Genomic DNA, 56,412 nt, shown 5'->3' with positions numbered 1-56,412 from the left:
ATTATGCAGAGAGAACTTTAGGTGAAGTCCTTACAATAATAGAGGAAGTAAAAGACTCAAAAATTGTTGATGATTACATCTATATTAGTCCGAGGAGACTATTAATTAGAGTGGACTCGTTAAATAGAGAAAAAATTATTGCCCTTGAAGAAACAGTGGAGGGGGTATTTAATACATCTCTTACTGTTGATAATTAAACTCTTCTTTTTGATTTAGTTAAAGAGCAAACAAATTTTGCAATCGTTGTTACCGTAATGAACAATTACGACAGCTACTTCCCACCGGTGCTTTATGAAGATCTCTTCATTGAAATTACTTCAGAAAGACAGATTACTGAAGAACTTATTGAGGAGTTATCCCAAGCATATATGTTTGAGCTTAGTTCTTCATTAAATATAAAATTATTTTATTCCCCGAGACCTGTATATTTTGAATTGGAGTATGAACTGCAAGAAGGCGAGGAGAAGGCTAGACTTCGACCTTTAGTAGCACGGAGAGGGAATAAGGAACTTTACCAAATTTATAACTCGTGCGCCAGTATAGAGGACCCCGAGATTTTAGTTCTTATGTATACAAAAGTAATAGAGTATGTTTCCCAGACAGTCGTGCGGCGAGAATTACTAGATTCAGTCATGACAAAATTGTACAGCCCTAAAACGTTGAGTCCGGATGCGGGATATGTTCTCGAATTAGAGAAGCTGTTTGATGAGTTGGGAAATTTTAAGAAAGATAAAGAAGCAATTAGACTAACAATCCTCCAAAATATTTAAAGAATCTTAGCAGAATTAATCTTGAGAGTACGAGAGAAGAAAGGAAGCATGCACTTCTAGAATTATCAAACGCAGTTTCAGATACAAGAAATATGATTGCTCATGCAAAGACAAATTATAAAAATAAGGGGTATGAGTGTCCCAAGAGCGAAATGAAAGAGTTCTCAAACTGTTTGAAAATTCTTTCTGATCAGGTTATAAGATGGTTTTCTAGACAACACGATGATTCAAAAGTGATATAAGTTAAAACGGGGGTACTACAACGAAGATGCCGAAATCTTATAACAACGCATTCAACGCGTCGGTCGCTGCCGCTCCCTCTGTCCGCCAGAAGAATTTCGGAGAAGCGGATTCAGCGGACAATCCCTGCGAGGCTAAGTCTTCGACCCGGCCGGCGATCACTTCGTTTGATCGCCGCGGCAACTTAAGCCTCTCGGGTTCGTGAATGCGTGAGACGTTATATGTAATCCCTGCAAGAGCATGAAGATCAAGATCAAATTACCATGGGGTGACTTATATTATGGGATCCAGAATCATGCATTTGATTATCGGCCATAAAATTGCTGAGAGATTGAATATCGAAGACAGAACTTCGTTTTTGCTAGGCAGTATTGCTCCAGATGCTGTTGTTACAAAAGATGAATCTCATTTCTATAGAGGGGAACATCAGAACTTCACAAGACATATAGACTATCGAGAATTTTTAAATAAATATGAATCATATTCAGATAACCTGTATGTGCTTGGATATTTTGCACATTTAATTGCAGATGAACAGTGGATGAAGGGATTTTATATGCCTTGGCTGAGGAATCGAATGGAAGCAGATGTTGGAGTGTATCCACTGTATCATAATGATTTTAAATTATTGAACGGAAAGCTGTTAGAGCACTATGATTTTACTGATGAAATGAGAAATGCAATCAATAATAAAGCTGGTGAAGTCATTGATCTGGATGAGGTAAAGTCTCGTGATGTAATAGAATTCGTTCCTCATGTATTAGGAGATATGGAATATGACGAACAAGTAATAAATGAACCGCTGAAGGTCTTTAGTTTTATACAGATCAAAGGATATATCGAAACATCAGTAAATGTCGGAATAATGAATTTAGAACAATTATTTAAGAAAGAAGAATAGAGAAATTTGGCGATTCAGAGAAGGCAGGGACAACATATAACATAATATTCAAGCTGCGGACATTCGTCCTTGGCCCGGCATTTGCCGGACACTCAGCATACGCTGAGTCGTGAATACAGGAACGTTATAGGAAATCAGCGCAATATGTTAAAAATCAACTAGCACACAATATTAAATGTCTCTAAAAGGGGGATCAATAGTGCAAGGGTATAATGTGCTCATGATTTACAGCAAAGATATGGATAAATTACTTATGTGCAAGCGATCAAGGAATCCATATAAGGGTTTAAGTAATCTTGTTGGCGGTAAAATTGAACACGGAGAATCCGGCATTATGGCGGCATATAGAGAATTATTTGAAGAGACTGGCATATCTAATAAAGATATTATTCTACATCATTTAATGGACTTCAAATACTATATTCAAGAATGTTACGTGGAAGTTTATTTTGGCAAGTTAAATTATCATGTAGACGTCTACGGGGATGAAAATGAATTATACTGGTCCGATTTAAATAAGGATTTTTTCGATATGTCATTGTTTGCAGGTGAGGGTAATATTGGGCATATGATTGAACAAGTTAAGATGAGTAAGGATAAGATTCTTAAAGAAATTACTCTATAAGTTAACAAGGAATAAAAGACCTTTTGCATGTGAATCGAAGAAGGCGCTGACATCCTATAACACAAGTTTCACGCAGCGGACATTCGTCCTTGGTTGGAAGATGTGAATACAATAGAAGTAAATCACCAACACAGACTTCATCCTAAGATAAGAGCTATCTAAGGATGAAGCCCGTCGTGAACCTTTGAACGTTATCCGAAAAAACTTAAATACTTATTAATAACAAAAGTGAAGCGAAAGCTAGATCAGCTTGGATTAGGAGCAGAAGATTATGATGTGGATTGAAATGTCAACAGACGAAACACATGGAGGAAAAGGATGGGGATTTTCTCAATGTCTATGGTCTCCAGCATATAAGATCGTTAAGAACTCTAGAAGACCTTGGCCGTATTGGAATAGCTTGATACGTGTTAAAGAGGGAGACGTTATTTTACATCTTAAAGGTAATGCAGAGCCTGGATTTGTAGGATATTCTATTGCTGAAGCTGATGGCTTTGTTACAGATCTCAGACCGCCTAATCCCGGAAGCCAATGGGATTATGCAGAAAAGTTTAACAGAGTAAATTTAAAAGACTTTGAATTATTTACTGAAAAAATTTTGCTCAGTAAATTATTCAGTCAAAAGGAAAGTCAGCTTAGATACTATTTCAATACAAATAAAATCAAGAAAGGCAATGAAAAAAAACTTTTGTTTTATGTAGTTCAAAACGATAGTTTACGTAGGCAGAATGGAGCTTATTTGTCAGAGTTAGATAGGACATTAAGTGATATTCTATTTGATGAAATTACAAGCTACACAAACGTTAAAGAAACTAATATCAGAAAACAGGTAAAAGCATATGAAAGTCAATCAAGTTTAGCAATTCGAATCGGACAAAATGAATTTTCGAAAAATGTTAAAGAAAACTTTCACAATAAATGTTGCTTTCCTAGTTGCGAAATTAGCGATAAAAACTTTTTGATAGGGTCACATATAGCACGATGGTCGGACAGACCGGAATTAAGAGGAGAAATAGATAACGGTTTGTGTCTTTGTTTAATGCACGATAAAGCTTTTGAAATGGGCTTATTTACTTTAGATAGTGATTTGCTAGTATCAATAAATACTGAGCGCTTAGCCAATTATGGTAATCCAATAAATCGAATAAAAGAATTTAATGGTTATCCTATCAAGCAAGCGCAAACATGCGTTAACACTGATTATTTAGAACATCACTGGACAAGAATTGGTTTTAGACCTTGAACAAAGAAGTATAGCGGTTTCAAAGAAGCCTGTTTCTTCGGATAACATAATATTCACGCTGCGAGCATTCGCTCTTGGTCCGGCCTTCGCCGGACACCCGACATACGTCGGGTCGTGAATACAGGAACGTTAGGTGAAATTTATTGAAAAGGAGAAATAGAATGCATTCAACAAAGCTCCCTCGTAACAGTATTTGTCCTTGTGGAAGTGGTAAAAAATATAAAAAGTGTTGTATAGATATAGATTTCACCTGGATGGAAGATGAAACAGGAAATATTTATAAATCAATACCGTTAACTGAAGAACTAGCAGTATTGCTTGAAAAAAAATCAAAAAGGTTTAAAGATACATTTGGACGGGAACCAGAACCTAACGATCCTGTTTTTTTTGATCAATTTTATATGCATGATACACCAGAGAATATTGATGATGCGATGTTAGAAATAATGGGTTTAGCTAATATAGATGAAGCATTTAAGTATGCATACAAAAAAACAGGAAGAATTGTTACTGAAATCAATAAATCATTAATACCAGATTTAGAGATTAAAGAATGGGTGGAGGCAGTAGATGAATATTATAATCTGCAAGATACTGAAAAAAAATCGGATGATAAACAATCGATAATTGAAAGTTTAATAAGTGAGTTGGAACCATGCGTTATGATTCTAGGTATGATAGTTAAAAGAAGTGGAAGTTTTGATGAAAATTACGAACGAAGGTTTACAGAGAAAGAATATATTCTATTTTGTGTAACAAAAACATTTAAAACAATGAAATCAATTGTAGCTAATACTAAAAAAGGATATATAGAAGATTCATTTGTATTGCTACGAACAATCTATGAGAACTACATAAATTTACTATATATCTCCAATAACCCTTCCGCATTAGAAAATCTAATCGCAATACAAATAGGTATTAAATCAGGAACCCACGAATATGGAATTAACAAAAAGGGGCAAATTGATAAGAGGAAAATTATAGACAATAAGACTGGAAAAGAATATCTAGGGCATATCAGTAATTATGCTATGGTTAATTCGAGCAAATACTCAATTGACGTTGAAATATTTGACAGATTGTACGAATTTCTTTCTAGTTTCACTCATCCAGATCTTAAAATAGCCAGTCATTATATGAATGATGATGGATTTGATCCTAATAATGGTCAATTTTCTATTGAAGACAACATAATATTAAGTTTATTTGTTTGCTCGTTTATTTTTGATGAGCTTCTTTTAGTTAATAATATTGGAAGAGAGTTGGTTAATGATATTGCTATATACCTTAAGAAATTGAAAGCGAAATTACTAAAACTCGAAGAGCTTAATTTGCACAAGTCATTATCAAACCCGCTTATAGAAAGAACAAAATTTTTACTTGAACGTTACTTACAATAAACATCGCCTGACATCATATCTACACATCGGAGCCTATCGGTTCCTCGGTCCGCTCGAAGGAGAGTTGGAAGGAAGTTGAATCAGGAGGACAAACTACTCCGACTTAAGACCCACGTCGGGTCTTAAGTCGGAGGGACGCCGTAGATACAGAAACGTTAGGCGAAATTAATTTGGAAGGTAGAGAGAAATGAATAAAGAAAATGAAAGAGCAAGAATACTTGAAATAATTTTTGTGGTTGCCTTTTTTATACTGGTCTCAACAGTTGTCTGGTATTTATTAAAAAACATTAGCGCGCCTCAAGAGATTAATTACAACAGGTTTAATGGAGATGCCCAAGCAATAATGGCAGCAACTGATAATGCTATAAATAAGATATATAATATTTTGGTTATTAGCACCGTTTTTTTCACAATTCTTGTAGCCTCAGTTTCAGTTTTTCAGTTCATTAAAATGAAAGATGTGGACAAGCTAAAAAGGGAATTGAAAAGTGAAATAACTAAAAATAAAAAATCAATCAAAAAAAGACTCGAAAATTATGATTTAGAAGTAGAAACTTTAGCTCAAAAGTATTCAGAGAAAACAATAGAGCTTGAGAAGAATAGTGAGATGTTAATACAAAACTTAAGAAAAACGATAGATCTTCAAATTAAACAGCTAACTGATAAAAGTGTTAAATTGGATATAGATACTACCTATCTAAAAATAGTAGAACTTCGTAATAAGACGAGTTACAACATTCTAGAACTAAAAAAACACTATGATAATATTATAGATCTTTTGAAAATGTATCCAGAAGTAAAAGAGTTGCCTTTCAAAGAAAAAGTTTTTTTAGACACAGCTTATTTCTATTCAAATTCATTATCATTTATAGAATCTTATGAAATTTATGAGATAGCGAAAAACTTAATAAGTGAGGTCCTTAAAACAACAGAAGACATCTTTATAGAATCAAATGCAAATAGGTTGATGGCAGATCTTGAGATGAGATATCATCCGAATGAATCAAGAGAAATACCCTATTTAGAAAGTGTAGTGGAACAAAATAATTATGATCTTGAAGCAACTCTTCTTCTAATGATTTCGTATGATAAACGTTTTTCTGATGAAGATCCTAACAAAATGTTGCTTCTAGCAAAACAAGCTATTGATCTAACAGAAGACGAAGCCCGAAAAGAAATTTGTAATTTAGTAAAAGAAAACTTATTGAAAAATATAGTTAACTCAGAAATGAGAGATGAGTTTCAAGAATTAATTAAATTTTCTGAATAATCGATTTCAAGGCTCTAAATATAAAAGTTAATTTCGCCTAACATATTCACGCTGCGGTCGTGAGCCCTTGGTCCGGTGTACGTCGGACACCCAGCATACGCTGGGTCGTGAATACAGGAACGTTAGGCGAAAAGCTCATAGTAGATAATAATAAAGGGGATTACATAATGGAGTATGGTATTATCCGCATGAAAGATGTATTTCCACGTGATAATGATGTTGCTAAGTGGGTAGTTGGTTTAGCGGTCATATATAATGACTTAATCTTTCTAAAGAAGAAATTATTCCAAACTTCAGATGTGATTTCGGACTTGATATCAGAAGCCCCATCTATTCTTAAAATTCTCATTTCTTCCCTAAGAGAAGCTATTTTCTATCTTGAGGAGTCAGAAAAATCAGTACAAATAAGGTCATATATTAATTCTTTACCGGAGCATTTAATCCAGATGCATATGAGTCTTAAACTGCTATTTAGAAACGGTGAAAAAGCAGATCTGTTACAAAAATTTTCAAACACAAGAAACATAACGTACCATTACTCTAAACCTCAAAAGAACGAACTGTCAGAAGCATTAGAAGCGTTAAGTAATGAAATTATATTTTACGATGAGAGAGACCAAAAGTTTTTGTTTGCAGAGCACGTAAGAAATACAATTTTATTAATATCTTTATTTTCGTCTAATGAAATCAAATTAGAACAAGAGTTGCCCATATCAGAAATAATAATAAGTATTAAAGAAACTATAGAGACCTTCATTGATTTTTCTAACAAGGTAAGTAAACACTACTTGAAAGATTTTGTTAAGTAATTCATTGAGGCATCGCCTAACATAATATTCACGCTGTGGCTCCTGTGGAGCCTTGGTCTGCTAGATGGATTTCGGAGAGGAATTTCAGCAGACAACCCTTCTCGGGCTCGTGAATACAGAACGTTATCTGCAATTCGTAAAAATCAAATTTAACAAAAGGAGAAAACATGAAGCCAGAAATTTTAATAAGTATTATAAGCCTTGGTATAGCCTTAGTTACAGTAGTATCAAATAGTGTGATTTCAATTATTTCTAAAAGGTATGACTACAAGTCATCTATACTTCAAATTACGCTTGACTCTGCTTATAAAGAATATGAGTTTAGAGCAAATAGTGAGTTACAAAAAGCTAAAGAAGAAAATAGAGAACCTCATGTGCTATCCTCTACAGAATATTTGATTTTTTATTCAAACATCGCAAAATTATTAAGCAAAAAGAAAATCACTGAAACAGATATCATAGAAACTTTAAAAACCAATAAAGAAACAATTGACGCTTATTATAAGAATAAAGATAGTTTTAGACCGGAATATCATAAAAAAGAAACATAATAGACTAAACCATGAGGCGATAAAGCACGAACAACAGATAACAATATATTCACGCTGTGGACATTCGTCCTTGGTCCGGCATGCACTGGGTCGTGAATACAGGAACGTTATAAGAAATTGCGCAAAAGATATATCGAATTAAAAGGAGATACCATGGCAGATGCACAGTGGCTAGGAAATGCAATTACGGCTTTAGCAACAATTTCTGCTTCAGCACTGACTTTTTATGGTGCGTATATGATTAGCAAAAACAATCAAAAAAATGATAATAGTAAGTTTCAAAAACAAATTGAATGGGAAAGGGAAAAGCTAGAAAAGGAAGTTAACAGAAAAGAGTATATAGATAAGCTGAAAATTTATAATAAAATTCTTAAAGTAGATGGAGAAGTTATGATTGTTACTTCATATCCAGAGGAATTTGATTTTAATAATTATCATGAGAAAGTAAGACCCCTATTATTCGAAGATTTTCATTTAATAGATCAAGATATCAAAGTTATAGTTAGAGAAATTGATGGGATTATTGCTCTCTGTAACTTTTATGAAGAGGTTCAGAAAGAACATAATGAAAAACTAATGAAATTGTACTTTAAACTCATTGAAAAAATCGATAATCATTATAAAAGATAAGAAAATCATTTTAATCAAGTATGAAGATTAATTCGGGGAAGGAGCAACATCTTATAACATTATATTCACGTTGCGGATCGGCTATCGCCGCTATTTGGTCCGCTAGAGGGTATTGGCAGAGAGGCTAATTCAACGGACACATCGATCTCCCTAAGATAAGAGCTATCTAAGGGGGATCGATGTCGTGAATAAAGGAACGTTAGCAGAAATCAGGGGAATGCTTAATTAAATTATAATGATTAGATAAACTATTAGTTAAGGACGGTGATTTCAATGAGTAGCTTGTTATTAACTTCTTGTGGTTTTTATACTGATGATATTAAAAATCAATTTCTGGATTTTATTGATGGAGATATTTCTCAATTAAAAGTCTCAATTATTACAACAGCATCCCCTAGAAAAGAAACTAATAGATATGCACAAAGAGCAATGCAAGAGTTTAAGGATATGGGATTTCAGCATATCAATTTTGTAGATATTGAATTTGATGACCCGCAAATTCTCTTACATAGAGATGTTATATATATTAATGGTGGAAATCCATTTACACTATTGTATTACGCTAAGAAAAGTGGTGCTGATGAAATTATCAGAACACTGGCCGCACAGAATGTAATTATAGTTGGAGTAAGTGCAGGAACGTTATTACTGGGGCCGAATATTAACATTGTCGATTTCTTTACTCCACAGATGAACACAATGAATTTAACGGATTTTAAGGCATTAGGTGTAACAGACAAGCTTATTTTTCCTCACTATGATAGAGAGGACATATTTAAAGATAGTACTAATAAAACAATCGAAGAGAGAATAGTAGAATTTGAATGCAATGAGAAATGTAAGGTGACAAGGCTTAAAGATGAAGAATATATCTCAATCTTAATGAACCAAGCACATTGAAAGTGATAAATTCATTGAAAGTAGCTCGAAGAAGACCCTAAAATCTTGCCAACACCGTATTCACGCTGCGGGGCTACGCCTCTTGGTCTGCCAGTGGGGGGTCGAGGAAGTGGTATCCAGCAGACAACTCCTGTGAGGATAAGTCTTCGACCCAGTCGCTCCATTAAGTCTCTCGGGTTCGTGAATACAACAACGGTAGATAAAATAACGAAGAAGTTTATATTGGGAGTTGATTCATTGAAGTATTCAACTGTAGTTCTTGACTTGGACGGAACATTATTAAATTCAAAAAAAGAAGTATCTAAGAGAAACGTAGATGCGATCTTATCTTGTTATCAGAAAGGAATGAGAATAATATTTGCAACAGCTCGACCGCCCAGGGCGGTTAATTGGTTGCTTCCACAAGGATTAGTAGATATCGGGGCTTTTGTATATTACAACGGAGCTCAAGTGATATGTAAGGAAACCAAGATAGAAATTAATGAATCAATCCCTGCTAATGTAACTACAGAAATTCTTGATTACTGTTTGAAGTGTGACCCTCAAATTGAACTGACTATTGAAGTGAAGGATGAGTGGTTTAGTTTAAGAGAGCTTGATTATATGAGCTCAATGAACACACAATCAAACCCCATAGTAAAACCCTTAAAAGAATTAAAGCAATATGATGCTACGAAGATACTTCTGACTGGCAATAATCACAATTCTGGATTGTTTGAAAAATTCGAGGGTAGAGTGAATATACTAATTACGGATAATAATAAATTAGTACAAATCATGCCTCTTCTGGCATCTAAGGAAATGGCAATTACTAAACTCTGTGAATTATATAATGTAGAATTGGATTCCGTTATTGTATTTGGTGATGATCATAATGATGTAGGCCTCTTTAAGATGGCGGGATATTCTATTGCTATGGGAAATGCGATTAGGGAATTGAAGGAAATCGCTGATGAAATAACCGTTAATAATGATGAAAACGGTGTTGCTGTAAGTCTAGAAAGATTTTGTGGGTAACTCAAGGTTACTTTATCTAACAGTACATTCATACACCGTCGCACTTGCTCCTCGGTCGCCAAGAAGGATATCGGAGAAGTTGATTAAGGCGACACATTCAATCAGCTAAGTCTATTAACTCGTTCCCTACGGTAAGCTGCTTGAACGTCAGGAATACAACAACGTTAGCCGAAAGAAGTTCTTATTTTAGGAGGAGTCTATATGATATTAGAAAAAGTTATAAATAGAATTGCAATACAAAGTGAATATAAGGATTTGGTTGATAAGTATAAAGATCATATACTTAACGAATTTAAAGGTAAGATTCATAGCATTTATATGTGTGGCTCGATTCCAAAAGGAACAGCTCAACCTTTTAAGTCAGATGCAGACTTTACTATTGTATGTGCAAATCCCGAAGATATTGATTACGAAAGATTGTCAATGATTAAAGACAGGCTTTTGGAAGAATATCCATTCGTCACTAAGATGGATACGATCATTTGCTCGATTGATGATGTATTAAGTAGACCGAATGATTGGGGTTTTTGGATTAAGATCATTTGTGTTTGCATACATGGGGAGGACATTGGTGAAAAAGTACCCCCGATCATAATTTCTCCAGAATTCATTTTAGACTTAAATACAGATACCAAGGAGGAAGTAGATCGTGTACATCGTTCACTTTCTAATGTTAGTGATCACTCAATGAAAACTAGATATATTAAAGGTTACTCTAAGAGATTAATTCGTGCATTATATTCTTTGGTTTTAGAAGATACAGGGGTATGGGAAGATGAAATCATTAAGATGAAGAATGCCATATTAAACTATTGTGAGATTAACTCCGCTTTAGTTGAGTATCTATATGCTTGTTACTTGGATAGTAGCAATATACTTGTTGAAGAGTTTCTGAGAATTGCAGATGAAGTATAATGGCTGCTTCCAGAAATTCATTTGGCTAACAATATATTAACGATCGTAATCACCTTGAGAAGCGAGTGACCACATCCAGTCCCTAAGCCCGTCGGGACATCGCCAATACAAAACGTTATCTGAAACTAGCAAGATTGAAAGGAGAAAATAATACTTGGGTTGTATGAAGCACATTTACCAGTGAGTAACTTACATCAATCTATTGAATTTTATTCTAAATTAGGATTAGAGCTGGCCTGGAGAGATGAAGATACAGCGTTCTTCTGGATTGAAAAAGAAAAGAGTTGGGTCGGTCTATGGCAGGGCAAAGAGCATAAAACTTCTTATCATCCATCATTAAGGCATATAGCATTTCGAGTGAGTTATGAAGATCTTCGAGACAGTGTGAAATGGCTTCAAACCATTGAAATAGAGCCTGTCCCATTTGGAAAAAGAGATTCAATAGATCCATTTGTTAGGCCTAATCAGGGAAATGCTTCAGTCTACTTCAATGATCCAGATGGAAATAGTTTAGAATTAATGTGTTTTGTAAGTGTCCCTGAAAACTTGAAGAATATATCCAATAAATTATCAATAGAAGAATGGGAAGATCTTTTGAAAGAAAAAAACTAAAGAATGTATTGGGGTATTTAAAAGAAGTATCAGCATCAGATAACATAATATTCACGCTGCGGCTCCTTCGGAGTCTTGGTCTTCTGGATGAAAGCGCTTCAGAATAAGCATTCAACTACGTTGAACGTAAGAACACAGAAACGTAGGCGAAATAATTGCTAGTGGAAGGAGATTTAAATGCATATTAGAGGAATAATTCTTGAAGGATACTCAAATGCTGGGAAGACTTCAGTATTAAAAGCAATTAAACGTTATCAATCACAAGAAGAATCCTCAGAACGGAGCGTAGTTATTCTTGGAGAACATTATTCTCAAATTTTGAATAATAAACATGGAGAATATGTAAGTCTAACCCGAGAAGGACACATTGAGTTACTTAGAGAGCGGGTTGAAATGCTAAAGAAACTTAACGAATGGGCAATTCAACTTGGTCCTGCATCTAGAGGATCTAGGGGACTATTTTATGTTCTGGAGAGGTTTCACTTAAATCATAGAGCTGCATTTGTAGATTCGGATTTGGATGAGATAAATAAAATAGAAGAACAGCTTGAGTCTTTAAACGCTAGGTGTATTTTGCTTACAATCTCGCCCGAAGTCGTAGAAGAAAGAATTAAAAGTAGACAACCAGAAGAATGGATCTATAAAACAGAAGAAGAAGTAAGATCGTCGGTAAGTGAATTATTAAGAATTCAAAATGTATTAAGACATCAAGCTCAAATCTCAAGAGTGCCAACAATAGAAATCAATACAGATGGTAAGGATTGGGATGAGTATGTAAGGGTAATCATGGAGGGCAACGACATCGCCTAACCAGATGTTCAAGCATCGTCGCTAGTGCTCCTCGGTCTGGTAGAAGTTATAAGCAGGAGAATGTATTTAGCCAGACGTATCAGGCATTGGCCGGTGGTCGTGAACACAAAATGTTAGATTAAATCAGTTAAAATCAATATCAATATGAGGTGCGTAATAGATCGTAAGATTATTCAAACCGCAAAAGAGATAGCAATAAGAATTATTCGGGAAGCAGGTCTAATCTCTAAAGAGAAGTTTGATAACTTTGTTGAACTGAGATCTAAAGATGAATTTGGCGATGTGGTTACTGAAGTAGATCATATCTGTGAAGAAATCATCATCAAACAAATACAAGACGTATTTCCAGATCATCAGATACACAGTGAAGAGGCAGGACTTATCGGAACTAAGCACGATTGGTTATGGTTAATTGATCCTTTAGATGGAACTAATAATTTTGCGATTGGTTTACCTGTTTTTGCGATATCAATTACCTTAATGTACAAAAGAGAGCCTGTTCTTGGAGTTGTCTATGAACCTCTAACAGAACGTTTATTTGTATCTGTTATTGGTGAAGGGACAAGCTGCAATAATCGACAAATACAAATTAAGAGTAACCCGAATATTTTCAAAGGAAATATAGGTTGGATTCAAGGTCACAGAGTACAAAACGACCCACAAGCAGTAAAACTAAGACAACACATTGATATTAGATTTAAACGAATGTTAAGATTGTGGGCTCCAACGCTTCAATGGTGTATGTTGGCCAAAGGAGATATTGATGGAATTGTTCTGTACAATTCTGAAGGTTATGACTTGTATTCAGGTATCTTAATGGTTAAGGAAGCAGGGGGGCTTGTTATAGATTTTGAAGGAAATAAGTTTAATGGAATGAAAGAAGAACCTTATTTAATTGCATGTCACCCAGACCACAAAGAAGAATTATTGCAAATTGTAAGAGAAGGATTGAGTTAACGCTAGAAGCAACTGATTTCAAATACCATTATATTCACGCTTCGGAGCTTGACAGCTCCTCGATCGGCAGGGAAGAGAATCAGCGGACACATCCGTACGACTAAGCGCCTCGCGGCCGCTCCCATTGGTCTCTTAAGTTGGTGGGAGGATCGTGGATACAGTAACGTTATGTGTCATTAAAGGAGATAATTTATGAAAGGTAAGATACTCTTATTATTATTTATTACAATAGTGTTTTCATCTTGCCAAAATAGTAGTCAATCGACTACCTTGAACAGCGAAACTAAATCAAAAATGAATTCTGAACTGCCTCCTGATGAAGTGAGTACAGGTAATGGAACAGAACCGAAAGAAATAACTGAAGGTCGATCAGATGCTTCTAACAATGAAGTGTTATCCATGAGCATTGGGAACTATGAATTGAAAGGAGAATTTTATGATGAAATGCTTCGAAATCCTATAGATCATGATTATGAAGTGGAATTTAATGAGGCTCAAAATTCAAAAGAGATTATTACAACAATGGGATGGGGGGCGTTGGAAAGCAAATATACAGAGATTTGGGATAAAGAGTTGAATCAAATATATAAAAAGCTTAGTTTTAAGTTGGATAGAGAACCAAGAGAAGCACTAATTGAATCGCAGAAAGAATGGTTACAGTATCACTTAAGGGAAACAAAATTTGTAGAGAAGACATTTATTAATAATGGTTACCTAGGATCACAAGGATTGGTAAGCCTAGGCACGGTTATACGGGAGAGAATTAGGGAAAGAACAATGCAATTATTTGAATATCGATATTTGTTAGATGGTGAAGTTGAGTTTTTATACCAAAGTAAAAAATAAATAGAGTTGGAATCTTTATTACAGGTTTTAGGTGATGCTTGGAAGAGAGTAACGGGCATAACTGTATTCAAGTTGCGGGGATACCACGCCTTGGTCGCCTGCGAAGTTTCGATGAAGTGCATTGAAAAAACAAAAAAGGAGTTAGATGCAAACATGGAATTAAAACTTGTCCGAGTAAATTCTGAAGATAAAAGTATACTAATCAATTTATATGAATTGTACGAGTATGATTTCAGTAAATATACAGGTCGAGATATAGATAGAAACGGAAAATTTGAAGTAAACATAGATTATTATTGGGAAGGCGACGAAAGATGGAATCCATTTTTTATAGAAGTAGCAGGTATAATCGTTGGTTTTATAGTAGTCCTTTTTGAGAATATGGATACTGATCCAGATCCGACGCATGTGATATACGATTTTATGGTTTTACAGAAATACAGAAGATCAGGTATAGGTCGTAAAGCAGCGTTAGAAGCATTTAAGATGTACAAAGCGAATTGGAAGATTTCGCAAATGGAGAGCAATCTTCCGGCAAGGACATTTTGGAGAAGTGTAATAGAAGGTTTTAAAGGAACTAATTACACTGAACACTATGTACAAGATCGAAAAAAATATATACAGGAATTTAGTACAAGAAATTAAAAGCATTTAATGAGGACTAATTTAGTACGGCATCGCCTACCATCATATTTACCTGCGGACCGGCTAGTACCTATCCTAGGTCCGCCCGAGGCATTCCAAGGAAGTGGACCGACAGGGTTCGTGAATACGTGTAAGTTATACAACAGAATCAAAAACAATAGAAAAAGAGGGTCATATAACCCTCTAAATACTAGAATTCTGCAATTACAAAATAGTTGTAGGGCATCTTTGAAACCTTGTATGTAGATACTTCTTTCTAGGGTGGATTGGAGTGAGATTTGTGCGTCTTCGTAAAGAAAAACTGTATGTTGAAGTTGATCGGGCAAAGCATCACGAAGTGTCTAAAATATTCATCTGTCTCAGCAGAAAGCTGAGTGTATTCTCTATGACACTCCAAAAGCTTAGTATAGAGCAATTCTAAACGTATTCTTATCAGTGGTTTTGTTGATGATTACTAATATGAAAGATAAGATAGAATTACGGAGGGGAAAAGATGAACATAATCAAGTGTAATATACGAGAACTCATGGCAGAACATCGAATAGATGATATAACAGAATTGATGGTAAAATCGGGCATAAGTCGGAATTCAATCAATAAGCTCTATAGGGAAACAAATATAGAAACAACAAAGTTGGAAACTTTATTCAAGCTATGCGATACATTTAACTGTAAATTATCTGATTTGATTGAATACGTACCAGGAGAAAATAAATAGTGAAGGTCGATTTGCGAAGCGATTCAGTCCTACAACATAATATACAAGTAGTGGCGCCTTCTGAGCCTTGGTCTGGGGATGGATTTCGAGAAGGAATTCAGCAGGCAACCTCTTTGGAGTTCATGAATACAGAAAATTTATATGAAATTATGAATAAAAGGAGAAACCAAAATGATTTTAGAAATATCTGTGGATGAAAGAATATTAAAGATAGATGTTTCACCGAAAATGGTTTATGAATCTAATGGAACACTTTATGAGTTTCCTCATTTAGAATTTAATGAAGACTACCCACCAATTTATCATACAATCTCTGTTGTAGTTTCAATGGAACAAATCGATATGGAATGTACATTGGACGCAAGAGGTAGAAAATCAATTGAAAGAAAAATATTATTTTGAAAAAAATGAGGATCAAATAGTTGTTGCTAGATTAGAAGTGACGGAATTTCCAAATGAATGGAAAGAAGAAATGAGGGGTTCTTGGTTTTGTTGGCTTGATGTACTAGACGGAGATTATGCAGTAATTGGTGAACGAGCTGATAGAATTGTAAATGAAGATATATATGGAGAAGTTTTGGAATACGGGAACTTATATTACATACAGAGATTAGACGTACATCCGGAATTTAGAGGGCAAGAGGTAGGTTTAAAATTAATTCAACATACTTTTAAATACATGCTCAGAAATGCGAATGGAATTGTATTCGTGATTGCAAAACCAATGAAATCAAAACTATCAAAGAAGTCTGATGTTTTTAGAAGTTCAATTAGATTATCAAATTACTATAAGAGATGTGGTTTTAAGAGGATTAGAGATGGAAGTACTAAATCAATTGTTATGGAAGCTTGTATAGAAGAATTGCATTTGGACAGTTAATACTTCATTTATCATTTTATCCTCGCATCGAATCCTGAAGGTTCCTCGATCCGCGAGAAGAAATTTTGAAAAGTAGAATCAGTGGTCAACTGACTAACCCCATAGCGGTCGGCTCATGACGGAGCGTTAAGTCGGTGATACGTCGTAGATACTAGAACGTTATATGACAGTACGATGATAGAATTTTAATGGAGGGATCTTGAGGATGACAAATAAAGAATACAAAGAACTAGTAGAAGCTAAGTACGGTAAGTCCTTAAAAGAAGTAATGTCTGAATTGTGTGTAGATAGAAGTTTAAATAAATGGGACGGAGCTAAAATATTAGGAGTGCCAGAAAAAACATTTGTTGCTTGGAGAACTCAATTTCGTTTCGGTCCTGATCAGTTAAAGTATGATCGTGCTGTGAAGGTAAGAAATGAAACGATCAGTACATATAAAGAGCAACTACAAAACACTAATATACAAAGAAAATTTAAACACAATAAAGAGAGTTCTTTAAAAGGTTTCCGAGAGTTAATGGAAAGGAAATTGGAACTAGAAAAACTAAGAAGGTCGTTAATAGAAGAAAAGGACTCACTGGGGGACATGTCAGTTCTATTAAAAATTGCAACGATTGAAAGTGTACTGGAATATCTAAACGAATATGAGCAACATAACGAGAACATAGAAAATCGATTTATTAAAGAAGTAGAAATGATGGAACTATTTTTAAATAGAGAAGACAAATATTAATAAATCATGTACCCATATATAACATAATATACACGCGGCGGGCATACGCCCTTGATCTGACAATAGCCGAACGCTTAGAAGAATGCACTTACATACTATAATGCCATATTCATGCATCGGGCATACCCCTCGGTCCGGCAGGAGTTAGAAGTGGGATTCGGGGAAGTATTTTCAATAATAGGGAAGCGGAAGCAGCCGGACACATCCGCACCTACTAATCGCATCGCGGCCGGACCCTGGCGGGTCCTTAAGTCGGTGGGAGGTTGTGGATACAGGAACGTTAGCTGAAAGAGCTCAAATTATATTTATGTGGGCTAATTGCATAGAAGCTGGGGGGACATATTAATGATTAGAACAGTTTCACTTTGTGTTATCCGAAGAGGGGAAGAACTACTGTTAGAAGAGTTTTTTGATGAGGATGTAGGCATAACTTATTATCGACCTATAGGGGGGACCGTTGAATATGGAGAAAGTAGTAAAATCACCGTAATTCGTGAAGTCAAAGAAGAAATTGATGCAGATATTTCAGAACCTATCTTGATTGGTATTATTGAGAATATATTCAACTACCAGGATCAAATTGGGCATGAAAATGATTTTATTTATGAGGCTGAACTTAACTTATGAATAGATCACTTTACGATTTGGAAGAAATAGATGGTATAGAAGGAAGTAAACCCTATAAAGCAGTATGGAAACCACTAAATTATTTTAAGGGGAATTTGACAGTAAAACTGGTACCAGATGGGTTACTAGAGTTGCTTCAAGACGGAACAGATGGGAGATATATTAAACACTTAAGTAAACGATAGCTTGAGGGATTTGAAGAAGATGGGGCTTATAACAACGTATTCACTCTGCGTGCTAACACCTTAAGCCCGGCCGAAGTTATGAGTAGGGAAGTGAGAACAGCCGGACAGCCATGCGAACATAAGTCTGGGAACCCGTTCGCTTCGGTCACTTAAGACTCTCGAGTCGTGAATAAAGAATAAATTTATTCGAAAGATGGTGAAATGATGAGTGTTATAAATACTGAATCCGTACAAAACGAAATTATAAAAGATATCGAAACAAAATATGGATGGATTGTACATGCAGTTGAATCAAACTATTTGGGTTATGGTAATTTAAAGTGGATTATGACAACTAATATTGGGCCCATCTTTGTTAAACAATATTGCAAGATAAGGTATCGACGCGGATTAGATGGGGTTCGAGACGCACTGAAGTATCAACATCTTATGCATCTTGATGGAATTCCTTGTCAGCCAGTATATAGTTTCAACAGTGAATATATTCATACCACATTTTCCGGCGAGGATTATATGATTTCTGGTTTTAGCACAGGGAATTTAATAAAAGCAGGGCAATTAAACAGTCTTCAGATGTATAGTCTTGGTGAAGCTACTGGTCGTATGCATATGTGGATGAAAACACATATGCCGAAATTACCATACTTACAGTGGGAGTTACCTTCAAAGGCAGAGATGTTTGAAAAGATACAAGCAAATCTAAATGAAATGAAAAAAATGACTAATCAAAGATACATAGAAGCTATAGAGAATCAAAGAATTATTCTTAAAGAATTAGATTTGGATATATTTAATGAGTGTGCTAAAGGATGGGCGCATTGGGATATGCATGTCGACAATTTATTATTTCACGAAGATAGGCTAGAAGATATTTTAGATTTTGATAGACTACACTACGTATACTCAGATTTCGACATTTCCCGCGCAATACTCTCAAGTGCACTTTTAGATGACGGGAAATTAAATGTTGAGTCAACTAGGGCATATATTGATGGTTATAGAATTCATACTAACCTTACGATAGAACAGTTGGTACTATCGATTAAATTAACTTGGTACAAAGAGTTTAAGTGGGTACATGAAAAGTATAGTCAAGATAAAGCAATGAGTCGGTTTATCGAAGAAGTGATTTGGATAGGGAATGAGTGGGAGAATCTCGAAGAGATATTCACAACTATTTTTAAATAATCCTTGTGGGTTAATTCGGACTAGTCAGCGCCAGCCCTGTGAGGTTAAATCCGTCGGACCCGGAGCGATATATCTTACGCCTCTCGGGTTCTTAGATACAGGAATGTTATCGGAAATATTCGTAAATACTTTATTTTTTGGGGGCATCTCAAGGATGAGTAAAAAAACAATAATTATTGAAGATTACAAAAATGAATGGCCTGAAATGTTTTCTGATCTGAAATCCATCATAGAACAAAGAATCGGGGATCTAGTACTTAGAATTGAGCACGTTGGTAGTACCGCAGTACCTGGACTAGTGGCAAAACCTATTTTAGATATTGATGTAGTAATTGATTCTATGGACTTGCTTCCAGATGTAATTCAAGGGTTAGAAAGTTTAGGTTACTATCATGAAGGGAATTTGGGTGTTGAGAACAGAGAAGCTTTTGCAAGAAAAGATGCAAATGTTCCTTATAGTATAGTAAAAATACAGAGACCTGAACATCATTTATATGTTTGTAATAAAGAGAGCAAAGAGTTATTAAGACATATATCGTTCAGAGATGCATTAATTAGCAATCCCGAATTTGTAGTCGAATATGCCAATCTAAAGAAAGAACTTGCTATTAAATATAGAGAAAATCGTCAGTCTTATACGGATGGGAAGACCGAATTTGTAAATAAAGTACTTAATGAATATGGAAAGAACTTGTAGGTTGCTCAATGGGACTAAAACATCCGATAGCAAATTAACCACGCTGCGGGGTTAACGCCTCTTGGTCTGCCAGAGATCTTTCGAGGAAGTCGTATCAGACATACAACTCCTATGATGCTAGGTCTTCGACCCAGTCGCTGGTGCTCTTTAAGCTCTCGGGTTTGTGAATAAAACAACGTTATCGAAAATCTCACAAAGGATATGAAAACGTGAATACTAAAGATTTTAGAAAGTTAATCAGGGTGTATTTTGCTCCAAAACTACATGAGGTTGGGTTTATGGGTACCGATCATCATTTTGTTAAGACAACTGATAATCACTTTATTTACACTCTGGTGATTCAGACAGATAAATCCGGTGGATCTTGTGTTATGGAGATGGGGGTGCATCTAGATTTTCTCCCTAATTCTATTGGTGAATTTAAGTCTTTAAATGAAATCACGACCTATGATTGTGAATTCAGAAAACGTCTTGATAAAAAATCAATTTCATTGGCTGAGATAATAGCTAGATCTAAGAAGATTGAAGATTTTGGAGCTCCACTTGATTTAAGGTTGGTTTTGTTAATTGCACGAACGCATAAATTTCTAGGTAATGATAGGGACGCGAAAGAATATGCTCAATGGGGATTAATCAATATTGGGAAAGCAACAGGACTCATTAAGGACTTTGAGGCCATAGGTCGAGGGAGTTTGTGAGACATCATATCCGTGCTTCGGCGCCTAGAGGCTCCTCGGTCTGCCGAAGGGGAATGGCGGGGAAGTGTATCCAGCGGACACCACCGTACCGCTAACCGCATCGCGGTCGCTCCCATTGGTCGCTTAAATCGGTGAGATGTCGTAGATTCAGTAACGTTAAATACATTCAGAACAATATAAAAGCTATTGTGAAAGGAACTTTAAAGAAGTGAACCCATTTCCCAAAGACTATGAATTAGTCGAGTTATTCGAGTCAGAACCTAAAGTTTTTGATGAAGAAGTGCCATGGTATTATAATAATTTGTTCTTTTCACTGAAAAGGAATGATGTTACTCTAGTATGTTTGCTTCAACCAGCTTATGGATCTTTATTGTTACATCTTAAGGTGAATAATAGCTCTATCTATGATCTTAGTTTTGAAAATGTGGTTGGAATGGAAATAGAAAAATCTAATACAAAGGAAATATTAAAGATTATACTAAATGATGAAGATACTATAAAAACCTTATTATTAGAAACCAAGCCAAATATCTACTTGATGTCTACAACGGATAAGAGCTTTAGAATGTAACTCGATGATGTCGACAACAGCAGGAAACATTGTTTTCACCTATCGGACCTATCCGTTCCTTGGGTCGCCAGAACGTAAGGAACCAGGAGGCAGTGTCAGGCGATCAACCATGCACTGGCTAAGTGGCGGAGCCACTCGGCCTACCGACCTTAAGCCATTGAGGCGTCGTGAATGCACGAACGTTATGCGAAAGCCAGAAGAACGTATAAACCATGAAAATCAAAGGATGAAAGAAATGAGTAAGAAGACATATCTTGTGAATATAGCTTATCTAATTGACTTAACTGACGAAGAATATAAAGAAATCGATGGGGACTTGACTCCTGTACTAGAAAATGAAATTACAATAAGGAGAGATTTGAAATTACATTGGGAGAGCACTTCCTCTGTATATCTCGATCCAGAAGCAATGAATTGCGGAAGGTGCGCAAAATGTAATTCATGGGCAACTGATAGAGAAAAACCAAATCATATTGATGAACTCAATAATGGAGCTGTTGTTGAAGGGCAATTACTTTGTGATGAGTGTTTGCCAGAGGAGCATAGATGGGCCTTCTAAAAATGGATAATGGTTAGTAATTCGAAGAAGTCTGATCCATCTCACTCTTCGAGTCATTCGAAGCTCGGTCCGGCCAAAGTAAGATGAGGATTCGGAGAAGTATTTGGTAGCTGCAGGGAAGTGGAATTAGCCGTACACATCCGCACCGACTAAGCGCATCACGCCCAGCGACTTCGTCTCTATAAGTCGGTGGGACGTCGTGAATACAAGAACTTTATCAAAAACCCCTGTTAAGAACTGTGTTAAAGAACAGAATCAAATACAAAAATTTTCAGACTTGCGTCATCGTAATTCAAAGACAGTTTATACAGAGGAGTGGGGATTCATGATTAAAAAATCGGAGGAATTTTTAAAGATGATGTTAAATTTCTTCCCTTCCACTAGTACTGATTATAAAAAATCAATTGAGAATCACGGTATGGTATTAGAAACTGTCATAATTGAGGGAATATTCATGCCTGAGATTATTAAGTTATTAAGCGAGAATAGAAATAACAAGCTTCTAGAAAGTATTTTTGATTATTTTGAAGAAGTATCTAATTGCAAAGATGATTACTTAATTAATAGCATTTTTTCAGTTACGGTATTGGAAATATTGGGTAACGACGAAAAGATTCTTCGGGCTGCACAAGAGTATATGGGACCTAAAACCATGCAACTTCAATTAGAGGCTGATAGAGGATTAGGTAGGATTAGATAGAAGCTGATTAACGTGGTGGGACATCGTGGATATAGGAACGGTTGTCCGATACTCTTAATCAAAACAACAAGCATAGGAGCAATATTGTGACAATTATTTTCAAAGAAATAAAAGACATTGATACACAGGCAATTCAAGAACTGTTTCATTCGGTGGACTGGAAATCAGGAGATTTCCCAGAAGATCTTAGACAAGCAATAAACAACTCGCATACGGTTATTACTGCATGGGATGATACCAAATTAGTTGGTTTAATAAATGCATTGTCTGACGGCGTGATGACAGTATATTTTCATTACATGTTAGTACACAAAGAATATCAATCATTAGGAATTGGAAAGAGAATGATGGAACAAATGCTTAGTCGATATTCTAATGTCAAAACAAAAGTACTTATATCCTATGATAGTGCAGAAAAATTCTATGGAATATTTGGATTTAAGCCAGAAGAAGGAACTAAAGCCATGTTTATTTCAGATATGGTATAGCATTAAGAGGAATTTCGGTAGCAAGGAATCACAGTCATCGGACACATCCGCACAGCGGCCGAATTATAACGGGGACTTAAGTCGGTGGGGCGTCGTGAATACAGGAACGTTTCGACAGACTCAAATGAAAAGAGAGCCATTTGGCTCTCAATTAGATGATATATTTAATTCATTATGTAATTGAAGAGCATCCTTAAAACCTTGTAAGTAGATTTCACGTTCTAAGATTGCTTGAACAGAAAGGTCTGCGTCATCGTAAAGAAATAGAGTTTTATGCATATCCTGAGGTAAATGCTCATGTAACTGTTTGAAGTAAAGATTCCGATCTGAGGAGTATTGATTATAGATGGAGTTATTTTTGAGAAGATCGATATATAGAGCTTCAATCCGATTACGTATCAAAGAATCAAGTAGGACTTCTAAAGAATTGTGCATAAATGATCACCATCCGTTATGTTTTATTTTGCGAATAAAAATTTAACTTGTTAAATATTATTTTATCATAATGAAATTTATAGTCAAGACATGTCAAAGGTATTTTTGATTAAGAAAATATAATTTCATATAATTAAAGAAAAATTTAATTCAGAAATTGAAGGGATACCAAATGATAAGTTATAAACCATTTCAAAAATTATTGATTGACAGGGAGATTAAGAAGCAGGATTTATTGAAAATGACGGGGATTTCATCGGCAACGATGGCAAAGCTTAATACGAATGAGTATGTATCGTTAGAAGTAATCGATAAATTATGTACGGCATTGGGGTGCCAGCCTGGAGATCTTTTAGAGCATATAGCAGATCAATGATGGGATGAGAACATCGGCTGGTTACTCAAAGATGAGATTCTGTCGTATAACATTATATTCAAGCAGCGGCTCCTAAAGGAGCCTTGGTCTGCTGGATGGATTTCGAAGTTGATATTATGGTAGACGCCTCCGAGTTTGTTGAACTGCATAAAAACAGGAAGGTGATTAGAAATCACTGCAATAAATTAAAGAGGAGAATCTAATTATGTCTCGACCTTTAAAAATTCATATTATAGGTTCAACTGGTAGTGGAAAAACATATCTTGGTCAAGTTTTATCAGAGAAGTTAAATATAAAATTTTACGAACTAGATACAGTCATGTGGAGCAGTAAAGTGGAGTTTTCAGGAAAGAATTCTCCAGACGTGAGAGATAAATTACTACATAAAATAATTGATAATGATAGTTGGATTGTAGAGGGAGTATATTATAAATGGCTTTCTGATAGCTTTTCAAGAGCAGATGTAATTTATTACCTAGATACTAATGTGTTGATTCGACATTTTAGAATTATCATGAGATTTGTTAAACAAAGAATAGGCTCCGAAAGATCTATATACAAGCAAACATTAAGAGGACTAATTGAAATGCTTATTTGGAATCATAAATTTAATAGTACAAATCGGAAAGAGGTTTGTAGTTTCTTGTCCCCTTATAAAGACAAAGTGATAATCTTAAAAACAAACAGGAAAATGATTAGTTTGCTCAATGAAGGCAGTGAAATACCATAACTCAGCATTCACACATCGAGATATACGTCCCTCTGTCAGCACAAGTTTTGGCAGAAGATCAGGAGGTAATATAATAATTAAACGGTGGACATTGATCCTTGGGCCGCATAAGCAGTACACTCAGCATACGCTGGGTCTTATATACAGAAAAGTATGTGAAATCGACGAAACTATTTAACGAGGGTGAACAATGAAGATAATAAGAAATAGGGAAGAACTTGAAGGAACTGGTTATATTGAAGTTTTACCCGGGAAGTACCTTGGGCAATGTTGGAATGAGAACTCAATTTACTTTGATGAAGAAGTATTCGGCTATATAGAGAAATCAATAGAAAATGTATTTTCTGGATATGATCATTTTGCATTTAACGAAATACATCGAAAAACGTGGGAGGTGATCCTTGAGGATTTGAAAACGTTTGCTAATCTTCTTGATGAGAAAATAACAATTGAATTAATAAATGAACATGTGTATTTCTTCTTTGGTAGTTCTAAAGATGAGTTTCAACAAGATTTTCTCAATAGTGTTCAGAGACTTCGTGAATTAATCATAGGGTTTGTTGTATGGATTAAAAAGCAATTAACAACTCAAGATTATGTTTCAGTTCTAGGGATTTAGCCATAGCTATTCGAGGAAGAGTGGTTATTTAAACCAACATAGGAGGAATTAGAATGAAATTTATCGTTTCTGCTAGTGTAATCGTTCTCAATGAACATAATGAGATTTTACTTATGAAAGGTCGAAGAGGTTGGGAAATGCCTCAAGGTTGTGTTGAAGAAGGAGAGACTATTAGGCAGGCAGCAGTTCGAGAAGTGAAAGAGGAAACAGGGATTGACATTGAATTAATTAAATTTTGTGGATTGTATCAGAACATAACGCGAGGCGTATGCAACAATATATTTACTGGAAAACCGATTGGTGGAGCTTTAACTACCAGTGATGAAAGTGAAGTGGTGGGCTACTTTACTTTAGAAGAAGCTGGGCAAATGATAACATGGGGAAATTTTTATGACAGAATTCATAATGCATTAGATGAGAAAAGCCATCCATTTTTGATTGAATTTTCAGAATAAGGTCACTCATTAGATCACAATAAATTCACGTATCGGACATTCCTCCTTGGTCCGGCATTCTCCGGACACCCTGGTAAGCTGGTTAGTGAATACAGGAACGTTCGATGAAACACTCCGAAACTCACACTTGAATGAAATAACATTGAAGTAGAAAAGGAGAATCATTTTGGTCGGTAATAAAATACTTTCTCAAGCAGCTAATTCATTTGGATTTGATACTAATACGTTAAAGTTCGTAAGCAATTCTTGTAATGAAGTATACAGGCTTAATAAAGGGAATAAGGTATATTTTTTACGTTTATCTGAAAAACCAGTTGAATTTGAGCTTAATATTAAGGCAGAAGTCCATTGGGTACGGTATTTAGTTGAAAGAGGCATTCATGCAGCTTTGCCAATCCAAACTATAGAAGGTGAATTAACTGCTGTATGTAAGGACTATGAAAAGTGTTATATTGCGACTGTGTTCGAAGGAGCCCCTGGCATTTTTTTCGATAGCGATCCAAAATTATGGGGACAGAGCTTATTTAAAACATGGGGCGAAACAATGGGGTCAATGCATCGGTTGACAAAATCTTATGATCCTGGCGATTTGAAATACAAAAGGATGGAATGGAATGTATCGGAAATAAACAATCCACATTTACATTTTGGTAATTATCAAATACTCCTCAATAAACTCAGAACAATTGAAAAGGAAATGAAAAACCTTCCTAAACGCAAAGAATCATACGGTCTGATCCATTATGACTTTCATCCTTATAATTTTCTTATCGATCAAGGGAAGATAACTGTTTTTGATTTTGATGATTCGTTGTATGGGTGGTTTGCACTTGATATTGGAATCGCCGCTACTCACGCTGTTTGGTGGGGTTCACATTATAAGGCTTGGAGATCGAAACATGAATTTGCAAAGCATTTTTTAAATGAATTTCTAGAAGGTTATATCAAGCAGAATAGCATAGAGCAAGAATGGATCCAGAGGATCCCTTTGTTTATGGAATATAGAAATATTAGTTCCTTCTTTTGGTGGCTTAACAATTGGAATGGGAATGAAGAGAATCTTACTGATTTTCAAAAGAATGCTATTATTGAAGCGGTAAAACTTATTGAAAGTGGCAAACCTCTTGATGGATGTGATATCAAATTATAGGATGTGAAGGCTGACCTAAAGGAGTAGATGAGGGTCGTCTAACAATACATTAACGCATCAGACTTGCTTCCTCGGTCCGCAGACGAGATCTCGATGAATTGGAGAGAATAATACTCCTTACGACACTCCACAAGCTTTGCATTATGGTAGACTCCACCTTAAAGTCGCTCCTCTCTTGGTTGGTGATGTTCTAGACAAACACCATTCTACCCAAGATAGGGACGTTTTTTATATAATTGTACCTTCGTAACTCAGGTTTAATTGCGCTAGTTTTCTAATCAAAATACAGATATGAGAGTAGTTTAATATAAGGAGCAGCCCAAGAATACAGGTTGCTTCTTTTTTTGCTTTTACACTTCGCAAATGGAACATTGTGGGTTATATTGGATATGATTTGGTTCTATAGTGGAGAAATGGAGAGGTGATCAACCTTGGATGAAAATATACGCTTTCCGATAGGACACTTTGAGCCAAGTTTTAAATTCTCTAATGAGGAGCGAATCCACATCATAGATCAAATCCCCGGAATTACGAAGACCTTAAGAGAGATTACACAACATCTCAATGATGATCAACTTTGTACTCCTTATCGTGATGGCGGTTGGACAATCACACAGATTGTGCACCACCTTGCGGACAATGACATGAACGCTTATATCAGATTTAAGAGAGCGTTAACTGAAGATGAACCGATGGCAGGCTCATATCGAGAAGATTTATGGGCATCATTACATGATTACAGGAATACGCCCATCGAAGATTCAATTTTGCTGATGGAGACACTGCACAAGCGATTTCTCACGCTGCTGCATGGTTTACATCCCGATCAGTTTAGACGAACACTCCGAACAGAAGTGTTAGGTACAATTACATTGGATATCGCTATTCAAAGATTTGTATGGCACGGGCAGCATCATATTGCTCAAATTAAATCTTGTATAACATTGCAAGGGTGGTAGGTTCTTATACATCTCAAGTTTGGGAGGTAACATATGGGAAATGGAAGGATTCTAGGCATTGCATATAATGTAATTCCAGTGAAAGATTTGGAAGTGTCAGCTGCCTGGTTTGTAAAGCATTTTGGGTTTAACATTCGCCACCAACGCGAAGGCTATTTGAGTTTATTCCGGGGCGAACGTCCAATTTTGGACTTGATTCAAAGCGACAATGAAACACGAGCGACATTTGAAGTACATCAGAAAAAGAGATGGGTCATTACATTTTTCACCGATGACATTGGATCTTTACATAACTATTTAACATCAGAGAATGTGAAGGTAGGAGATGTTAGTGATGAGGGACACTACGGGAAGTTCTTTGTATTCGAAGACATGGACGGTAACTTATTTGATGTGTGGGAACACCATGATTGTGAATTGAATTTCTAAGGGGCCTTGGTCTGCTGCTACCATTACCGAAGGTGTGTATGTAAACGGATTCAAAACATCTCAATATATTTTAGAGCTAGGAGTTTTGAAATTTAAGTCAAATATAAGTAAATCTAGATTAGGGGGGAACGGATGTTGATTGAAGACGAAAAAGTATACCCTGATTGCGCAGTTAAAATAAGAATAGTAGACGTTGGCGGCTTAACAAAACCACAGCTTATACAGAAACTGGACCAACACTCTATTTTATTGAATAAATATGGAGAACAGTTGTTATATGATGATAGATTTATAGTTTCCAGTACAAAGCAAAGCTTGCAAACGGTTGAGTTGACCGTCAGACAACTTGGATTTTCGGATGGTGCTTCGACTTTTCAGCTCTTTCGAAGAGCAAATGATCTTGGGTTGGAATGTTGTCCGGTTGAGTTAGGACCTTATCTAAGAATGCAATATTTGGATCAGCCTGAGATATGTTCTACCAATATTTCAGAGGGTAACAAAGCTCCGTCCGGCTCCATTACCATAGCATCTGCAGCCCTTACGGAGGATATTGATTTTCCAAAAGGTTTTTATCTCAGAAGAATAAACGATAAGTTATGGTTACGAGGATATCTTGCCGACGATTTGCATATTTGGAGTCCTCATGATCGTTTTATCTTCTGTAGGGCTCAGCTTTCTATTGTATGAAGATCAGAAAGGTATTTTTGAAAGGAAAGGAGTGAAAGACCAATGGATATCAAAAACAAAAGCGGAGATGTGCTTTGGAAAAATTCAAATTGAATCCTTGCGCGATAATGCGATTGACCGGATCGTCATTAACTTAAAGTCTGGTGACGGGAAGGCGATTTACACCGCAGATGTTATAGAGAATCAATTCACGCAACAGACCAATTATGCACCCATTCCATGGGAAGACGGTTTGGAACGATTGCAACGACATTACTCTCCATGGCAGCCTAAATTTCCGATTGATTCTGATATAGATGCCATTCATGTATTTTATGGATTTGATAATTTAACTCCGCAAGAAATCGATGAAATGATTGAAGAAAGTAACAGGTCAGGCAGAAATGTAGTGATACGAGACTTGAAGCCCAATAAGAGGGTTGTGGGCATCAGCATCACGTATAAAGAACACGGTGGTTATAAACTTAATATTTTCGGGACAACAAAGAGCCGGATCACATTGCCTGATCATGATGGTACTACGGTTAAGCAAGCAGCCATACGTGGTGTCGAAGCATTTTATATTTTCAATAACCAAACTTCCCAATTGATATGGATTGAAGAGGATGTGCATGGGAAGGCGCTGCAATACGAGATCATTGGCGGAAACATGTCAGAAGATCTTGTGATGAAGATTGCGAAGTCAATGAACTGATAAATTTTATATTATCTGAGTGAGGTGCAACGATGAGTTACAAAGCTATTCTCATAGACCAATTAAGCGCCTGTTATCATGACAAGAGCTGGTTTATACCGCTTCATGATATTTTGACAGACCTCAATGCGGCGGAAGCCTCTTATGTAAAGAATGAGGGGGAGCATTCCATTTGGGCGATTGTCAATCATCTTATTTTCTGGAATGAGAAGTGGCTTGAGAGATATATTGCCGAACAGGTCGGCGGACAGCATTCAGTGAATAATGAAGATACATTTGACATAGATCCGTCAAACTTGAATGATGTGGAGTGGAGCAAGACATTACATAGACTGAAAACCGTCTTTAGTGATTGGAACAGGGCACTCGAAGATAGCGAAGAAGATAAATTGACCCGTGAAATTCCTTCTTATTTCAACGCGCCATGGTGGGGAGTTGTATCAAATCTATGTATTCATAACGCCTATCATATTGGCCAGATCATGCTGCTCAAAAAATCAATGAAACACACCTAGTACACGCTGTATTACATTTATAAAATTATACTTAAGCAAAGGAAGATGACTATCATGGAAAAAGGCAAAATTATATTTTTGAACGGTGTAACCAGCTCTGGTAAAACGTCAATTGTAGAGGCGATGCAATCATACGATGATCCGTTTTTCTATGTTGTGGCTAATGATTTATTTGAAAATACGATCGGTGATAAACATCTTCAGACGGATTACTGGAAGTATCTGAGTGAAGCGATTGTAATGATGTATCATACAGCAAAAGTATTTTCAGACCATGGCAAGCATGTTCTGATCGATGGCATACTTGTGGAAAGGCCAGAGCTCGCGCCGCATTATGAACAAGTCAAACAGATTTTTGAAGGGTATCCGCTGGATATCGTTGAGTTATATTGCCCCCTCGACATCTGTCGTCAGCGTAACATTGAGCGTGGTGATCGCAGAGAAGATCAATCGGATGAGCAGCATCAAATCATGGCAAAACACATCAACTATAGCTACTCGATTGATACAAGTATGAACACACCGGAAGAATGTGCAGAGAGAATTATTGCAGCACTGTTCAAGCCCCCTCATGAACCATTGAAAAATATGTAAAGATTATATTACGAAGCTGGACATTCATGAGCATGGTATTCCAGCTTCCTGTCTATCTGAGAGAACATATAGAGTAGTGAATCATTTCAAAAAGAAAGAAGGGGGAAATGTAATCATGACTAAAGAAATTGAACATTTGCTTCAAACTTTTGAAGAATGGGCGTTGTTTGTCAAGACGATGAATCATCTCGAGGAGAAGATATGGAATTCAAGCATGGAAAAAGGGAAGTGGACGATAAAATCCATTGTCAGCCACATGATGTTATGGGACCGATATTTTTACAAAGAAGCAATTGAGAAGATTGCTCTGAAGCAGACAGTTACGTTGAAACATATGAATTTTGAAGAGTCTAATCGCAAAGCTACTGAGTACGGGAACCGCACTGAGACGTCTGAAATCGTAAATAAGGCTATCACATACCGTCATAAAATTATGAATGACATTCGAGGGTTATCGGAAGAGCAGCTTCATCAGAGGTATTTGGACGCAGAGGGGAACGTATTTTATATTCCCCAATATCTTAAAGATTTTATATGGCATGACCAGCAGCATATGGAACCGTTGAAGAAATATCTTGCCAACCTTGAAGCGCAAAGGATTTAGCAGGCAGGGGGAAGCACGGAATACAGCATGTTGCTTGCTTTGAATATAATATGTATCCCAAACCAGGGAGGGATTGTTGTGAGTACACATACGATTGAATTAACTCAGGAAAATCTGATTGGTTCATTTACCAATGAGGTAACTCCCATTTTGAGCGTGAAATCGGGTGATTCCATTCGTTTTCAGACGCTGGATGCGGGCTGGGGAACGGGTATGAGTTATGCGGAACGCATGAAACCTTTTGATCGACAAGGTGAAAAAGATGGAGGTCATGCCTTAATCGGTCCGATCTATATCAATGAGGCGAAGCAAGGACAGACGTTGGAGATTGTTTTCAATGAGATCGTACCCGGGAGTTACGGGTTTACTTCCGCTGGCGGATATCCGAACTGGCAGAACCAGAAGTTACATCTAACAGAGGTTGAAGAACTGTCGCTGAACTGGACACTTGATCGCCAAACGATGAGTGGAACCTGTGAAGTAAAAGGAAAGTCCTTCACTGTATCTCTGGCGCCGTTCATGGGTGTAGTGGGCATGCCGCCAGAATCGGGAGGAATTCATACGACTTGGCCGCCTCGCTATTGTGGAGGGAACATCGACTGCAAGGAACTGGTGCAGGGAAGTAAATTATATTTACCTATCCCCGTAGACGGAGGTTATCTCGCGATTGGTGATGGTCATGCACGTCAGGGAGATGGTGAAGTCAGCTGTCAGGCCATCGAATGTCCAATGGAGGTTGTGGATATCACGATCAACGTGATTGATGATATGATTTTGACCAATCCTCGTGCACATACGCCATCCGGCTGGATTACCTTCGGTTTTCATGAAGATCTGAATGAGGCTACGGTTCAAGCATTAGACGGGATGCTCAATCTGATGGGTGAGTTGTACGGACTAGATCGAGTGGAAGCGATTGCACTTGGAAGCGCGGTAATTGACCTGCGTATCACCCAAATTGTGAATGGCGTGAAGGGTGTGCATGCTGTCCTTCCACATGATGCTTTTAAGTAACTTGAGGCCTGTTATACGTCGTATTAGATGAACTTGGGGGTCGATAAAATGAAAGGCAGACCACAGATCGTTTTAGATATCGCAGGTGTTTTGTTAAGTAATTTGTCGTTGACGTGCTGGAAAGATATGAGTCAGGAAACCAACCTATCGGCAGAATCTTTGAAAGTACATTTTGCAGGAATCAAACGAAAGCTCTGGACAGGAATGATGAGGGAAGAAGAGTTCTGGCAATCGTTAAAGGAGATGTATCCCGAATTATCAATAAGCCAAGCGAAAGACATTTTATACAATTCAATTGTTCCCTTACCAGCCGCTCAATATCTTGAGCGATGGAGTGAGTCCGCCGATATCCATCTGCTCAGCAATCATTGTAAGGAATGGATTGAGCCGAATCTGGGCCGTTTAAGCTCATTTACCAAAAGTGTAACAATCTCTAATCAAGTGGGTTTATGCAAACCTGAGATTGAGATATACCAACGGGTCGAAACCTTCCTAGCAGCTGGAGAAGAGGTTCTATTTATAGATGATCAAGAGAAAAATTTACATTCTGCTAAGCTACTTGGTTGGAAGACTTTACTGGCTGACGAAGAAGGAGATTGGGTTAATGAAGTTGAGTCATTGCTAATTTAGAATGTAATCCAGAAACCAATAAGTTTCGGATATTACCTGCTGAACTCGTCAGTCAATGATAGGAATAATAGAACAGCATGCATAACTGGCACACCATGCATAACCGCTAAACTCCAAATTGCTTTAGATGATGATCTAAATGCTTGTATATGCCTTTACCCCATTGCTCGGCTGTTAATTTTCCGAAGAAGGGATGGGGGTGGCGGGAGAATTTTTCTGAAGCACCTTGTTGAAAGATATTAATCTGCTGCTCAAGCTTTTCTTTTTCTTCTATAAACTGTCGTTGGTCATCAATAATGATTGTCGGGATCGTAGACATATTATGGGGCAAGGGCTTGTCATTATAAAACATTGGTTTTGCGAACCGTCCTATAAGTCTCCCAAGTAATCCTCTAGGTGGAAAAGCATTTCCTAAGGGGATATCATGAAATGCTGAACAGTGAGCCAGCATTTGAGAGACCTGCATCGTGCCCCATTTAGGGATGGAATTTTCACTTAGTTGATCCATGCGCTCTGTAATTTCAGCGGCATTTATCGTATCAAATATACTTTTCACAAGAACACCTCAGTCCTCTAGGATATAAAATTTGAACTTAAACTATCATCATTCTCCTATTGAAAGGTTTATCCTCTTACTATCAAGAATAATAAGATATGGTAAGTTTAGTCAATGTATTATGGGAAAACCACAATTGAAATCGGAGGATGCGAACTTGGAAAATAAGGAAACGTTTAATCTCGTAGCAAATGAATATGAACAATATAGACCCGTCTATCCGAGTGAAATGTTTGATGATATTTTTACATACCTGAATCTTAATAAAGAGGATTCCATTCTTGAGATTGGTTGCGGAACGGGGCAGGCCACTGGCGGATTGGTGAGCAAGGATTATACAAACATCACTTGTATTGAATTAGGCAGCAACTTGGCACAGTTCACCACAGACAAATTCAAGTCATATCCATCGATTCAAGTAATCAACACTTCCTTTGAGGACTGGAATAACGAAGGAAAGCTATTTCAATTGATTGTGTCAGGAACCGCCTTTCACTTCATTGATCCGGAAGTTGGTTACCGCCGGGCTTGGGAATTGCTAGAGAATACAGGCGGCATTGGACTTTTCTGGACGATTCATGTACCTGTCTATGACCAGCTGCACAATGAAATTCGTTCCCACTACATAGCATTAGCCCCTCATCTGGATGATTCTCAATATCCTTCTCCTGCACAAGTCATTCAGCAACGTAAAGAATTAACTGAGCGATCCTGCTTGTTCGCGGATATTAAGGTTAAGGAGTATAACTGGATACAGTCCTGTTCCAGCGAAGAGTATATCGCGCTGTTAAATACCAATTCCAAACATCAGCAGCTTTCTGATGATGTTCGGCATTCACTTCTGGAGCGAGTCAAAGATTCCATTGATGCTGCAGGTGGAACGATTGAGAAACAACATAAGGTTGCTCTTTTTCTAGGGAAGAAAAAGGTCTAAGGATATATGTTTTTATTCCAGTGAAGAACAGGAGGGAATATATGAGTGATCCGCGTTCAACATACAGTATCCAATCGGCAGTGTTAAGTTTACAAGAGGAATTAGAGAGGTTAAAGATGCAGGCGGTAATGGGGTGGTCCAAAGAATTTCGAAATCTAGAATGGTATGGTTTGAAAAATGGAATGCGTGTATTGGAGGTCGGAAGCGGACCAGGTTACATTACAGAGCAATTATTGAACAGTCTGCCGGACAGCGAGCTTACCTCGCTTGAGATTGATCGTTCACTGCAAGCACAAGCCAAAGAACGGCTGAAAGATATTCCTTCCAAGCGATTGCAATTTGTAGAGTCTTCCATCTACCAGATGGATCTGCCTGATGATTCTTTTGATTTTGTCGTGGCAAGACTAATCTTTCTTCACTTGAACAATCCTGACGAAGCTGCACAAGAGATATATCGTGTACTGAAGCCTGGCGGCCGTCTTGCCATTATTGATGTGGATGACGGCGTTTTTGGAGCAGTGAATCCTGATGTTCCTGCTTTGCATACGGTATTAATGAAAATTTCGGACTATGTGGCACAACACGGCGGTAATCGTTTAATTGGTAGAAGTCTGCCGCGTCTCCTTTCTGAGAGCGGATACATCGATGTTGACATTGATTCTGTCCTTCAACATAGTGATCTGTTAGGCATAGAAGGGTTTAAACAGCAGTTTAATCTTAATCGTTTTGTACATTTTGCTGAAAAAGGTGTGATCAGTTCGGAGGAATTTGCTCAGCTGCAACATGCTTCTGAAGCGATAAATCATTCGCCGGAAGCCTATGCCATGATGAACTTCATTACAGCTTGCGGCACGAAGCCATTGACATAGCTGGGTTGAAACTAATTAGGGACGGAGGATGGGGATGAATATCGTTCATTCTTTTCAGGAATTAGTAGTTCGAGGGGATCATCAGGGTATGATTGAGTTACTGAAAAACTACGAACAATCCAGAAAATTGTCTGTCCATGAACGAGGCTGGGTCTACTGGAATGTTTCCGATGGTTATGCCTTGTTAAGAGAGCCGGAACCGCTTTATGCCAATCACCGGGAATTCTTCAAATGGGGGAAAGAAAATCTCGCCCCGGAGCAGTTACACTGGATTGTTTCGGATTCGACACAAGCGTTGTCATTATCTCTGGGGAACTAATTTGATCATTGGATTGATTGGTACCAATATGCATGTGATCATGCCCCGAAGTTGGATACCAACCGAGGTGCTCGATTCGAGAGCCATCGGGCTTTGGGTGAAGGAGGAGTTTCAAACGATGATTCATTTAAAACGTGTGTCGGTGGATAATTGGTATGCATGCACCCAACTGAATGTAACTGAAGAACAGAAAAAAAAGTTTTCCCGCGCCAGTGGTATATTGGATTGCTGAATCCAAGGTAGTGGAAGACTTTCAACCCATGGCCATCTATTTTGATTCGGATCTGGTTGGATTTGCTGTGTACTCAGATAAGGCGGTTCATGAGGATAACTACTGGCTTCTTGCTCTAATGATAGATACAAAATATCAGGGCAGAGGTTATGGAAGAGAAGCGTTGAGGAAGTTAATTGATTTGATGAAAGAATCGCTAAAATGCAAACGCATCATGATTGGACACAGGCCGGAAAATGGTATCGCCGGAAATCTGTATGAATCACTTGGTTTTCATAGCGTAAGTGAGGGATTGATCGATGGAGAAGTCGTTCGGCTTCTAAGATGCAAGTAGTGCCAAATCACACGCGATTTGAATTGTAAATGAGGTAGCTTGTCTTTGAAGCATTTACACATTATTTTCTCATTACTCTTTATCATGTTAGGAATTGTGATTATTACAATCTCGAAAATGATTGAAGAGGTGATTCCCAAGCTAGGGTATGTAGCATTCCAGTCAGCAGCAGCTGGCAGTTATACTCCGAGTGATTATCAAGTGAATTTTGCACTGAATTATTGGATAGGCGCGATATGTATTTTGGGTGGAGTTATCTGTTTGATTAGTACAATGAATGTTGTCAGAAACTACATTCGTGAAATGAATATAAGAAACAGAGCGTTTGATGAAACTCATAATTATGACGACACAAGAGAACTGAAATAGGTTATGATATGACATAAAAAGTAAGGGGCAGATCGATATGATTACATTCCAATACTTTGAACCGGAAGATTTTGAACAACTGATCGAATGGAGTGGGGATGAAGCATTTCTGCTCCAGTGGGCCGGCCCTCAGTTCCATTATCCACTTTCCAGAGAACAGCTGTCGGATTATTTGCATGGTGCCAATGATAAGAACACTTCAAATAAGCTCATATATAAAGTGATGGATGAATCGACTCAGGAGATTGTGGGACATATTGCACTTGGGGGTATCGATCGATATAACCGTTCAGGGCGTATCGGTAAGGTGCTTGTTGGAAAGTCATATCAGGGTAAAGGCTATGGGAAGCAAATGATCGATGAGGCACTTCGAATTGGATTTGAAGAGGAGAAGTTACACCGGATCAGTCTGGGTGTATTTGATTTTAATGTCTCAGCCATCCGATGTTATGAAAAAGCGGGCTTCGTGCAAGAAGGACTTATTCGCGATGCCAGAAGATATGAAGATACATTCTGGAATCTAATCGAGATGAGCATTTTAGAAGATGAATGGAAAAAAATAAGCGCCACTTAATGCAGAAGGAGCATACCCTTGCGAGTAAAAGCTCGACTCCATGGTTATGCTCTTTTGTAACATTCAGATTGGTGGATAGGATTCGTTATTGATAGACTGATTATAAAAATTACTAGAAAGAATGAGAACTAGATATGAACAAGTTGGAAAAGTGCGGTGAAACGATCTAGTAAAGGAAGTGATGAGATGATCATTATGATTAACGGAGCGTTTGGTTCCGGAAAAACTTCGGCAGCAGAAGCACTTCAGCCTTTGATTGCAAACAGCATGATCTATGATCCTGAAGAAATTGGTTATATGCTCAGAAAACTTCTCCCGGAGAATTGTAGAGAGGAGAGGGAACGGACGGATGATTTCCAAGATATCGAACTATGGAGAGTTCTAACGGTAAAGACGGCTAAAGAAGTAAAGCAGAAATACAACAAACACTTAATCATCCCCATGACCATCTATAAAGAGGAAAACTTTCATTACATCTATAACGGGTTGAAAGAGATTGATCGGGACATTCACCATTTTTGCCTAACGGCTACAGAAGAGACGATTTATCAACGTTTGGCTAAACGCGGAGATGAATTTGGAGGCTGGCAGTATCAACAAGCACCAAAGTGTATTGAGGCTTTCAAGGATGATAAATTTCAAACCCGCATTGTTACCGATCATCTGGAGACCCGTGAAATCATAGATATCATATGGAAGAAGGTCCTATCCAATTAACTACCATTTGTTTTTAATAGGAGGGTTTTATGATGATGATTGTACATGTACTCTTAAGAAAAGAGTGGGAAGTCGCGTTGATCAATGGGGACGCGGTAATTCATACATATGATTTTGAGCCTAATGAAGGAGGGGGATTTTCGCTATCTCCTGATTTAGAGAAAATGCGGTGAGTTCGGATTTCTTAGATAGACGCTGGTATCGTTGAAGAATATGAACAGAAGAGGATGGATGGTAATTGACGATAGTGACTTTTGAAGAAGTAACCGAGCAGCACCTCCCTGAAATTAGAGCGATTTATAACTACTATGTATTGAATACAACGATTTCGTTTCATACGGAGGAATTAGATCTTGATCAGATTAAATCCTCTGTGATGAACAAGAGTACACGGTATAAAACTTACGTAATCCTTGAAAACAATCAAATGATGGGCTATGTACTGATCACCCAATATAAGAGTAAACAGGCATATGACATTTGCGGAGAAGTCACTATATATCTAAAGCCCGACATTTTGGGAAAAGGCTTGGGAAAACAAGCATTAAGTTTTATTGAGAAGGTTGCAAAAGAACAAGGATTCCATACGTTAATTGCGACGATTTGTATGGAGAATACGAGAAGTAAATCATTATTCGAGAGAAATGGTTATGAACAATGTGCTCTATTCAAAGAGATCGGATATAAATTTGATAGAAAACTGGATATTGGAAGTTTCCAAAAGATATTGTAAGGAGAATACAGAATGAGTAAAAACCTATATATTATATCTGGACCCCCTGGAGTAGGGAAATCTACAACTTCAAAGCTGCTAGTTCAGACATTAGATAAAAGTGCATACATCTCTGGAGATGCGGTTAGTCACTTTCCGGTTAAAGGGCGAGGCAAACCCTGGCTTGATAAGGATACAAACGACTTAACTTGGAAAAACATAGCCAGTTTAGTGAAAAACCTATTGGATTATGAATACGATGTAGTTTTGGACTATGTGGTTTTTCCGGAAGACGCTAATGGATTAATGACAGAATTGGCAGACTATAATGTTCGCATAATCTTTGTTGTATTAATGGTTGATCGTCAAACCATTATTCGTAGAGACCGTCTAAGAGCAGAAGAATATCAAATGAAAGAAAGAAGTATAATTCTGCTGGATGAGTTTGAAAATCATCCGGATCTGAGAGTAGATAACAAGCTGTATACTAATCATTTTACAGAAGAACAACTACCTGAAATAATAAGTGAAATTATGAATAATGAGAAATATCGATTGAAATAACTGCACTGTTATTATGCTTCGAATGTAAAAATGCACGAGCGTTGAATAACCAATAAAAGGTAGAAACAAGCATTAGATTTTATTAAGAATGTTGCAAAAGAAAAAAAGATTCGTTAGGGGGATTATCGATGTCTCGTATTCATGGAGAAAGAATTGTGTTAAGAGAATACCAGGATTCTGATTTGGATTACATCAAACAATGGGTGAACGACCCGGAAATCACAGGGACATTATCAGATAATTTTTTGTATCCTCATTCGAGTTATGAGACAGAAGTCTTTTTCAGGACAATGGTTGAAGGCAAGTCTTCAAATAAAAGTTTTATTATCGGGTTAAAGGATTCGCTAGATTATATAGGTCAGATCGATCTGTACAAAATTGATTATAAAAACCGCTTTGCATGTTTAGCTATTGTAATAGGGAGAAAAGAATTTTTAGGTGAAGGTTATGGGAGTGAAGCAATCCGTGTACTACAGAAGTTTGTCTTCGAAGAGCTGAATTTAAACAGATTAGAACTTGAAGTGTACGAGTATAATGAGATTGCTTACAAATGTTATTTAAAATGTGGCTTTAAAGAAGAAGGAAGATACAGAAAGAAGATATATAAAAAGGGGAAATACTGGGATAGTGTATGCATGAGTATCTTAAAAACTGAATATGAGCAGTCATAGTCTTAAGAGGCATCCATGATTTAAAAGATCAATTATAAAGGAAAACAGAAAATTGGAATGTCAATCTCAATAGCTTTGTCAGTTGTATTCTTTATTAATTTCGGTTACGTTTGCGATCCAAAAATCAAAATGATTAATGTACTAATATATATGCGTAAAAAGGGTGAGCAGATGAACAGAGGCATGCGTTTTGAAATACCAAATACCTATGGTCGGTTTCTTGCGGAGATTTTAAAACCAATGGATATAGTTCATTTCGATTGGTTTATTTGTGGAGAAGAATCCTATTTCATTGAGGGTGATACGTTAGGGGATGATCTTTTTCCGGATATGATTATTGGTATGAGTGGAGAAGAATTACAAAAGATTATTGATAACAACGAGTATTATTTAATATTCGCGAATTTAAAAGCATTTCCAAAAGGTGCAAAAATAACAGATGTAATCACATATGAAGATTATGTGGTGAGTGAGTGTCAGATGGTTCTTCTTGTGATCGATAGTATCTACGTCACGGTTTATTGTAAAGATCTAGAAAAAGTCGAAGGATTATATAATCATATAAATAGAAAGGGATTTGAATCTCTGGAATATTTAACGGATGAGAATGATACTAGGACTAAATTGTCTGTCTGGTGATAAAGGTGCATGGGATTAACTGCTAAGGTTAGATAGACCCTCCCATGCGTTCGTAGTACAATTATGTAAGTAATTGGAATGCTTAGTTTTATAGTAACTATATAGAGGAGCGGATTACATTGTCATTACATATGTTCTTAGGAATTGGCCTAGCATTATCATTATTGTTCCCCACAAATTCAGTTAATGCACCCTCGTCCGTTCAACTCATCCACTCTACCAATCATAGTAGTTATGCTTCTTATGAAAAGACCTTTACAATGGACCCTAATAACGGTGAAGATGCGCATCTGTGGATTGAAAATACCAGTAAGAGCAATCTTTATATGAAAATTACCGTGGGCAATAATACACCGCTTGAAGTTCCGATTGATAAAGGAACTCAAAAAAAAGTGAATTTGGCTGTAGGGAGAACAACAGACTTCAAAGTTTATGTTTTCAGCAGTACAGGACATAAAGTTGATATAACGATCAGTGCACGGCAATTTTAATACATATGATAGGAGTTTTATACTGCTCACTAGCTCCACAACCAGGATGTGAGTGAATGAAAATCTTCTAAAATATTTGAAAATTAATGAATACGATTACATTTTATGAGGCAGAGAGTATTTTTTCTAGGAGCTTCAGTGAGAACTCATGGTTAACCTACGCTCCTAATATGAAAATCACATCGGGAATCGTAGCGAGATTAGACAAGAGTTTTTCACATCTACAGTAGATCGAGAAAAAACAATTTTGAAGTGAAGTGAATACAAAAGGAGCTGATAGAATTATGGAGACAGAAAGACTTATGTTTCGGAAATATACCAAAAATGATTTCGATTTACTTTTCGAGATGACACGTGAGCCGAATATGATGAAATTTATAAGACATGGTGGACCCTGGACGAAGGAAGAAACCATGCAAAGTCTGGAAAAGTTCATCAACTGGAATAAAGATGATAAGGGGCTATTCCTCGCATTCAATAAAGAGGATAACAACTTAATTGGAACCTCTGGACTGATTCCTCAAATGATTGAAGGCGCTGATGAGCTAGAAGTTGGTTACTGGGTTGTAGAGCAATACTGGGGAATGGGTTACGGATACGAACAAGCAAAAGCATGGAAAGAATACGGCATAGATCACTTGAAACAGATACGATTGATATCTTTAATTCAACATGGCAATGTGGGTTCTATGAAAATCGCGCAAAAGAATGGCATGAAACACGAGAAGGATATAGACATCATAGGGAAAAATGTAGCGGTTTACTCGATAGAGGTGAAGTGAATATGACTTTATTTCCTGAACTAGAAACCAAAAGATTGCTGCTAAGAGAGATTAGACAGAGTGATTCCCAAGACATATTTCATATTTTTTCTTCAGATGAAGTTACACAGTTTTACGATGTAGAAAGTTTTACGAATACGAAACAAGCAGAAGATCTCATACAAAGGTGGAATGAACGATTCGAAAATGGTCAGGTTATCCGCTGGGGGATTGCTTTGAAGTCGGACGGTAGAGTTATTGGAACATGCGGATTTCATGGTTGGATGAAACAACATCATAAAGCTGTGTTGGGATATGAGTTAGCACCGGAGTTTTGGCGGCAGGGTTATATGACCGAGGTCACTCAGAAAATCGTTGAATACGGATTTGAGAACCTTGAATTAAACAGGATTGAAGCCTTTGTGGAGCCAGAGAACGCGGGATCAAGAACGTTGCTTGAGAAAATTGGCTTCAGTGAAGAAGGCATATTGAAAGAAAATTATTATTGGAAAAATCGATTTGTTGATAATGCCCTCTATGCATTTTTGAAGAAAGATTATAAGCCCAACGATAAGCCAATAGACTGATGAACAAAGACGACAAGGGCGCCAGGAGAGTGTATGAGAATTCGAATTATTGGATCTTGTGGAAGTGGGAAATCAACATTAGCCAAAGAATTATCTGGTAAGTATGGTATTCCTTTTTATGAATTAGACAATCTCATATGGGACAGAAGTGCCGAAAATCTGAGATATCCTGAAAGCGTCAGGGATGACTCCATCCAATCTATTGTCAGTTCAGATGCTTGGATCATAGAAGGAGTGCAGTACAAAGATTGGACTTTAAAATCCATACAAGAAGCGGATTTGATTTTTGTATTAAATCCAAATGTTTTCATCAGAGATTATCGAATTATAAAGAGGTTTGTACTGTCCAGAGTTGGTTTGCGACCGTGGAATTACAAGCAGTCATTCAAGAACTTATGCCAGATGATTGTGAAGTGGAACCATCAATATAATATAGTTGCAGCCATAGATGTGATCAATGAAAACAGCAAGACAGCAATGATCACTAAAAATAAAAGACAAGTTATACAGTTAATTGAACATCATATGTATGGAAATATTCAGATTGTTACAAAGCAGAAGGAGAATCCTAAATGATTACACTGAGGAAGATTACGTTAGATAATCGGCGGAAAATCTTTAATCTTGAAGTCTCGGAAGATCAGCGCCGATTCGTGGCTTCCAATCTATCAAGTGTGGCTTCATGTTATGTACTGTCACAAAATGGAGGTCATCCATTACCTTTTGCCATATATGCAGACGAACAGCCGGTAGGATTTGTGATGATTACCTATGGCATTACTGGATACGATCTACCTTCTATCGCGGATGGTAGTTATTGCATCCTGAGGCTGATGATTGATCATCAATATCAGAACCGGGGATATGGACGACAAGCTATGGTGGAAATTTTGAAGTTTATTCGTTCATACCCGGTCGGGCCTGCAGAATATTGCTGGATTTCTTACAGTTCCGAAAATGTAGGCGCGAAAAAAATATATGAAAGCTTTGGTTTCCGTGAGAACGGCGAGATCTGTCATGATGAGTTAATAACCGTATTGGAGCTTTAAATCACAGACGAAGGGAGGTATCTTTATCACTGAATTCTATGATCTCGAAAGAGAGATAAAAAGAAATAAAGCGGAGAGCTGTACTATATACCAAGAAAACTCAATTCAATTTGAATATTATCGAAATCGAAAAACGAAAGATAAACAACACAAAGTGAATTCAATCACCAAAAGTGTTCTCTCCGCATTGGTTGGAATAGCTATAGAACAGGGCTACATTAAGCATGAAGATATTCCAATTGTGAATTATTTTAAAGATCTGGATGACACCAAAAAGGGGATTACGATCAAGCATCTATTAACGATGTCCTCGGGCCTGCACTATCCGGGGAATGAAGCGATGATTCCATCTAAGAATTGGACGAAATTTGTTCTTGAGCAGCCTGTTGAATTCGAACCTGGAATCCAAATGAAATATAGTTGCGGGAGTTCACATATACTTAGCGCTATATTGCAGAAGGCAACTCATATGAACACAGCTGAATTTGCTAAAAAGCACTTATTTGCACCACTAGGCATTAACGATTTCCATTGGTATCAGGATACTCAAGGGATTGCCGTGGGTGGTTTTGGTTTGCGAATGAAGATCGAAGATATGTTGAAGTTTGGAGTGTTATACGTTCAGAAAGGACAGTGGAATTCGAAACAAATTATTCCTGCTGAATGGATTGCTAGAAGTGTAAGTCCTTCTCTTACTTCCGAAACCTTATATGGATACCACTGGCGGATAATGAAAAGTAAGAAGGAATCATGCTCTGAAGATAAAACGTTTTATGCTATGGGTATGGGCGGAGGAAGAGGGCAATACATATTTGTTAACCAAGAGCGGGGATTGGTTGCGGTAATTACAACGATTATATCCGATGATAGCTTGTTACCACTTCAATGGTTTGAAGATTATATATTGAAAGAATAGTTGTTTATGGGAGGTACAGCAATGACCATGATAACGTATAGAACTTTGACACTTCGAGATGTGAACCAGTTACAGGAAATAGATCGTTCGGAACATATTGATCTCATATATGAAATGAGAGAGAACGGATTGGTTGAGCTAGAACAAGATCATGAGTGCTCAAACTGGGATGCAAAGCTTTTGGAAGAGATTCAAAATCGATATGTCTATGAATTAGAACAAGGCGGCATGGCATATGGTGCTTTTGCTGGCGATCGATTAATCGGATTCGGAGTACTGGCACATCAATACAGAGGCAGAGGACGTAATCAACTACAGATTGACTTGATGTATGTCTCGCGCACCTACAGAAGACAAGGGGTTGGAAAACATATTCTGAGCCAGTTAAGTGAAGAGGCTAAGAAACGTGGAGCTCAGTATCTGTATATTTCCTCCACAGAGACGAGATCGGCGGTATCCTTTTACAGAAGCCAGGGCAGCCAGATTGCAAGCGAGATTGATCAAGAACTCTATAACAAAGAGCCCAAAGATATACACATGATAAAGGAGCTGGGCACATGACAACGGTTGGTATACTCGGAACCATTCATAATCCAGAACTGAGGGAGCAATATCATTGTTCTCTTTCTCTTTACAAGGATGTGATTCATGAGTTTAAACCGGATATGATTTGCGGTGAAGTTCATCCACAGAGCTGGTTGAGGTATTTGAAGGATAAAAATGATAGAGGATACTGGGGAGAACCCGCCAGTGAGTATTGGGATTTGGTATTTCCTTTGTGCGAAGAGCAGGACATCCCATTTGTACCTATCGATTGGTTTGAATTAGATGTGTGGAATGCCTTTGATCCATTTAACGGCTATTCGAGCGAGGAACGAAAAGAACTTGAACAACGGGATGATCACTGGTTTGCGGAGCAAATGGAGACGTATCGGTTTGGCGAGATTCCTTTTAATTCAAAGGAGTTCGATCGTGTAACCAGACAAAAATATGAATGGTTGCATCAGGTAAACGCGAAGGCACAGAACTTTCGCTGGGTGGTCCGTAATCAGATTATGATTCAAAGAGTCAAAAATATAGTTGAAGCTCATCCAGGCAAAAGAATCCTCTGTATCAATGGAGCTGATCACAATTACATCTTCCAAGAAGAGCTGACGAAAGAACAAGTTGAATTGCTATATCCATTACGGTGAAGGAACTGTTGTAGAATTACAAATGAAACTTATTATTTAAGGAGCATTTCATGCGCAAAAAAATACGGAAGATACTCAAGTACAGCATATTCAGTATGATTTTAATGGTTATAGTAGCTCTGATATTTCCCACATGGACACCCAAAATTAAAGGTGAGAACAGCATCAGCATGTTAGAGCAGGTCGAAATTAACGGTGCAGGACATGAAGTCATGATTAGGGGAGTGGATCGGAGTAACCCTATCCTGATTTTTGTGCATGGTGGGCCTGGATGCTCTGAGATTCCTTACGTTAGGAAGTATCAAAAGGAGCTTGAACAACACTTCACGGTGGTGCATTATGATCAACGTGGGAGTGGAAAGTCCTATCACTTTTCTGAAGATTACTCGAATCTGACGACAGATGTATTAGTAGATGATTTGTTAGCGTTAAGGAATTATGTAACTGAGGAGTTAGGTCAAGAAAAGGTTATATTAATCGGTCATTCATTTGGTACATACATTGGGATGAAAGCTGCGGCTAAAGCACCCACTCAGTTTCACGCTTATATCGGCATTGGACAGATGGCTAATACGCTTCAGAGCGAACTGGAAAGTTTGGAGTACACGTACGAACAAGCGAAACAAGCCGGTAATGCAGAGGACGTTAAAAAACTGGAGCTAGTTCGAGGCTCGATTGAGCAAGGAAAGGAACTTACGCCTAGAATTCTTGTGCAAAAGTACGGTGGTGCAGCCAGACTCATCCATGAGAATAGCGATTATATTTCAGGATTCCTTTTCAATCCCGAATATAATGGGCTGGATATGATTCGCTTTTATACAGGGGTGCTGAGTTTACAAGAAATTTTACTGAGAGAAGCATTGGATCAAAATTTACCCGAAATTGTAAATCATCTTGAGATTCCTACCTATTTTGTGATGGGTAAGTATGATTATATGACCACTGCGAATGCAGCACGTGATTATTTCGACGGATTCGATGCACCGATCAAAGAATTCGTTGTATTCAACGAGTCGGCACATTACCCACAGTTTGAGGAAAAAGAAAAATTCGCTGATTGGTTACAAGAGTTATTCTAAGATGCCTTGAGAGGAGCAGATCCTATTGTTAGGTCCATTCATTGAGCTTGAAGAAGAGAGTGATGAGCGTTATCGGTGCTACATCCTGCAAAATGCAGTTCAAATATTTAATCATTCTATTCAGGATGATGATCTAAATGACGTCCGAATCTATGTGTCCACAGATATGCAACTAAATTCGCTTGCTAATGAAATAAAGTCCTATGTTAAATGGTTTTCAACTTGTGAAACTGTATTTCGAGAATATTATGAGAATGAACTTCATGAAAAGGTACATAAGGATTGGTTTAATAAAATTGAAGTGTACCGTGTAGATATCACATTTAACAGTGTAGCGGATTATGGAGCAACAATTGCTTGCGGAGACAATATCCTGCAAGATCACATTATGATTGTTGATTTTGATAGAGAGCGAATCCAAGCCATCAACTTAAATGGTTAAATGGAGGTTTTTGTAACAAAAACTCAAAAAACAGGAGAAAGATAGTGCTTTATTTTCCAAAAATGTGTTATTATGTTGTCGGTAGACGAATATTTCTTTTGTTTGATCGATAGAGAGGAGGGTGTGGATTCTCGTATCATTCAATCTGTATAAATAGATTAACCGCACTGCTTGAAGAAAAAATAAGATAAGCGGAGGTATGGTCATGTTCAAAAAATGGAAGAAGTTTGGCATCAGTAGCTTGGCGCTTGTATTACTGGCTACGTTGGCCTTTACCGGATGGAGCGCGAAAGCATCTGCAGCGGACGCTTCACAAATTGTGGCTGAGATGGGTGCAGGATGGAATCTGGGCAATCAGCTGGAAGCAGCGGTGAACGGCACACCGAATGAAACTGCATGGGGCAATCCTACGGTGACTCCAGAGTTGATCAAAAAGGTGAAAGCAGCAGGCTTCAAGTCCATTCGTATTCCCGTTTCCTATTTGAATAACATTGGAAGCGCTCCCAATTATACAATCAATGCGGCATGGCTGAATCGAATTCAGCAAGTGGTGGATTATGCGTACAATGAAGGCCTGTATGTCATTATCAATATTCATGGCGATGGGTACAATTCAGTCCAAGGTGGATGGCTGCTCGTGAATGGTGGCAATCAGACTGCCATTAAGGAAAAGTATAAAAAGGTGTGGCAGCAGATTGCCACCAAGTTTAGCAACTACAATGACCGTCTTATTTTCGAATCCATGAACGAAGTGTTCGATGGTAACTATGGTAACCCGAACTCTGCATATTACGCTAATCTGAACGCCTATAATCAAATCTTCGTGGATACGGTTCGTCAGACTGGAGGGAACAACAGTGCCAGATGGCTGCTAATTCCGGGCTGGAACACTAATATTGACTTCACTGTGGGTAATTACGGCTTCGCGCTCCCGACAGATAATTTCAGATCTTCCGCCATTCCTAGTTCACAGAAGAGAATCATGATCTCGGCACACTATTACTCTCCATGGGATTTTGCAGGTGAGGAAAACGGTAATATCACGCAATGGGGGGCAACGGCTACGAATCCTTCCAAAAAGTCTACTTGGGGACAAGAAGATTATCTGGAATCGCAGTTCAAGTCCATGTACGATAAATTTGTGACTCAAGGCTATCCTGTAGTGATTGGTGAGTTCGGTTCCATTGATAAAACGTCCTACGATTCCAGCAACAATGTATATCGTGCTGCATATGCAAAAGCAGTTACAGCAAAAGCGAAGAAATACAAAATGGTTCCGGTTTATTGGGACAATGGACACAATGGTCAACATGGATTCGCATTATTTAACCGTTCGAACAATACCGTGACGCAGCAAAACATCATTAATGCAATCATGCAAGGTATGCAATAATAGACTGTCTATCCTTATCCGTGCAAACGGCGTATTCCCGCAAAAGGGACACGCCGTTTTTTTGTGCTATCCGGAAATGAGATGAACAACATTTGCCAATGCATTTTACATAAGCCATATACAGAATTCATTAAATACCACAATACCTTTTATATACTTAATTTGCTTGATATAGCGGACTAAAAGGACTAGGTGGTAGACAGAATGTTAAAAAAACGTGATTTGCAGGAATGCCATTCACTGTACAGCTTAATGATGGACCCCGCAGTTTTTCCCTACGTTCGTTATGCATGCCAATCGTATGAGGAATATCTATTCCTGACCAAACAATTAATGGCTGAAGAAGAACAAAAAACGGTGATTACTCGAACGATTTTGAATGAAGCAGGCCAGCCCATTGGTACGATTGATCTATATCACATCGAGCACCAAAGAGGATTCTTAGCCACATGGATTGGATCGCCGTATTTTGGGAATGGGTATAGTCAAAAAGCGAAATCAGCCTTCTTCATTGAATTGTTTCTGGAACATGCGATTGAGACGGTATTTATGAAGATACGCAAGCAAAATGTAAGGTCCAGAAAAGCGGTAGAAAAACTGTCTTATGTGAAATTAGCTAATGATGTCTATCCCGATGTATATCAACGGATCAATGCCAAGGAGCAAATCTATGATCTGTATCATGTAGAACGGTCAGCCTTTTTTGAAAATAGTATGGATCTGCACCATGAAGTGGCTACGTAACATATTGTGAGAGCAGACAACAGCGCCGTCAGTGATGACGACGCTATTTGTTATGATGATACTAGAACAGGCCCGTTGATATAAAATGCAGGAATATGGAATAGAAAATCGAAGACATGAAGTAGAGAAACTCATAAAATAGTGGACTGGTAATGAAGGAGGCATGAAATGATTAATATCAACAAGATATTGGGTGTAGTCCTCATGCTGGGTAGTGTGTTTATATAAGAAAAATCGTAATCACGCCCATACCAAAGAAGTGTAACATTAGGAGGGATCAGAGTGTCCGAACAGGAGGAAGCGTTATCGGGAGGTAATGTGAATCAGGTTGTCAGGATAGGCGAGACGGTTCGCCGGTATGCCAAACCCAATCCATATGTGTATGAACTGCTTTTACATCTCGAAAAAGTTGGTTATAACCACGCTCCTCGATTTCTCGGAATAGATGAACAGGGGAGAGAAGTACTCTCTTACCTTGAAGGAATCGTTCCAGGCAATGACTATCCTGAGATAGAAGAGTATATGTGGTCAGACGAATCTTTAATGGGTATCGCTAAACTGTTGAGAAGTTACCATGATGCGACCGGTGGATTTACAACCACATCAGAATCAACGAACAGATATCCAGGCGTAACTGAAGATGAAGTTGTATGTCATAACGATTTTGCGCCGTATAATATGGTGTACAGGGACGGCCGTCCTCATGGGATTATTGATTTTGATATGGCAGGTCCGGGTCCTCGTCTGTGGGATATCGCCTATGCCTTGTACACGTCCGTTCCACTCGCAGATTTCTCACCAAAGATGGATGGAAAGGGTGTTATGCCATACTCTAGCCAGGCGCATGGATCTGTTCGTAAAGAACGCATTACATTATTTATGAGCACGTATGGATTGAGTGTGCCGACAGACCTGAAGGAATGGGTTATATCACGCATTCGTTTTATGTGTAAAACACTATCTGATCGTGCAGCTGTTGGGGAACAAGCTTTTATAAAAATGGTAGAAGAAGGTCATCTCGCACACTATGAGAAAGAGCTTGTCTTTCTGGAAAAGCATTTTGAGGATTGGACTTAATTAAGGAGTGATCCCTTCAATGTACAAACTTAAAACAACAATAACAGACCAAAGTGTCATTGAATTCATTGAACAGATCGAGCATGCAAAGAAACGTGAAGACGCTTATCAATTATTGGATATCTTCACGGAGACGACAGGTTATGATGCAAAAATGTGGGGACCGAGTATTATTGGATTCGGTGCATATCATTACAGATATGAATCGGGTCACGAAGGAGATGCACCACTAGTGGGCTTCTCGCCACGAAAGGCGAAGATCAGTTTGTATTTTGCCACAGGGGATAGCGAGCGGGAAGAACTGCTGAAAGACTTTGGAAAACATACGACTGGGAAAGCATGTGTGTACATCAACAAGGTCGCGGATATTCATGTGGATGTGTTGAAAGCACTAATCGTGCAGTCTGTTGAGTTCTTAAAAGAAACCTATCCGGATCAATAACTCTGCACGTTATCAACAAGTACTGAATCACTGGAGAAAATAAACTGCTTCCCTCCATCACCATATACGTTATAACGCTTAAACAGGCTGTCTTGAAGATCAAGACAACCTGTTTTTTTGCTTGCAGTTCTCGTTCAGGAGTGGAGACTCTCATACATATGACATGTGTGATCCGTACCGTAAATATCCATCGTATATGTTGAGCAGGGCCATAATCAGCTATCCAAACCTAATGTGCTCAAAGTCCTCCTACCGTGTAGCTTCCCCGTACGCCCGAATCTCGATCAACTCCGCATACCTGCTGCCATTAGTGGCATCAATGATTACTCTAAGCGCCTGCACATACACAGGTGTATCCAAGGAATGGATGACTTTTCTTCTGCGATTTTCCGATACGTTTATAATCTCGATCCACTCATCAGACTGATTCAATACTTCCACTCGATAATCGCGCACAAGTTCAGGCATGACGCGGAATGTGGTGTGATGGTGATGCAGATTAACCAGATCCTCGTTCACATCATCATTGAACGTCAAGTGCAGTTCAGCCAAGGTCTGTGGATCTTCCCACGACAGTTGAACCCATTCTGGTCTGCCAGACTGCATCGGCTGCGACATCCACTGCTGCGGGCCACCAAAGGGGCGATGGTAACCGTTGATCGTGTTGTCCGCTGAATAGGCCGTGGTCTCAGAGAGGGTACGACAGCAGAAGGGTTGACGTGCCAACCCTTGCATGGACCATAATACGACAGGCTGATCTGTGGCGTGGTCCTCCAGATTTTTGGACACATGGTTTTCTTCCGTTTTGAAGAAGATCAGCACCCCGCTGTGTGATTCTGTCGAATGGTAGAGTGAGACAGTTTTATTAGAGCGGATGATAATAAAAGCATTCTGCGGTTCTTCCGGTCGCCATTCGAGAGGAAGGTTCACCCACTGCGCGGTTCCCGCCGTAACGTTAACGGTTGCCGTGACTTGTAACGAATGCGGGACGTAATTCTCCTTACGTCCCGTATCCCACAGCTCTACCGTCAGCGCGGTATCGCTGGATGCATCCAGGAGCAGCTCCAAGCCGCTGAGCATTGGCTGCACAGGCAGCAGCAGGGCCACATCCGTACCCAGCGGGTACGTGTCACCAGGCTGCTCCAGAGCGATGCCCGTCAGCGTGCTGGAGGCTGTAGCCTTGGCACGCCGGGCCAGATCCAACTCATCGTGGCTGCGCACCCCGATGATGGATGCGTCCTGCCGCAGCAATGTCTGCTGCAACACCGCAAGATGCCTCGCGTGCAGCTCGCGCGGCGACACCCCCATGGCCGCGCAGAGTGCCGCGCCTGTACCCGCGGCTTCGCCGATGACCGCGCATGTTGCCATGACGCGGGTCGTGCCGAAGGCGACATGCGATGCGCTGATGTCGCGTCCGGCCATGAGCATATTCCGCACATTCGCGGAATACAGCGAGCGGAACGGCACGTGATATACGCCATCGGCATGCATATGCTTCGAGCCGCTCGCTTCGGCGTACATGCCCTGCGGGGGATGCAGGTCGATGGACCAGCCGCCAAAGGCAACGGCATCCGGGAATTCCCGCTGGCTGATAATATCGTTCTGGGTGAGCACATAGTCACCCGTGAAACGGCGGTACTCCCTTTTGCCAGGCAGCGAACCGATCCACTCCAGCGTCATCTGCTCTGCATCGAACTTGCCGGAATTCTTGATATAGTCCCAGATCCCGTAGATCACGGACCACAGTTCATCACGGATCAGCTCATTGTCATGAACGGTGTCATGTTCACCACCCCATTCAATCCACCAGTAATGACAACCGGAATCCCCGCTGCGAATGACCCGGCGAATCGGAATGCTGGTCTGCGTGATATCCTTGGCAAAAGAAGGCGGGATATAACGGACAGGCGCACCAGCATCCTTGGTATAGAAGAGAAGTGTACTGCCGAGCGTGATCTGATCGGCTACCTTAGGTGCCCATTCTTCACCATATTCGCTGCGGGCTTCCCGGCCGAGTGCAAACTTGGCGCCAGCCAAAAAGCCAACAAGTCCATCGCCCGTACAGTCCAGATAGATCTGACTCTCAAATCGGATTTTGCGCTCAGAACCCATCATCCACCCGGTAACAGAGGTGATCATGCGTTCCTCTCCATCTCCTGTGGCTTCTACTTCATGTACATCGGTATTAAGGTACAGTCGAATGTTGGGTTCGGCTCGAACGGCTTCCAGAATGATTAAGTCCCAGAGATAAGGATTACCCTCCGGATTACGATACTGATTCTCTACAAACAATTCTCCCATGATGCCAGTCTCACGGGCATAGCGGTTAATCCCGTGGGCGGTAGCGCCACAGACCCATACGCGTACTTCGCTGCTGGAATTGCCGCCGAGTACGGGGCGATTCTGCACCAGCGCGACCTGTTGGCCCAGTCGTGCCGCAGATATGGCTGCACACACACCAGCTAGCCCACCCCCGATGACGGTGATATCCGGTTTAACGAGTTCGTGCTTCATATGAACACCTCTCTCATTGAATATGGAGGAGCCTAAGCTCGTATTTCATATCTATAATTTCATATTAGTTCTATATATTTACTTTTCAAATACACTATATTATCATCGAGCATATACTTTATTTCATAACAAAGGCAGGTGTATCATGGACCTCCTTAATCACATCTACTGGAAGAAGAAAGCTGAGTTTGCATTGGCAGAGGATATCTACGACGCTTGGGTGGTCTTTGCCGTTGAAGAGGGCGTATTTCGTTATGAGATTGGGGGGCATACAGGAGAGGCGGGGTTCGCTGATCTGGTGTTGTGCCCGCCCCACGTTCCTTTTCGCAGAGAGACCGTAACTCCGCTGACGTTTCACTATATACAGTTCCGTTGTAACTCCGCAGAGGATGAGGATCTTCTGCCGCCGATCGGAAAATCCCTGATTAATGATACGAAGCGTCTGGCTTCGACGTATGCTTATCTGCGACAGGCAAGCGAGGACAACGATGAGACTGGAGCAGAGTGGAAAACCCACCTGATGATGGACTTGTGGCAACTGTATCAATGGGAGCGCAGACAGAGTAGATTGATGGAACGAAAGTTCACGGAAGACGCTCTGATGACTGAAGCGGCCGTGTTGTTGGAGGAGTGGGCAGGAGAGGCTGTCAGTCTCCGAGCAATGGCCGAGCGTCTGGCGTTGAGTCCAGTTCAGCTTACCCGAAGGTTCCGGGAGGCTTTTCAAGAAACACCATCTGATTACCTGAAAGCGATCCGTCTCAAAAAGGCAAAAGCCTTGTTGGTGGATAGTCGTTTAACCCTAACGCAGATTGCGGAGAGATGTGGGTATGAGAACGGATTCTATCTGAGCCGCGTATTCTCGTCCACGGTGGGGATCAGCCCCTCGGAATACCGGAGACGACATCAAGTATGAAAAAAGGGTCCCATCCATCCATTTCTTTTTTACACGAATAGAACATATCTGTGCAATTCTCTTCAATGCAGACAACGGATATCACAAATCCATGCAAATCATTCGCCCCCGGCTGTAAATGGCAGGCAGGTGCTATAATGGGTTCATTAATTGTAGGGGAGCGAGCACTAAGGAATGAAGAAGCCAAATTGGAAGAGTTGGTTGCCACAGCGGCTCAGATACCGCCTGTTCGGCGCATTTGTGGTGTTGATTCTTTTGCCGTTCAGTGCATTGAATGTCTACAATTATCAGCAGATTGAATCGCTCGTCGAGCAGAAAATCAGTGAGCAGAGTCATGAGCAGCTGGTACAGATGTACCGATCTCTGGAGGACCAGATGAGCATTGCCTTCAAAACACTCATTTTTCTGGAACAGGATTCTGCGGTAAGAAGTGTGCTAACCTCCCCGGACAATCGTACGCCGCTTGAGAACAAGTCGTTAGTGGAAGAGAAGTTTAAAATGATCAACAACAGTTTCTTCCTATATAATCCTTCCGTGTACTTTACTTTGCTGGATTTTCATGATAGCGTTTACACTTCGTATTTGCCCGAGAAAGCGCTGGCGTACGGCCCCTATTTGGAACAATTCCGTGAGCGTCTTGGGGAGATCACGATTTCAAAAGGTGATGCGGATTCACACCCGCTTCAACCGGAAGAACTTTTTTATCGCTGGGATGCTCGAGATACTAACCATGTGCTGCGGGAGCTATCCTCCAGCCCGTACCTCTTGTCACTGTATGCCTACATGAAAGATAGCGGCGGCAAACGGTATGGCCTGGCACGAATTAGCATCGATTATTCATACTGGTTCCAGACCATGCTGAAGGATTCACAGAGTAGCCAGGAGTATTATCTTATTACAGGTAGTGGGGAGACCATTGCCCGTTCATCCAAAACTGCCGCACTCTCCCCTGAGGTTACGGCTGAAATAGCTCTCCATCCGGCGGAGGCTTATCTAACCGATCCAGCTTCGGATACGCTGATTAACTACGTGTACATCGAATCACTGGACTGGTATATGGTGAATCGGATTCCGCTCTCGATTCTCTTTACAGAGATATCTGAACTGAAACAGCGTTATTTTCTAACCTTTTTTGGGTTCACAGGAGCATTTGTACTCATGGCTTTTATGATCTCGGCGACGTTCACGCGCCCTTTGTCGCATCTACAGAAACAGATGAAGGAGGTCGTCCGCAAAAACCTCAAGATTCGCATTCCTGAGGGCCACAGCCGTGGCGAAGTGCTGGAACTGACACGTACATTTAATACGATGCTGGACGATGCCAATCAGATGATTGCCAGACTCAAGACAGAGGAACGACAGAAGGAAGCGGTACATTTTCATATGCTCCTGGCTCAGATGAATCCGCACTTTCTCCTGAATACGTTGAATACAATGAAATGGAGTGCGATACGCAGCGGGAATGAGGAGATCTCCGAGATGTGTGTTTCCTTGGGCAAATTACTGGAGGTCAGCCTGAATTCACAGGTCGAATTGGTATATCTGAAGGATGAGATCGAGTTGGTTCAAGCCTACCTTCATATCCAGCGGATTCGTTACCGCGATAGCTTCGAGGTAACTTGTGAATTTGACGATAAGTTGGAGTATGCGCTGGTGCCCAAGCTGAGCTTGCAGCCACTGGTGGAGAATGCCATTCACCACGGTGTTGGGCCACTGGAGCAGCTTGGGCAGATCGGTATCAGCATTTATAGGCAAGACACAGGAACACTGATGCTGGAGGTGGCAGACAACGGAATCGGAATGGAGGAATCCCGGCGTTTGCAGGTGACCCGGACGCGTCCGGGGATCGGCCTGTCCAACCTCAGGGAACGATTGCGGTTATTGTTCAAAGGTCAAAGTACACTTGAAGTGATCGATACCAAGCCTGGGACATTAGTGAGGTTCAGCATTCCTTTTTTATTGTCGACGCCTTATGTACAGAAGCGGTCTGACTAGACGACTGGAGAGGGGAATCTGGCATGTGGAAAGTATTACTTGTAGAGGATGAGGTATTCGTACGAGAGTCGGTGCGAGAGATTATTTCCTGGGAAGAGCTGGGCTTCACGGTCATCGGAGAATCCGGTAATGGGACCGAAGCGCTGGCAATGATCATACGGGATACACCGGATTTGGTGCTGACTGATATTGTCATGCCGGGTATGGATGGTCTTGAATTACTCAAACAGACCCGCCAAGCCGGGTT

Annotated in this window: 77 protein-coding genes and 1 pseudogene (2 of these 78 running past the window's edge); 74 read left to right on the top strand and 4 right to left on the bottom strand. The window is 38.9% G+C overall.

What is annotated here, in order from left to right; genetic code table 11:
* The 18 genes from FS628_RS02690 to FS628_RS02605 all read left to right on the top strand — a co-directional run.
* On the top strand, positions 1 to 25 hold the final stretch of the coding sequence (locus tag FS628_RS02690) for a hypothetical protein (protein ID WP_145318630.1). The gene continues 176 nt to the left of window position 1, outside the view; the window shows 25 of its 201 coding nt (coding positions 177–201); its start codon lies beyond the left edge, outside the window; its stop codon occupies positions 23 to 25.
* A 229-nt stretch (positions 26 to 254) separates the two neighbouring features.
* The gene (locus tag FS628_RS02685) at positions 255 to 770 is read left to right on the top strand and encodes a hypothetical protein (RefSeq protein ID WP_145318627.1); all 516 of its coding nucleotides are present in this window, start codon (positions 255 to 257) and stop codon (positions 768 to 770) included.
* Between the two features lie 520 nt (positions 771 to 1,290).
* Positions 1,291 to 1,911 (top strand): zinc dependent phospholipase C family protein, encoded by a 621-nt coding sequence (locus FS628_RS02680; protein ID WP_145318624.1) that lies wholly within the window; start codon positions 1,291 to 1,293, stop codon positions 1,909 to 1,911.
* A 199-nt stretch (positions 1,912 to 2,110) separates the two neighbouring features.
* Positions 2,111 to 2,536 (top strand): NUDIX hydrolase, encoded by a 426-nt coding sequence (locus FS628_RS02675; protein ID WP_145318621.1) that lies wholly within the window; start codon positions 2,111 to 2,113, stop codon positions 2,534 to 2,536.
* 271 nt (positions 2,537 to 2,807) lie between these two features.
* Positions 2,808 to 3,779 carry an HNH endonuclease gene (locus FS628_RS02670; RefSeq protein WP_145318618.1) on the top strand — a complete coding sequence of 324 codons (972 nt, stop codon included), beginning with the start codon at positions 2,808 to 2,810 and terminating at the stop codon, positions 3,777 to 3,779.
* A gap of 161 nt (positions 3,780 to 3,940) precedes the next feature.
* Positions 3,941 to 5,182, top strand: coding sequence for an SEC-C domain-containing protein (locus FS628_RS02665; protein WP_145318615.1), 1,242 nt, complete (start codon positions 3,941 to 3,943; stop codon positions 5,180 to 5,182).
* 187 nt (positions 5,183 to 5,369) lie between these two features.
* Complete coding sequence (locus FS628_RS02660) at positions 5,370 to 6,452, top strand: hypothetical protein (protein ID WP_145318612.1); 1,083 nt, start codon at positions 5,370 to 5,372, stop codon at positions 6,450 to 6,452.
* A gap of 107 nt (positions 6,453 to 6,559) precedes the next feature.
* On the top strand, positions 6,560 to 7,261 hold the full coding sequence (locus FS628_RS02655) for a hypothetical protein (protein WP_260870915.1): 702 nt from the start codon (positions 6,560 to 6,562) through the stop codon (positions 7,259 to 7,261).
* 167 nt (positions 7,262 to 7,428) lie between these two features.
* Positions 7,429 to 7,812, top strand: coding sequence for a hypothetical protein (locus FS628_RS02650; protein WP_145318609.1), 384 nt, complete (start codon positions 7,429 to 7,431; stop codon positions 7,810 to 7,812).
* Positions 7,813 to 7,965: 153 nt separating this feature from the next.
* Positions 7,966 to 8,442, top strand: coding sequence for a hypothetical protein (locus tag FS628_RS02645; RefSeq protein WP_145318606.1), 477 nt, complete (start codon positions 7,966 to 7,968; stop codon positions 8,440 to 8,442).
* Between the two features lie 273 nt (positions 8,443 to 8,715).
* Entirely contained in the window at positions 8,716 to 9,342 is a 627-nt protein-coding gene (locus tag FS628_RS02640) for a Type 1 glutamine amidotransferase-like domain-containing protein (RefSeq protein WP_145318603.1), read from the top strand.
* Between the two features lie 180 nt (positions 9,343 to 9,522).
* A complete protein-coding gene (locus FS628_RS02635) occupies positions 9,523 to 10,359 on the top strand; it encodes a Cof-type HAD-IIB family hydrolase (RefSeq protein ID WP_222125170.1) in 837 nt (278 codons plus the stop codon).
* 201 nt (positions 10,360 to 10,560) lie between these two features.
* A complete protein-coding gene (locus tag FS628_RS02630; protein WP_145318597.1) occupies positions 10,561 to 11,274 on the top strand; it encodes a nucleotidyltransferase domain-containing protein in 714 nt (237 codons plus the stop codon).
* A 147-nt stretch (positions 11,275 to 11,421) separates the two neighbouring features.
* The gene (locus FS628_RS02625; RefSeq protein WP_145318594.1) at positions 11,422 to 11,886 is read left to right on the top strand and encodes a VOC family protein; all 465 of its coding nucleotides are present in this window, start codon (positions 11,422 to 11,424) and stop codon (positions 11,884 to 11,886) included.
* Between the two features lie 177 nt (positions 11,887 to 12,063).
* The gene (locus FS628_RS02620; protein ID WP_145318591.1) at positions 12,064 to 12,696 is read left to right on the top strand and encodes a hypothetical protein; all 633 of its coding nucleotides are present in this window, start codon (positions 12,064 to 12,066) and stop codon (positions 12,694 to 12,696) included.
* Between the two features lie 144 nt (positions 12,697 to 12,840).
* The gene (locus FS628_RS02615) at positions 12,841 to 13,653 is read left to right on the top strand and encodes an inositol monophosphatase family protein (protein WP_145318588.1); all 813 of its coding nucleotides are present in this window, start codon (positions 12,841 to 12,843) and stop codon (positions 13,651 to 13,653) included.
* A gap of 192 nt (positions 13,654 to 13,845) precedes the next feature.
* Positions 13,846 to 14,499 carry a lysozyme inhibitor LprI family protein gene (locus FS628_RS02610; RefSeq protein ID WP_145318585.1) on the top strand — a complete coding sequence of 218 codons (654 nt, stop codon included), beginning with the start codon at positions 13,846 to 13,848 and terminating at the stop codon, positions 14,497 to 14,499.
* A gap of 6 nt (positions 14,500 to 14,505) precedes the next feature.
* On the top strand, positions 14,506 to 15,144 hold the full coding sequence (locus tag FS628_RS02605; protein WP_260870914.1) for a GNAT family N-acetyltransferase: 639 nt from the start codon (positions 14,506 to 14,508) through the stop codon (positions 15,142 to 15,144).
* A 183-nt stretch (positions 15,145 to 15,327) separates the two neighbouring features.
* On the opposite strand, the pseudogene FS628_RS32535 reads toward FS628_RS02605, so the two are convergent.
* A pseudogene (locus tag FS628_RS32535) lies at positions 15,328 to 15,580 on the bottom strand (hypothetical protein).
* A 57-nt stretch (positions 15,581 to 15,637) separates the two neighbouring features.
* Between FS628_RS32535 and FS628_RS02595 the strand changes: the two are divergent.
* From FS628_RS02595 to FS628_RS02545, 13 genes are all read left to right on the top strand, one after another.
* Positions 15,638 to 15,862, top strand: coding sequence for a helix-turn-helix domain-containing protein (locus tag FS628_RS02595; protein ID WP_186327701.1), 225 nt, complete (start codon positions 15,638 to 15,640; stop codon positions 15,860 to 15,862).
* A 171-nt stretch (positions 15,863 to 16,033) separates the two neighbouring features.
* Positions 16,034 to 16,264 (top strand): hypothetical protein, encoded by a 231-nt coding sequence (locus FS628_RS31235; protein ID WP_186327777.1) that lies wholly within the window; start codon positions 16,034 to 16,036, stop codon positions 16,262 to 16,264.
* Positions 16,242 to 16,742, top strand: a complete 501-nt coding sequence (locus tag FS628_RS02590) for a GNAT family N-acetyltransferase (RefSeq protein WP_260870913.1) — start codon at positions 16,242 to 16,244, stop codon at positions 16,740 to 16,742. The genes FS628_RS31235 and FS628_RS02590 overlap by 23 nt, the downstream gene beginning before the upstream one ends.
* Positions 16,743 to 16,947: 205 nt before the next feature.
* Positions 16,948 to 17,475: a hypothetical protein gene (locus tag FS628_RS02585; RefSeq protein WP_145318579.1), complete on the top strand. Its 528-nt coding sequence runs from the start codon at positions 16,948 to 16,950 to the stop codon at positions 17,473 to 17,475.
* A 345-nt stretch (positions 17,476 to 17,820) separates the two neighbouring features.
* Positions 17,821 to 18,102 (top strand): NUDIX domain-containing protein, encoded by a 282-nt coding sequence (locus tag FS628_RS02580; protein ID WP_145318576.1) that lies wholly within the window; start codon positions 17,821 to 17,823, stop codon positions 18,100 to 18,102.
* The gene (locus tag FS628_RS31865) at positions 18,099 to 18,287 is read left to right on the top strand and encodes a hypothetical protein (protein WP_222125169.1); all 189 of its coding nucleotides are present in this window, start codon (positions 18,099 to 18,101) and stop codon (positions 18,285 to 18,287) included. Before FS628_RS02580 ends, FS628_RS31865 begins: the two co-directional genes overlap by 4 nt.
* Before the next feature lie 204 nt (positions 18,288 to 18,491).
* On the top strand, positions 18,492 to 19,475 hold the full coding sequence (locus tag FS628_RS02575; protein ID WP_186327700.1) for a phosphotransferase: 984 nt from the start codon (positions 18,492 to 18,494) through the stop codon (positions 19,473 to 19,475).
* 154 nt (positions 19,476 to 19,629) lie between these two features.
* Positions 19,630 to 20,172 carry a GrpB family protein gene (locus tag FS628_RS02570; protein ID WP_145318571.1) on the top strand — a complete coding sequence of 181 codons (543 nt, stop codon included), beginning with the start codon at positions 19,630 to 19,632 and terminating at the stop codon, positions 20,170 to 20,172.
* 209 nt (positions 20,173 to 20,381) lie between these two features.
* Positions 20,382 to 20,870, top strand: coding sequence for a DUF4304 domain-containing protein (locus tag FS628_RS02565; protein ID WP_145318568.1), 489 nt, complete (start codon positions 20,382 to 20,384; stop codon positions 20,868 to 20,870).
* 208 nt (positions 20,871 to 21,078) lie between these two features.
* Positions 21,079 to 21,441, top strand: coding sequence for a hypothetical protein (locus FS628_RS02560; RefSeq protein ID WP_145318565.1), 363 nt, complete (start codon positions 21,079 to 21,081; stop codon positions 21,439 to 21,441).
* A 235-nt stretch (positions 21,442 to 21,676) separates the two neighbouring features.
* Positions 21,677 to 22,000: a hypothetical protein gene (locus tag FS628_RS02555; protein WP_145318562.1), complete on the top strand. Its 324-nt coding sequence runs from the start codon at positions 21,677 to 21,679 to the stop codon at positions 21,998 to 22,000.
* Positions 22,001 to 22,199: 199 nt separating this feature from the next.
* Positions 22,200 to 22,700 (top strand): DUF7674 family protein, encoded by a 501-nt coding sequence (locus tag FS628_RS02550; protein ID WP_260870912.1) that lies wholly within the window; start codon positions 22,200 to 22,202, stop codon positions 22,698 to 22,700.
* An 86-nt stretch (positions 22,701 to 22,786) separates the two neighbouring features.
* On the top strand, positions 22,787 to 23,188 hold the full coding sequence (locus tag FS628_RS02545) for a GNAT family N-acetyltransferase (protein ID WP_145318559.1): 402 nt from the start codon (positions 22,787 to 22,789) through the stop codon (positions 23,186 to 23,188).
* Positions 23,189 to 23,335: 147 nt separating this feature from the next.
* On the opposite strand, the gene FS628_RS32530 is transcribed toward FS628_RS02545, so the two are convergent.
* Positions 23,336 to 23,623 carry a hypothetical protein gene (locus FS628_RS32530; RefSeq protein WP_145318556.1) on the bottom strand — a complete coding sequence of 96 codons (288 nt, stop codon included), beginning with the start codon at positions 23,621 to 23,623 and terminating at the stop codon, positions 23,336 to 23,338.
* A gap of 172 nt (positions 23,624 to 23,795) precedes the next feature.
* Between FS628_RS32530 and FS628_RS02535 the strand changes: the two genes are divergently transcribed.
* From FS628_RS02535 to FS628_RS02470, 14 genes are all read left to right on the top strand, one after another.
* Positions 23,796 to 23,999: a helix-turn-helix domain-containing protein gene (locus FS628_RS02535; RefSeq protein ID WP_079346583.1), complete on the top strand. Its 204-nt coding sequence runs from the start codon at positions 23,796 to 23,798 to the stop codon at positions 23,997 to 23,999.
* A gap of 205 nt (positions 24,000 to 24,204) precedes the next feature.
* The gene (locus FS628_RS02530; protein ID WP_145318553.1) at positions 24,205 to 24,729 is read left to right on the top strand and encodes a DNA topology modulation protein FlaR; all 525 of its coding nucleotides are present in this window, start codon (positions 24,205 to 24,207) and stop codon (positions 24,727 to 24,729) included.
* A gap of 190 nt (positions 24,730 to 24,919) precedes the next feature.
* On the top strand, positions 24,920 to 25,348 hold the full coding sequence (locus FS628_RS02525; protein ID WP_145318550.1) for a hypothetical protein: 429 nt from the start codon (positions 24,920 to 24,922) through the stop codon (positions 25,346 to 25,348).
* Between the two features lie 53 nt (positions 25,349 to 25,401).
* Complete coding sequence (locus FS628_RS02520) at positions 25,402 to 25,803, top strand: NUDIX hydrolase (protein WP_145318547.1); 402 nt, start codon at positions 25,402 to 25,404, stop codon at positions 25,801 to 25,803.
* A 166-nt stretch (positions 25,804 to 25,969) separates the two neighbouring features.
* Positions 25,970 to 26,953 (top strand): phosphotransferase enzyme family protein, encoded by a 984-nt coding sequence (locus tag FS628_RS02515; protein WP_186327698.1) that lies wholly within the window; start codon positions 25,970 to 25,972, stop codon positions 26,951 to 26,953.
* 431 nt (positions 26,954 to 27,384) lie between these two features.
* Positions 27,385 to 27,912 (top strand): YfiT family bacillithiol transferase, encoded by a 528-nt coding sequence (locus FS628_RS02510; RefSeq protein WP_145318541.1) that lies wholly within the window; start codon positions 27,385 to 27,387, stop codon positions 27,910 to 27,912.
* Positions 27,913 to 27,945: 33 nt separating this feature from the next.
* Positions 27,946 to 28,341: a VOC family protein gene (locus FS628_RS02505; protein WP_145318538.1), complete on the top strand. Its 396-nt coding sequence runs from the start codon at positions 27,946 to 27,948 to the stop codon at positions 28,339 to 28,341.
* A 132-nt stretch (positions 28,342 to 28,473) separates the two neighbouring features.
* Entirely contained in the window at positions 28,474 to 29,028 is a 555-nt protein-coding gene (locus tag FS628_RS02500) for a helicase (RefSeq protein ID WP_145318535.1), read from the top strand.
* A 31-nt stretch (positions 29,029 to 29,059) separates the two neighbouring features.
* Positions 29,060 to 29,722 carry a DUF4367 domain-containing protein gene (locus FS628_RS02495; RefSeq protein ID WP_222125168.1) on the top strand — a complete coding sequence of 221 codons (663 nt, stop codon included), beginning with the start codon at positions 29,060 to 29,062 and terminating at the stop codon, positions 29,720 to 29,722.
* A 32-nt stretch (positions 29,723 to 29,754) separates the two neighbouring features.
* The gene (locus FS628_RS02490) at positions 29,755 to 30,237 is read left to right on the top strand and encodes a DinB family protein (RefSeq protein WP_145318530.1); all 483 of its coding nucleotides are present in this window, start codon (positions 29,755 to 29,757) and stop codon (positions 30,235 to 30,237) included.
* 54 nt (positions 30,238 to 30,291) lie between these two features.
* Entirely contained in the window at positions 30,292 to 30,831 is a 540-nt protein-coding gene (locus FS628_RS02485) for a phosphotransferase-like protein (RefSeq protein ID WP_145318526.1), read from the top strand.
* Positions 30,832 to 30,946: 115 nt separating this feature from the next.
* A complete protein-coding gene (locus tag FS628_RS02480) occupies positions 30,947 to 31,435 on the top strand; it encodes a DinB family protein (RefSeq protein ID WP_145318523.1) in 489 nt (162 codons plus the stop codon).
* A gap of 78 nt (positions 31,436 to 31,513) precedes the next feature.
* Positions 31,514 to 32,449 (top strand): acetamidase/formamidase family protein, encoded by a 936-nt coding sequence (locus tag FS628_RS02475; RefSeq protein WP_145318520.1) that lies wholly within the window; start codon positions 31,514 to 31,516, stop codon positions 32,447 to 32,449.
* Between the two features lie 48 nt (positions 32,450 to 32,497).
* Entirely contained in the window at positions 32,498 to 33,079 is a 582-nt protein-coding gene (locus FS628_RS02470; protein ID WP_186327697.1) for an HAD-IA family hydrolase, read from the top strand.
* A gap of 106 nt (positions 33,080 to 33,185) precedes the next feature.
* Here FS628_RS02470 and FS628_RS02465 read toward each other — a convergent pair whose 3' ends face one another.
* Positions 33,186 to 33,635, bottom strand: a complete 450-nt coding sequence (locus FS628_RS02465; protein WP_145318514.1) for a DUF1569 domain-containing protein — start codon at positions 33,633 to 33,635, stop codon at positions 33,186 to 33,188.
* Positions 33,636 to 33,792: 157 nt separating this feature from the next.
* On the opposite strand from FS628_RS02465, the gene FS628_RS02460 reads away from it, so the two are divergent.
* From FS628_RS02460 to FS628_RS02340, 26 genes are all read left to right on the top strand, one after another.
* On the top strand, positions 33,793 to 34,569 hold the full coding sequence (locus FS628_RS02460; protein ID WP_186327696.1) for a class I SAM-dependent methyltransferase: 777 nt from the start codon (positions 33,793 to 33,795) through the stop codon (positions 34,567 to 34,569).
* A gap of 41 nt (positions 34,570 to 34,610) precedes the next feature.
* Positions 34,611 to 35,438 carry a methyltransferase domain-containing protein gene (locus tag FS628_RS02455; protein ID WP_145318508.1) on the top strand — a complete coding sequence of 276 codons (828 nt, stop codon included), beginning with the start codon at positions 34,611 to 34,613 and terminating at the stop codon, positions 35,436 to 35,438.
* Positions 35,439 to 35,472: 34 nt separating this feature from the next.
* Entirely contained in the window at positions 35,473 to 35,757 is a 285-nt protein-coding gene (locus FS628_RS02450; RefSeq protein ID WP_145318505.1) for a hypothetical protein, read from the top strand.
* 242 nt (positions 35,758 to 35,999) lie between these two features.
* The gene (locus FS628_RS02445) at positions 36,000 to 36,323 is read left to right on the top strand and encodes a GNAT family N-acetyltransferase (RefSeq protein ID WP_260870911.1); all 324 of its coding nucleotides are present in this window, start codon (positions 36,000 to 36,002) and stop codon (positions 36,321 to 36,323) included.
* Positions 36,324 to 36,362: 39 nt separating this feature from the next.
* Positions 36,363 to 36,692, top strand: a complete 330-nt coding sequence (locus FS628_RS02440) for a hypothetical protein (protein WP_222125167.1) — start codon at positions 36,363 to 36,365, stop codon at positions 36,690 to 36,692.
* 37 nt (positions 36,693 to 36,729) lie between these two features.
* Complete coding sequence (locus tag FS628_RS02435; RefSeq protein ID WP_145318496.1) at positions 36,730 to 37,266, top strand: GNAT family N-acetyltransferase; 537 nt, start codon at positions 36,730 to 36,732, stop codon at positions 37,264 to 37,266.
* A gap of 156 nt (positions 37,267 to 37,422) precedes the next feature.
* Entirely contained in the window at positions 37,423 to 37,983 is a 561-nt protein-coding gene (locus FS628_RS02430; RefSeq protein ID WP_260870910.1) for an AAA family ATPase, read from the top strand.
* Positions 37,984 to 38,015: 32 nt separating this feature from the next.
* Positions 38,016 to 38,156 carry a hypothetical protein gene (locus tag FS628_RS31230; RefSeq protein ID WP_186327695.1) on the top strand — a complete coding sequence of 47 codons (141 nt, stop codon included), beginning with the start codon at positions 38,016 to 38,018 and terminating at the stop codon, positions 38,154 to 38,156.
* Positions 38,157 to 38,230: 74 nt separating this feature from the next.
* Complete coding sequence (locus FS628_RS02425) at positions 38,231 to 38,716, top strand: GNAT family N-acetyltransferase (protein WP_260870909.1); 486 nt, start codon at positions 38,231 to 38,233, stop codon at positions 38,714 to 38,716.
* Between the two features lie 12 nt (positions 38,717 to 38,728).
* Positions 38,729 to 39,259, top strand: a complete 531-nt coding sequence (locus tag FS628_RS02420; RefSeq protein ID WP_145318488.1) for an AAA family ATPase — start codon at positions 38,729 to 38,731, stop codon at positions 39,257 to 39,259.
* A 128-nt stretch (positions 39,260 to 39,387) separates the two neighbouring features.
* Complete coding sequence (locus tag FS628_RS02415; RefSeq protein ID WP_145318485.1) at positions 39,388 to 39,930, top strand: GNAT family N-acetyltransferase; 543 nt, start codon at positions 39,388 to 39,390, stop codon at positions 39,928 to 39,930.
* Between the two features lie 150 nt (positions 39,931 to 40,080).
* Positions 40,081 to 40,569 carry a DUF2691 family protein gene (locus FS628_RS02410; protein WP_260870908.1) on the top strand — a complete coding sequence of 163 codons (489 nt, stop codon included), beginning with the start codon at positions 40,081 to 40,083 and terminating at the stop codon, positions 40,567 to 40,569.
* Positions 40,570 to 40,688: 119 nt separating this feature from the next.
* Positions 40,689 to 41,060: a hypothetical protein gene (locus FS628_RS02405; RefSeq protein WP_145318482.1), complete on the top strand. Its 372-nt coding sequence runs from the start codon at positions 40,689 to 40,691 to the stop codon at positions 41,058 to 41,060.
* Positions 41,061 to 41,344: 284 nt separating this feature from the next.
* Positions 41,345 to 41,842, top strand: coding sequence for a GNAT family N-acetyltransferase (locus FS628_RS02400; protein WP_145318479.1), 498 nt, complete (start codon positions 41,345 to 41,347; stop codon positions 41,840 to 41,842).
* A gap of 2 nt (positions 41,843 to 41,844) precedes the next feature.
* Entirely contained in the window at positions 41,845 to 42,408 is a 564-nt protein-coding gene (locus FS628_RS02395; protein ID WP_145318476.1) for a GNAT family N-acetyltransferase, read from the top strand.
* Positions 42,409 to 42,441: 33 nt separating this feature from the next.
* Entirely contained in the window at positions 42,442 to 42,984 is a 543-nt protein-coding gene (locus FS628_RS02390; RefSeq protein ID WP_145318473.1) for a hypothetical protein, read from the top strand.
* The gene (locus tag FS628_RS02385) at positions 42,981 to 43,457 is read left to right on the top strand and encodes a GNAT family N-acetyltransferase (RefSeq protein ID WP_145318471.1); all 477 of its coding nucleotides are present in this window, start codon (positions 42,981 to 42,983) and stop codon (positions 43,455 to 43,457) included. The genes FS628_RS02390 and FS628_RS02385 overlap by 4 nt, the downstream gene beginning before the upstream one ends.
* 19 nt (positions 43,458 to 43,476) lie before the next feature.
* Positions 43,477 to 44,373, top strand: a complete 897-nt coding sequence (locus FS628_RS02380) for a serine hydrolase domain-containing protein (protein WP_313958566.1) — start codon at positions 43,477 to 43,479, stop codon at positions 44,371 to 44,373.
* Between the two features lie 21 nt (positions 44,374 to 44,394).
* Complete coding sequence (locus FS628_RS02375) at positions 44,395 to 44,934, top strand: GNAT family N-acetyltransferase (RefSeq protein WP_313958507.1); 540 nt, start codon at positions 44,395 to 44,397, stop codon at positions 44,932 to 44,934.
* Complete coding sequence (locus tag FS628_RS02370; RefSeq protein WP_145318466.1) at positions 44,931 to 45,566, top strand: hypothetical protein; 636 nt, start codon at positions 44,931 to 44,933, stop codon at positions 45,564 to 45,566. The genes FS628_RS02375 and FS628_RS02370 overlap by 4 nt, the downstream gene beginning before the upstream one ends.
* Before the next feature lie 50 nt (positions 45,567 to 45,616).
* The gene (locus FS628_RS02365) at positions 45,617 to 46,645 is read left to right on the top strand and encodes an alpha/beta fold hydrolase (protein ID WP_145318463.1); all 1,029 of its coding nucleotides are present in this window, start codon (positions 45,617 to 45,619) and stop codon (positions 46,643 to 46,645) included.
* A gap of 25 nt (positions 46,646 to 46,670) precedes the next feature.
* Complete coding sequence (locus FS628_RS02360; RefSeq protein WP_145318460.1) at positions 46,671 to 47,087, top strand: hypothetical protein; 417 nt, start codon at positions 46,671 to 46,673, stop codon at positions 47,085 to 47,087.
* Between the two features lie 205 nt (positions 47,088 to 47,292).
* Positions 47,293 to 48,480 (top strand): glycoside hydrolase family 5 protein, encoded by a 1,188-nt coding sequence (locus FS628_RS02355; RefSeq protein ID WP_145318458.1) that lies wholly within the window; start codon positions 47,293 to 47,295, stop codon positions 48,478 to 48,480.
* Between the two features lie 204 nt (positions 48,481 to 48,684).
* Entirely contained in the window at positions 48,685 to 49,224 is a 540-nt protein-coding gene (locus tag FS628_RS02350; RefSeq protein WP_145318455.1) for a GNAT family N-acetyltransferase, read from the top strand.
* A 282-nt stretch (positions 49,225 to 49,506) separates the two neighbouring features.
* The gene (locus tag FS628_RS02345; protein WP_145318452.1) at positions 49,507 to 50,301 is read left to right on the top strand and encodes an aminoglycoside phosphotransferase family protein; all 795 of its coding nucleotides are present in this window, start codon (positions 49,507 to 49,509) and stop codon (positions 50,299 to 50,301) included.
* Positions 50,302 to 50,320: 19 nt separating this feature from the next.
* A complete protein-coding gene (locus FS628_RS02340; RefSeq protein ID WP_145318449.1) occupies positions 50,321 to 50,743 on the top strand; it encodes a DUF1801 domain-containing protein in 423 nt (140 codons plus the stop codon).
* Between the two features lie 249 nt (positions 50,744 to 50,992).
* Here FS628_RS02340 and FS628_RS02335 read toward each other — a convergent pair whose 3' ends face one another.
* On the bottom strand, positions 50,993 to 53,257 hold the full coding sequence (locus tag FS628_RS02335) for an FAD-dependent oxidoreductase (RefSeq protein WP_145318446.1): 2,265 nt from the start codon (positions 53,255 to 53,257) through the stop codon (positions 50,993 to 50,995).
* 145 nt (positions 53,258 to 53,402) lie between these two features.
* Between FS628_RS02335 and FS628_RS02330 the strand changes: the two genes are divergently transcribed.
* The 3 genes from FS628_RS02330 to FS628_RS02320 all read left to right on the top strand — a co-directional run.
* Positions 53,403 to 54,170 carry a helix-turn-helix domain-containing protein gene (locus FS628_RS02330; RefSeq protein ID WP_186327694.1) on the top strand — a complete coding sequence of 256 codons (768 nt, stop codon included), beginning with the start codon at positions 53,403 to 53,405 and terminating at the stop codon, positions 54,168 to 54,170.
* A gap of 174 nt (positions 54,171 to 54,344) precedes the next feature.
* Positions 54,345 to 56,165, top strand: coding sequence for a sensor histidine kinase (locus FS628_RS02325; protein ID WP_145318441.1), 1,821 nt, complete (start codon positions 54,345 to 54,347; stop codon positions 56,163 to 56,165).
* Between the two features lie 23 nt (positions 56,166 to 56,188).
* Positions 56,189 to 56,412, top strand: partial view of a response regulator transcription factor gene (locus FS628_RS02320; protein WP_145318438.1) — the 5' portion only. Its footprint extends 628 nt past the window's final position; only the first 224 of its 852 coding nucleotides appear in the window; its start codon is at positions 56,189 to 56,191; its stop codon lies beyond the right edge, outside the window.

This window comes from Paenibacillus xylanexedens (assembly GCF_007676705.1).
GTDB lineage: Bacteria > Bacillota > Bacilli > Paenibacillales > Paenibacillaceae > Paenibacillus > Paenibacillus xylanexedens_C.
Note: the sequence above shows the minus strand (reverse complement) of the source record. Positions and strands in the feature narration are given on the sequence as shown.

Excerpts from the sequence above, each read along its gene's own strand:
- FS628_RS02630 (WP_145318597.1), top strand. The coding sequence starts at position 10,561 with ATGATATTAGAAAAAGTTATAAATAGAATTGCAATACAAAGTGAATAT.
- FS628_RS02505 (WP_145318538.1), top strand. The coding sequence starts at position 27,946 with ATGGGAAATGGAAGGATTCTAGGCATTGCATATAATGTAATTCCAGTG.
- FS628_RS02365 (WP_145318463.1), top strand. The coding sequence starts at position 45,617 with ATGCGCAAAAAAATACGGAAGATACTCAAGTACAGCATATTCAGTATG.
- FS628_RS02650 (WP_145318609.1), top strand. The coding sequence starts at position 7,429 with ATGAAGCCAGAAATTTTAATAAGTATTATAAGCCTTGGTATAGCCTTA.
- FS628_RS02595 (WP_186327701.1), top strand. The coding sequence starts at position 15,638 with ATGAACATAATCAAGTGTAATATACGAGAACTCATGGCAGAACATCGA.
- FS628_RS02575 (WP_186327700.1), top strand. The coding sequence starts at position 18,492 with ATGAGTGTTATAAATACTGAATCCGTACAAAACGAAATTATAAAAGAT.
- FS628_RS02415 (WP_145318485.1), top strand. The coding sequence starts at position 39,388 with ATGTCTCGTATTCATGGAGAAAGAATTGTGTTAAGAGAATACCAGGAT.
- FS628_RS02395 (WP_145318476.1), top strand. The coding sequence starts at position 41,845 with ATGACTTTATTTCCTGAACTAGAAACCAAAAGATTGCTGCTAAGAGAG.
- FS628_RS31235 (WP_186327777.1), top strand. The coding sequence starts at position 16,034 with ATGATTTTAGAAATATCTGTGGATGAAAGAATATTAAAGATAGATGTT.
- FS628_RS02340 (WP_145318449.1), top strand. The coding sequence starts at position 50,321 with ATGTACAAACTTAAAACAACAATAACAGACCAAAGTGTCATTGAATTC.
- FS628_RS02520 (WP_145318547.1), top strand. The coding sequence starts at position 25,402 with ATGAAATTTATCGTTTCTGCTAGTGTAATCGTTCTCAATGAACATAAT.
- FS628_RS02410 (WP_260870908.1), top strand. The coding sequence starts at position 40,081 with ATGCGTAAAAAGGGTGAGCAGATGAACAGAGGCATGCGTTTTGAAATA.
- FS628_RS32530 (WP_145318556.1), bottom strand. The coding sequence starts at position 23,623 with ATGCACAATTCTTTAGAAGTCCTACTTGATTCTTTGATACGTAATCGG.
- FS628_RS02435 (WP_145318496.1), top strand. The coding sequence starts at position 36,730 with ATGATTACATTCCAATACTTTGAACCGGAAGATTTTGAACAACTGATC.
- FS628_RS02370 (WP_145318466.1), top strand. The coding sequence starts at position 44,931 with ATGACAACGGTTGGTATACTCGGAACCATTCATAATCCAGAACTGAGG.
- FS628_RS02680 (WP_145318624.1), top strand. The coding sequence starts at position 1,291 with ATGGGATCCAGAATCATGCATTTGATTATCGGCCATAAAATTGCTGAG.
- FS628_RS02610 (WP_145318585.1), top strand. The coding sequence starts at position 13,846 with ATGAAAGGTAAGATACTCTTATTATTATTTATTACAATAGTGTTTTCA.
- FS628_RS02585 (WP_145318579.1), top strand. The coding sequence starts at position 16,948 with ATGACAAATAAAGAATACAAAGAACTAGTAGAAGCTAAGTACGGTAAG.
- FS628_RS02525 (WP_145318550.1), top strand. The coding sequence starts at position 24,920 with ATGAAGATAATAAGAAATAGGGAAGAACTTGAAGGAACTGGTTATATT.
- FS628_RS02645 (WP_145318606.1), top strand. The coding sequence starts at position 7,966 with ATGGCAGATGCACAGTGGCTAGGAAATGCAATTACGGCTTTAGCAACA.
- FS628_RS02480 (WP_145318523.1), top strand. The coding sequence starts at position 30,947 with ATGACTAAAGAAATTGAACATTTGCTTCAAACTTTTGAAGAATGGGCG.
- FS628_RS02500 (WP_145318535.1), top strand. The coding sequence starts at position 28,474 with ATGTTGATTGAAGACGAAAAAGTATACCCTGATTGCGCAGTTAAAATA.
- FS628_RS02535 (WP_079346583.1), top strand. The coding sequence starts at position 23,796 with ATGATAAGTTATAAACCATTTCAAAAATTATTGATTGACAGGGAGATT.
- FS628_RS02385 (WP_145318471.1), top strand. The coding sequence starts at position 42,981 with ATGATTACACTGAGGAAGATTACGTTAGATAATCGGCGGAAAATCTTT.
- FS628_RS02335 (WP_145318446.1), bottom strand. The coding sequence starts at position 53,257 with ATGAAGCACGAACTCGTTAAACCGGATATCACCGTCATCGGGGGTGGG.
- FS628_RS02450 (WP_145318505.1), top strand. The coding sequence starts at position 35,473 with ATGAATATCGTTCATTCTTTTCAGGAATTAGTAGTTCGAGGGGATCAT.
- FS628_RS31865 (WP_222125169.1), top strand. The coding sequence starts at position 18,099 with ATGAATAGATCACTTTACGATTTGGAAGAAATAGATGGTATAGAAGGA.
- FS628_RS02615 (WP_145318588.1), top strand. The coding sequence starts at position 12,841 with ATGAGGTGCGTAATAGATCGTAAGATTATTCAAACCGCAAAAGAGATA.
- FS628_RS02530 (WP_145318553.1), top strand. The coding sequence starts at position 24,205 with ATGTCTCGACCTTTAAAAATTCATATTATAGGTTCAACTGGTAGTGGA.
- FS628_RS02330 (WP_186327694.1), top strand. The coding sequence starts at position 53,403 with ATGGACCTCCTTAATCACATCTACTGGAAGAAGAAAGCTGAGTTTGCA.
- FS628_RS02620 (WP_145318591.1), top strand. The coding sequence starts at position 12,064 with ATGCATATTAGAGGAATAATTCTTGAAGGATACTCAAATGCTGGGAAG.
- FS628_RS02570 (WP_145318571.1), top strand. The coding sequence starts at position 19,630 with ATGAGTAAAAAAACAATAATTATTGAAGATTACAAAAATGAATGGCCT.
- FS628_RS02350 (WP_145318455.1), top strand. The coding sequence starts at position 48,685 with ATGTTAAAAAAACGTGATTTGCAGGAATGCCATTCACTGTACAGCTTA.
- FS628_RS02670 (WP_145318618.1), top strand. The coding sequence starts at position 2,808 with ATGATGTGGATTGAAATGTCAACAGACGAAACACATGGAGGAAAAGGA.
- FS628_RS02390 (WP_145318473.1), top strand. The coding sequence starts at position 42,442 with ATGAGAATTCGAATTATTGGATCTTGTGGAAGTGGGAAATCAACATTA.
- FS628_RS02490 (WP_145318530.1), top strand. The coding sequence starts at position 29,755 with ATGAGTTACAAAGCTATTCTCATAGACCAATTAAGCGCCTGTTATCAT.
- FS628_RS02400 (WP_145318479.1), top strand. The coding sequence starts at position 41,345 with ATGGAGACAGAAAGACTTATGTTTCGGAAATATACCAAAAATGATTTC.
- FS628_RS02660 (WP_145318612.1), top strand. The coding sequence starts at position 5,370 with ATGAATAAAGAAAATGAAAGAGCAAGAATACTTGAAATAATTTTTGTG.
- FS628_RS02685 (WP_145318627.1), top strand. The coding sequence starts at position 255 with ATGAACAATTACGACAGCTACTTCCCACCGGTGCTTTATGAAGATCTC.
- FS628_RS02485 (WP_145318526.1), top strand. The coding sequence starts at position 30,292 with ATGGAAAAAGGCAAAATTATATTTTTGAACGGTGTAACCAGCTCTGGT.
- FS628_RS02325 (WP_145318441.1), top strand. The coding sequence starts at position 54,345 with ATGAAGAAGCCAAATTGGAAGAGTTGGTTGCCACAGCGGCTCAGATAC.
- FS628_RS02665 (WP_145318615.1), top strand. The coding sequence starts at position 3,941 with ATGCATTCAACAAAGCTCCCTCGTAACAGTATTTGTCCTTGTGGAAGT.
- FS628_RS02375 (WP_313958507.1), top strand. The coding sequence starts at position 44,395 with ATGACCATGATAACGTATAGAACTTTGACACTTCGAGATGTGAACCAG.
- FS628_RS02555 (WP_145318562.1), top strand. The coding sequence starts at position 21,677 with ATGAGTAAGAAGACATATCTTGTGAATATAGCTTATCTAATTGACTTA.
- FS628_RS02420 (WP_145318488.1), top strand. The coding sequence starts at position 38,729 with ATGAGTAAAAACCTATATATTATATCTGGACCCCCTGGAGTAGGGAAA.
- FS628_RS02640 (WP_145318603.1), top strand. The coding sequence starts at position 8,716 with ATGAGTAGCTTGTTATTAACTTCTTGTGGTTTTTATACTGATGATATT.
- FS628_RS02580 (WP_145318576.1), top strand. The coding sequence starts at position 17,821 with ATGATTAGAACAGTTTCACTTTGTGTTATCCGAAGAGGGGAAGAACTA.
- FS628_RS02355 (WP_145318458.1), top strand. The coding sequence starts at position 47,293 with ATGTTCAAAAAATGGAAGAAGTTTGGCATCAGTAGCTTGGCGCTTGTA.
- FS628_RS02455 (WP_145318508.1), top strand. The coding sequence starts at position 34,611 with ATGAGTGATCCGCGTTCAACATACAGTATCCAATCGGCAGTGTTAAGT.
- FS628_RS02470 (WP_186327697.1), top strand. The coding sequence starts at position 32,498 with ATGAAAGGCAGACCACAGATCGTTTTAGATATCGCAGGTGTTTTGTTA.
- FS628_RS31230 (WP_186327695.1), top strand. The coding sequence starts at position 38,016 with ATGATGATTGTACATGTACTCTTAAGAAAAGAGTGGGAAGTCGCGTTG.